At 52.3% G+C, this 57,671-nt stretch carries 49 protein-coding genes and 2 pseudogenes (1 of these 51 running past the window's edge); 18 read left to right on the forward strand and 33 right to left on the reverse strand.

From position 1 onward, the window contains the following. From ACUU1I_RS03855 to panC, 3 genes are all read left to right on the forward strand, one after another. On the forward strand, positions 1 to 325 hold a 325-nt coding region (locus ACUU1I_RS03855), incomplete at its 5' end, for a fimbrial protein (RefSeq protein ID WP_181681768.1). Between the two features lie 112 nt (positions 326 to 437). Continuing rightward, positions 438 to 1,232, forward strand: a complete 795-nt coding sequence (gene panB, locus ACUU1I_RS03860; RefSeq protein ID WP_000805476.1) for a 3-methyl-2-oxobutanoate hydroxymethyltransferase — start codon at positions 438 to 440, stop codon at positions 1,230 to 1,232. An 11-nt stretch (positions 1,233 to 1,243) separates the two neighbouring features. Continuing rightward, entirely contained in the window at positions 1,244 to 2,095 is an 852-nt protein-coding gene (panC, locus tag ACUU1I_RS03865) for a pantoate--beta-alanine ligase (protein WP_000905405.1), read from the forward strand. A gap of 73 nt (positions 2,096 to 2,168) precedes the next feature. Here panC and rpnC read toward each other — a convergent pair whose 3' ends face one another. Beyond that, a complete protein-coding gene (rpnC, locus tag ACUU1I_RS03870; RefSeq protein ID WP_000339967.1) occupies positions 2,169 to 3,071 on the reverse strand; it encodes a recombination-promoting nuclease RpnC in 903 nt (300 codons plus the stop codon). A 273-nt stretch (positions 3,072 to 3,344) separates the two neighbouring features. On the opposite strand from rpnC, the gene panD reads away from it, so the two are divergent. Beyond that, positions 3,345 to 3,725, forward strand: a complete 381-nt coding sequence (panD, locus tag ACUU1I_RS03875) for an aspartate 1-decarboxylase (RefSeq protein WP_000621515.1) — start codon at positions 3,345 to 3,347, stop codon at positions 3,723 to 3,725. A 3-nt stretch (positions 3,726 to 3,728) separates the two neighbouring features. Here panD and ACUU1I_RS03880 read toward each other — a convergent pair whose 3' ends face one another. The 4 genes from ACUU1I_RS03880 to ACUU1I_RS03895 all read right to left on the reverse strand — a co-directional run bounded on the left by ACUU1I_RS03880 (position 3,729) and on the right by ACUU1I_RS03895 (position 7,260). Then, positions 3,729 to 4,958 (reverse strand): polysaccharide deacetylase family protein, encoded by a 1,230-nt coding sequence (locus ACUU1I_RS03880; protein WP_000277900.1) that lies wholly within the window; start codon positions 4,956 to 4,958, stop codon positions 3,729 to 3,731. 63 nt (positions 4,959 to 5,021) lie between these two features. Beyond that, positions 5,022 to 5,462, reverse strand: a complete 441-nt coding sequence (locus ACUU1I_RS03885; RefSeq protein ID WP_000901986.1) for a PTS sugar transporter subunit IIA — start codon at positions 5,460 to 5,462, stop codon at positions 5,022 to 5,024. Positions 5,463 to 5,566: 104 nt separating this feature from the next. Next, positions 5,567 to 6,337 (reverse strand): ABC transporter permease, encoded by a 771-nt coding sequence (locus tag ACUU1I_RS03890; RefSeq protein ID WP_000972203.1) that lies wholly within the window; start codon positions 6,335 to 6,337, stop codon positions 5,567 to 5,569. After that, on the reverse strand, positions 6,334 to 7,260 hold the full coding sequence (locus ACUU1I_RS03895) for an ABC transporter ATP-binding protein (RefSeq protein WP_000150609.1): 927 nt from the start codon (positions 7,258 to 7,260) through the stop codon (positions 6,334 to 6,336). Before ACUU1I_RS03895 ends, ACUU1I_RS03890 begins: the two co-directional genes overlap by 4 nt. 108 nt (positions 7,261 to 7,368) lie before the next feature. Between ACUU1I_RS03895 and can the strand changes: the two genes are divergently transcribed. Then, the gene (gene can / locus ACUU1I_RS03900; RefSeq protein WP_000651599.1) at positions 7,369 to 8,031 is read left to right on the forward strand and encodes a carbonate dehydratase; all 663 of its coding nucleotides are present in this window, start codon (positions 7,369 to 7,371) and stop codon (positions 8,029 to 8,031) included. A 40-nt stretch (positions 8,032 to 8,071) separates the two neighbouring features. Here can and hpt read toward each other — a convergent pair whose 3' ends face one another. Next, on the reverse strand, positions 8,072 to 8,608 hold the full coding sequence (gene hpt, locus ACUU1I_RS03905) for a hypoxanthine phosphoribosyltransferase (protein ID WP_000683335.1): 537 nt from the start codon (positions 8,606 to 8,608) through the stop codon (positions 8,072 to 8,074). A 205-nt stretch (positions 8,609 to 8,813) separates the two neighbouring features. Between hpt and gcd the strand changes: the two genes are divergently transcribed. Then, positions 8,814 to 11,204 carry a quinoprotein glucose dehydrogenase gene (gene gcd / locus ACUU1I_RS03910; RefSeq protein WP_005066025.1) on the forward strand — a complete coding sequence of 797 codons (2,391 nt, stop codon included), beginning with the start codon at positions 8,814 to 8,816 and terminating at the stop codon, positions 11,202 to 11,204. A 46-nt stretch (positions 11,205 to 11,250) separates the two neighbouring features. Here gcd and cueO read toward each other — a convergent pair. Then, positions 11,251 to 12,800, reverse strand: a pseudogene (cueO, locus tag ACUU1I_RS03915) (multicopper oxidase CueO). 165 nt (positions 12,801 to 12,965) lie between these two features. On the opposite strand from cueO, the gene ACUU1I_RS03920 reads away from it, so the two are divergent. The 3 genes from ACUU1I_RS03920 to speD all read left to right on the forward strand — a co-directional run bounded on the left by ACUU1I_RS03920 (position 12,966) and on the right by speD (position 15,095). Then, positions 12,966 to 13,313 (forward strand): YacC family pilotin-like protein, encoded by a 348-nt coding sequence (locus tag ACUU1I_RS03920; RefSeq protein ID WP_024260217.1) that lies wholly within the window; start codon positions 12,966 to 12,968, stop codon positions 13,311 to 13,313. A gap of 105 nt (positions 13,314 to 13,418) precedes the next feature. Next, positions 13,419 to 14,285: a polyamine aminopropyltransferase gene (speE, locus tag ACUU1I_RS03925; RefSeq protein ID WP_000818422.1), complete on the forward strand. Its 867-nt coding sequence runs from the start codon at positions 13,419 to 13,421 to the stop codon at positions 14,283 to 14,285. A gap of 15 nt (positions 14,286 to 14,300) precedes the next feature. After that, positions 14,301 to 15,095 carry an adenosylmethionine decarboxylase gene (speD, locus tag ACUU1I_RS03930; protein ID WP_000734287.1) on the forward strand — a complete coding sequence of 265 codons (795 nt, stop codon included), beginning with the start codon at positions 14,301 to 14,303 and terminating at the stop codon, positions 15,093 to 15,095. A gap of 37 nt (positions 15,096 to 15,132) precedes the next feature. Here speD and yacL read toward each other — a convergent pair whose 3' ends face one another. Together yacL and acnB are read right to left on the reverse strand one after the other, a co-directional pair. After that, positions 15,133 to 15,495 (reverse strand): protein YacL, encoded by a 363-nt coding sequence (gene yacL, locus ACUU1I_RS03935; RefSeq protein WP_005053505.1) that lies wholly within the window; start codon positions 15,493 to 15,495, stop codon positions 15,133 to 15,135. 175 nt (positions 15,496 to 15,670) lie between these two features. Then, positions 15,671 to 18,268, reverse strand: coding sequence for a bifunctional aconitate hydratase 2/2-methylisocitrate dehydratase (gene acnB / locus ACUU1I_RS03940; protein ID WP_011110534.1), 2,598 nt, complete (start codon positions 18,266 to 18,268; stop codon positions 15,671 to 15,673). 354 nt (positions 18,269 to 18,622) lie between these two features. Between acnB and ACUU1I_RS03945 the strand changes: the two genes are divergently transcribed. Then, entirely contained in the window at positions 18,623 to 20,476 is a 1,854-nt protein-coding gene (locus ACUU1I_RS03945) for a DUF3300 domain-containing protein (protein ID WP_000784430.1), read from the forward strand. A gap of 70 nt (positions 20,477 to 20,546) precedes the next feature. On the opposite strand, the gene lpdA is transcribed toward ACUU1I_RS03945, so the two are convergent. From lpdA to pdhR, 4 genes are all read right to left on the reverse strand, one after another. Further along, positions 20,547 to 21,977, reverse strand: coding sequence for a dihydrolipoyl dehydrogenase (lpdA, locus tag ACUU1I_RS03950; RefSeq protein ID WP_005066017.1), 1,431 nt, complete (start codon positions 21,975 to 21,977; stop codon positions 20,547 to 20,549). A 324-nt stretch (positions 21,978 to 22,301) separates the two neighbouring features. Next, entirely contained in the window at positions 22,302 to 24,194 is a 1,893-nt protein-coding gene (gene aceF / locus ACUU1I_RS03955; RefSeq protein WP_000963557.1) for a pyruvate dehydrogenase complex dihydrolipoyllysine-residue acetyltransferase, read from the reverse strand. Positions 24,195 to 24,208: 14 nt separating this feature from the next. Next, positions 24,209 to 26,872, reverse strand: a complete 2,664-nt coding sequence (gene aceE, locus ACUU1I_RS03960) for a pyruvate dehydrogenase (acetyl-transferring), homodimeric type (RefSeq protein WP_000003825.1) — start codon at positions 26,870 to 26,872, stop codon at positions 24,209 to 24,211. 160 nt (positions 26,873 to 27,032) lie between these two features. Next, positions 27,033 to 27,797: a pyruvate dehydrogenase complex transcriptional repressor PdhR gene (pdhR, locus tag ACUU1I_RS03965; RefSeq protein WP_000331776.1), complete on the reverse strand. Its 765-nt coding sequence runs from the start codon at positions 27,795 to 27,797 to the stop codon at positions 27,033 to 27,035. 540 nt (positions 27,798 to 28,337) lie between these two features. On the opposite strand from pdhR, the gene aroP reads away from it, so the two are divergent. Further along, the gene (gene aroP / locus ACUU1I_RS03970) at positions 28,338 to 29,711 is read left to right on the forward strand and encodes an aromatic amino acid transporter AroP (protein ID WP_000969912.1); all 1,374 of its coding nucleotides are present in this window, start codon (positions 28,338 to 28,340) and stop codon (positions 29,709 to 29,711) included. A 42-nt stretch (positions 29,712 to 29,753) separates the two neighbouring features. On the opposite strand, the gene ampE is transcribed toward aroP, so the two are convergent. Together ampE and ampD are read right to left on the reverse strand one after the other, a co-directional pair. After that, complete coding sequence (gene ampE / locus ACUU1I_RS03975) at positions 29,754 to 30,608, reverse strand: beta-lactamase regulator AmpE (protein ID WP_000172005.1); 855 nt, start codon at positions 30,606 to 30,608, stop codon at positions 29,754 to 29,756. Further along, a complete protein-coding gene (ampD, locus tag ACUU1I_RS03980) occupies positions 30,605 to 31,156 on the reverse strand; it encodes a 1,6-anhydro-N-acetylmuramyl-L-alanine amidase AmpD (RefSeq protein ID WP_000923711.1) in 552 nt (183 codons plus the stop codon). Before ampD ends, ampE begins: the two co-directional genes overlap by 4 nt. Before the next feature lie 87 nt (positions 31,157 to 31,243). Between ampD and nadC the strand changes: the two genes are divergently transcribed. The 4 genes from nadC to hofC all read left to right on the forward strand — a co-directional run bounded on the left by nadC (position 31,244) and on the right by hofC (position 35,367). Next, positions 31,244 to 32,137: a carboxylating nicotinate-nucleotide diphosphorylase gene (nadC, locus tag ACUU1I_RS03985; RefSeq protein WP_001135166.1), complete on the forward strand. Its 894-nt coding sequence runs from the start codon at positions 31,244 to 31,246 to the stop codon at positions 32,135 to 32,137. 202 nt (positions 32,138 to 32,339) lie between these two features. Next, the gene (ppdD, locus tag ACUU1I_RS03990; protein ID WP_000360900.1) at positions 32,340 to 32,780 is read left to right on the forward strand and encodes a prepilin peptidase-dependent pilin; all 441 of its coding nucleotides are present in this window, start codon (positions 32,340 to 32,342) and stop codon (positions 32,778 to 32,780) included. A gap of 9 nt (positions 32,781 to 32,789) precedes the next feature. Next, positions 32,790 to 34,175, forward strand: coding sequence for a type II secretion system protein GspE (gspE, locus tag ACUU1I_RS03995; protein WP_001025208.1), 1,386 nt, complete (start codon positions 32,790 to 32,792; stop codon positions 34,173 to 34,175). Beyond that, complete coding sequence (gene hofC, locus ACUU1I_RS04000) at positions 34,165 to 35,367, forward strand: protein transport protein HofC (protein WP_000157258.1); 1,203 nt, start codon at positions 34,165 to 34,167, stop codon at positions 35,365 to 35,367. Before gspE ends, hofC begins: the two co-directional genes overlap by 11 nt. Before the next feature lie 34 nt (positions 35,368 to 35,401). Here hofC and guaC read toward each other — a convergent pair whose 3' ends face one another. Further along, the gene (guaC, locus tag ACUU1I_RS04005) at positions 35,402 to 36,445 is read right to left on the reverse strand and encodes a GMP reductase (protein WP_001217322.1); all 1,044 of its coding nucleotides are present in this window, start codon (positions 36,443 to 36,445) and stop codon (positions 35,402 to 35,404) included. 161 nt (positions 36,446 to 36,606) lie between these two features. Next, a pseudogene (locus ACUU1I_RS04010) lies at positions 36,607 to 36,645 on the reverse strand (hypothetical protein). Positions 36,646 to 36,669: 24 nt separating this feature from the next. On the opposite strand from ACUU1I_RS04010, the gene coaE reads away from it, so the two are divergent. The 3 genes from coaE to yacG are packed head-to-tail and all read left to right on the forward strand — an operon-like array spanning position 36,670 to position 38,240. Next, positions 36,670 to 37,290 carry a dephospho-CoA kinase gene (gene coaE, locus ACUU1I_RS04015; RefSeq protein ID WP_000540595.1) on the forward strand — a complete coding sequence of 207 codons (621 nt, stop codon included), beginning with the start codon at positions 36,670 to 36,672 and terminating at the stop codon, positions 37,288 to 37,290. Beyond that, on the forward strand, positions 37,290 to 38,033 hold the full coding sequence (gene zapD, locus ACUU1I_RS04020) for a cell division protein ZapD (protein ID WP_001194737.1): 744 nt from the start codon (positions 37,290 to 37,292) through the stop codon (positions 38,031 to 38,033). The genes coaE and zapD overlap by 1 nt, the downstream gene beginning before the upstream one ends. 9 nt (positions 38,034 to 38,042) lie before the next feature. Continuing rightward, positions 38,043 to 38,240: a DNA gyrase inhibitor YacG gene (gene yacG / locus ACUU1I_RS04025; protein WP_000005042.1), complete on the forward strand. Its 198-nt coding sequence runs from the start codon at positions 38,043 to 38,045 to the stop codon at positions 38,238 to 38,240. Between the two features lie 99 nt (positions 38,241 to 38,339). Here the strand turns inward: yacG and mutT are convergent, their stop codons facing one another. The 16 genes from mutT to ftsI form a co-directional block, all read right to left on the reverse strand. After that, positions 38,340 to 38,729, reverse strand: coding sequence for an 8-oxo-dGTP diphosphatase MutT (gene mutT / locus ACUU1I_RS04030; protein WP_000736027.1), 390 nt, complete (start codon positions 38,727 to 38,729; stop codon positions 38,340 to 38,342). 59 nt (positions 38,730 to 38,788) lie between these two features. Continuing rightward, positions 38,789 to 41,494: a preprotein translocase subunit SecA gene (secA, locus tag ACUU1I_RS04035; RefSeq protein WP_000905785.1), complete on the reverse strand. Its 2,706-nt coding sequence runs from the start codon at positions 41,492 to 41,494 to the stop codon at positions 38,789 to 38,791. A 61-nt stretch (positions 41,495 to 41,555) separates the two neighbouring features. Next, the gene (gene secM, locus ACUU1I_RS04040; RefSeq protein ID WP_000014321.1) at positions 41,556 to 42,068 is read right to left on the reverse strand and encodes a secA translation cis-regulator SecM; all 513 of its coding nucleotides are present in this window, start codon (positions 42,066 to 42,068) and stop codon (positions 41,556 to 41,558) included. 230 nt (positions 42,069 to 42,298) lie between these two features. Further along, positions 42,299 to 43,216 carry a UDP-3-O-acyl-N-acetylglucosamine deacetylase gene (gene lpxC / locus ACUU1I_RS04045; RefSeq protein WP_000595482.1) on the reverse strand — a complete coding sequence of 306 codons (918 nt, stop codon included), beginning with the start codon at positions 43,214 to 43,216 and terminating at the stop codon, positions 42,299 to 42,301. Between the two features lie 100 nt (positions 43,217 to 43,316). After that, entirely contained in the window at positions 43,317 to 44,468 is a 1,152-nt protein-coding gene (ftsZ, locus tag ACUU1I_RS04050) for a cell division protein FtsZ (RefSeq protein WP_000462776.1), read from the reverse strand. A gap of 60 nt (positions 44,469 to 44,528) precedes the next feature. Continuing rightward, positions 44,529 to 45,791 (reverse strand): cell division protein FtsA, encoded by a 1,263-nt coding sequence (gene ftsA / locus ACUU1I_RS04055; protein WP_000588474.1) that lies wholly within the window; start codon positions 45,789 to 45,791, stop codon positions 44,529 to 44,531. After that, positions 45,788 to 46,618 (reverse strand): cell division protein FtsQ, encoded by an 831-nt coding sequence (gene ftsQ / locus ACUU1I_RS04060; protein WP_000075753.1) that lies wholly within the window; start codon positions 46,616 to 46,618, stop codon positions 45,788 to 45,790. The genes ftsA and ftsQ overlap by 4 nt, the downstream gene beginning before the upstream one ends. A 1-nt stretch (position 46,619) precedes the next feature. Next, positions 46,620 to 47,540: a D-alanine--D-alanine ligase gene (gene ddlB, locus ACUU1I_RS04065; protein ID WP_000130036.1), complete on the reverse strand. Its 921-nt coding sequence runs from the start codon at positions 47,538 to 47,540 to the stop codon at positions 46,620 to 46,622. After that, a complete protein-coding gene (gene murC, locus ACUU1I_RS04070; RefSeq protein WP_001096033.1) occupies positions 47,533 to 49,008 on the reverse strand; it encodes a UDP-N-acetylmuramate--L-alanine ligase in 1,476 nt (491 codons plus the stop codon). Before murC ends, ddlB begins: the two co-directional genes overlap by 8 nt. 53 nt (positions 49,009 to 49,061) lie before the next feature. Next, positions 49,062 to 50,129 carry an undecaprenyldiphospho-muramoylpentapeptide beta-N-acetylglucosaminyltransferase gene (gene murG, locus ACUU1I_RS04075; protein ID WP_000016583.1) on the reverse strand — a complete coding sequence of 356 codons (1,068 nt, stop codon included), beginning with the start codon at positions 50,127 to 50,129 and terminating at the stop codon, positions 49,062 to 49,064. Continuing rightward, complete coding sequence (ftsW, locus tag ACUU1I_RS04080) at positions 50,126 to 51,370, reverse strand: cell division protein FtsW (RefSeq protein WP_001239796.1); 1,245 nt, start codon at positions 51,368 to 51,370, stop codon at positions 50,126 to 50,128. The genes murG and ftsW overlap by 4 nt, the downstream gene beginning before the upstream one ends. After that, the gene (gene murD, locus ACUU1I_RS04085) at positions 51,370 to 52,686 is read right to left on the reverse strand and encodes a UDP-N-acetylmuramoyl-L-alanine--D-glutamate ligase (RefSeq protein WP_000796492.1); all 1,317 of its coding nucleotides are present in this window, start codon (positions 52,684 to 52,686) and stop codon (positions 51,370 to 51,372) included. Before murD ends, ftsW begins: the two co-directional genes overlap by 1 nt. Positions 52,687 to 52,688: 2 nt before the next feature. Then, on the reverse strand, positions 52,689 to 53,771 hold the full coding sequence (gene mraY, locus ACUU1I_RS04090; RefSeq protein WP_000964131.1) for a phospho-N-acetylmuramoyl-pentapeptide-transferase: 1,083 nt from the start codon (positions 53,769 to 53,771) through the stop codon (positions 52,689 to 52,691). Further along, positions 53,765 to 55,123, reverse strand: a complete 1,359-nt coding sequence (gene murF, locus ACUU1I_RS04095) for a UDP-N-acetylmuramoyl-tripeptide--D-alanyl-D-alanine ligase (RefSeq protein WP_000626671.1) — start codon at positions 55,121 to 55,123, stop codon at positions 53,765 to 53,767. Before murF ends, mraY begins: the two co-directional genes overlap by 7 nt. Next, on the reverse strand, positions 55,120 to 56,607 hold the full coding sequence (gene murE / locus ACUU1I_RS04100) for a UDP-N-acetylmuramoyl-L-alanyl-D-glutamate--2,6-diaminopimelate ligase (protein ID WP_000785134.1): 1,488 nt from the start codon (positions 56,605 to 56,607) through the stop codon (positions 55,120 to 55,122). Before murE ends, murF begins: the two co-directional genes overlap by 4 nt. Further along, positions 56,594 to 57,671, reverse strand: the 3' portion of a protein-coding gene (ftsI, locus tag ACUU1I_RS04105) for a peptidoglycan glycosyltransferase FtsI (protein WP_000642214.1). The gene runs 689 nt beyond the window's last position; 1,078 of the gene's 1,767 nt are visible here — the last part of the coding sequence; the start codon falls outside the window, past its right edge — the gene reads right to left on this strand; its stop codon occupies positions 56,594 to 56,596. The genes murE and ftsI overlap by 14 nt, the downstream gene beginning before the upstream one ends.

Genomic DNA, 57,671 nt, shown 5'->3' on the forward strand with positions numbered 1-57,671 from the left:
AACAAAGGTTGGTACTGAAAACGGGCAACTCCTTGGTAATACTCTCACAGGTAATGACGCAGCAAAAGGAGTCGGTGTACTCATAGAAGGTTTAGCAACTAGTAAAAATCCTCTAATGACATTGAAACCTAATGATTCAAATTCTGTTTATAAAGATTACGACCCGAGAGGCAAAGACGATACAACAGGAGGAGTTTACCCGGATCAAGATACAGGTATAACATACCCTCTCCATTTCCAGGCCACGCTACAACAGGATGGAACTATACCAATAGAAGCTGGTGAGTTTAAAGCCACCAGTACTTTCCAGGTAACCTACCCTTAATAAGTCCACCGCACCGCCATCATCTGGCGGTGCGGTAATTGATAAATCATTGCCCCCACCAATGTGACTGATAAAATGCCAGGCAACACGACATCATTTATCAGGATACGTTATGAAACCGACCACCATTGCTTCACTTCAGAAATATAAGCAGGATAAAAAGCGTTTCGCGACCATCACCGCTTACGACTACAGCTTCGCGAAACTATTTGCTGATGAAGGGCTTAACGTCATGCTGGTAGGCGACTCGCTGGGCATGACCGTTCAGGGCCACGATTCCACTCTGCCAGTAACCGTTGCTGATATCGCCTACCACACTGCCGCCGTACGTCGCGGCGCACCAAACTGCCTGCTATTGGCTGACCTGCCGTTTATGGCGTATGCCACGCCGGAACAAGCCTTTGAAAACGCCGCAACGGTTATGCGTGCCGGTGCCAATATGGTCAAAATTGAGGGCGGTGAGTGGCTGGTCGAAACCGTAAAAATGCTGACCGAACGTGCCGTTCCTGTATGTGGTCACTTAGGTTTAACCCCACAGTCAGTGAATATTTTCGGTGGCTACAAAGTACAGGGGCGCGGCAATGAAGCGAGCGATCGACTACTCAGCGATGCATTAGCCTTAGAAGCCGCGGGGGCACAGCTGCTGGTGCTGGAATGCGTGCCGGTTGAGCTGGCAAAACGTATTACCGAAGCACTGGCGATCCCGGTTATTGGTATTGGTGCAGGCAACGTCACTGACGGGCAAATCCTCGTGATGCACGACGCCTTTGGTATTACCGGCGGTCACATTCCTAAATTTGCTAAAAATTTCCTCGCCGAAACGGGCGACATCCGCGCGGCTGTGCGGCAGTATATGGCTGAAGTGGAGTCCGGCGTTTATCCGGGCGAAGAACACAGTTTCCATTAAGGAGTCACGTTGTGTTAATTATCGAAACCCTGCCGCTGCTGCGTCAGCAAATTCGCCGCCTGCGTATGGAAGGCAAGCGCGTGGCGCTGGTGCCTACTATGGGTAATCTGCACAATGGCCATATGAAGCTGGTCGACGAAGCCAAAGCCCGCGCCGATGTGGTCGTCGTCAGTATTTTCGTTAACCCGATGCAGTTCGACCGCCCGGAAGATCTGGCACGTTATCCACGGACCTTGCAGGAGGACTGCGAGAAGCTAAACAAACGTAAAGTGGATTTAGTTTTCGCCCCTTCGGTAAAAGAGATCTACCCGAACGGTACTGAAACCCACACTTACGTTGACGTTCCTGGCCTTTCAACCATGCTGGAAGGTGCCAGCCGTCCGGGACATTTTCGCGGCGTTTCGACTATTGTCAGCACGCTGTTCAACCTGGTCCAGCCGGACATCGCCTGCTTCGGTGAAAAAGATTTTCAGCAACTGGCGTTGATCCGCAAAATGGTTGCCGATATGGGCTTCGATATTGAGATTGTCGGTGTGCCAATTATGCGCGCCAAAGACGGTCTGGCGCTAAGTTCCCGTAACGGTTATCTGACGGCGGAACAACGCAAAATTGCGCCTGGTCTGTACAAAGTTTTAAGTTCGATTGCTGACAAATTGCAGGCTGGGGAACGGGATCTCGATGAAATTATTACCATTGCGGGGCAAGAACTGAATGAAAAAGGCTTCCGCGCCGATGATATTCAGATTCGCGATGCCGACACATTGCTGGAAGTTTCTGAAACCAGCAAACGGGCAGTAATTCTGGTAGCCGCCTGGCTTGGCGATGCTCGCCTGATCGACAACAAAATGGTCGAGCTGGCGTAATACTTAACTGGCGCTACGGCTGATGGCGCCAGTTATTAATTTACCCCACGTCATCTGTCATAACACAGGTAACTTAAATAAGGTTAATTACCTTATCAATCTCAGCAAGAGGTAAATTTGCCATCTCTGCAACGTCTTCCCGAGACATTCCTTTACTTAGAAGACGCAGGGCGAATTCTTGCCTTTCCTCCTGTCTTCCCTGCGGAATCCCCTTCTCAATCCCTTTCTCTTCAAACCACTGCGCCAGCGTCATCATAGACTTCCCTCCCGTTTCCCTGTCTCTCAGCACACCATAAAACAAATCCGCTTGTTCAGTATGACCGCGTTGCAGCATATAGTTTTGCATGGCAACTAACTGACTTCCGCTAGTGTACCCTTCGTCAATCAGCGTGACCAGTTGCTCCAGCAATAACATTAAGTCGCGCTGGCGAATATGTTTTTGCAGTAGTTCGAGAATCGCAATCCGCCGATGTTGCATGATTTCGTCATCCGGTGTGATGGTGATATCCACCAGCGGGAAAGGACTGTTATAGACGCGTCGCGCCAGCTCCGGCGAGTAAAACATATCAAACCAGCACATTGAGAGCGGATAAGGTGTGGCCTCGCCCTGATAAAACAGTATCGGCACCACCAGCGGCAGCTTATCGTGGCCAGCCTCCAGATGCCGGTGCATGGCAGCAATAGAATAACGCATCATGCGAAAGGCCATTTTCTTATCCGGCTTGCTTTGGTGTTCAATCACAACATGCAGATAACCGGGATTGCCCTGCATTTGCACGGAATAGAGCACGTCCGTGCTGTGACCTTTCAGGCTCTCTTCAATGAAACTCCCCGACTCTAAATGAAGCGTGTTGAGATCACAAAGTTCGCGTAATTCCACTGGCAAATGTATCTCCAGAAAGTCGCGAGCCGTCTCCGCATGCATTAAAAATTGTTTAAATACCGCGTCATGCGGTGTGGTACTCGGTGCATCCATCTTCCCTGTCTTCCGTGTGGCCTTGCGTGAAGGCAGTATCCAGTCAAGGCGTGCTATCGTCAGCCACCTCTTTATTGTTTACCGAGCAGCATTCATAAAAATATCAATTCGTTACAGGCGTTACATGGCACGCTTCGGCGCGGTACGCAAACTGCTGACGCAAATGCCATCAGATGAGTAGACACTCATCAAAAATCGGGCAATACTGCGTGAGAATTTCCTCAAAGCAGGCACCGCCTGCTTCGTTAACGACAGGGTAGAAAGGTAGAAGTTATGATTCGCACGATGCTGCAGGGCAAACTCCACCGCGTGAAAGTGACTCATGCGGACCTGCACTATGAAGGTTCTTGCGCCATTGACCAGGATTTTCTTGACGCAGCCGGTATTCTCGAAAACGAAGCCATCGATATCTGGAATGTCACCAACGGCAAGCGTTTCTCCACTTATGCCATCGCGGCAGAACGCGGTTCGAGAATTATTTCTGTTAACGGTGCGGCGGCCCACTGCGCCAGCGTCGGCGATATTGTCATCATCGCCAGCTTCGTTACCATGCCAGATGAAGAAGCTCGCACCTGGCGACCCAATGTCGCCTATTTTGAAGGCGACAATGAAATGAAACGTACCGCGAAAGCGATTCCGGTACAGGTTGCTTGATTGTTATCCCTGCGGCTGGTTACTCACCAGCCGCGACATCTTCTCCAGCGAATCCGTTCTTAAGATATAAAGTCGTTTTAGTAACAACGGATTATCCCCCGGTTTTACTTTGCCTTTCATGGTTGTCACCGCCAGGTGAAATCCGGCATCGTTTGCTGCCTTCACGGCTTTGTCATTAAAGCCGCCAAACGGATACGAAAGATACCAGACATGTGGATTAAATTGCGCCAGAGCGCGGCGTGAACGTGCAAAATCAAACAGAATATTGTGCTCACTACGGCTCAGTAATATGGGTCGGCGATAACCATCTACCCGATGCAAAAAATGGGTATGTGACTGGAAATCAAAAACATCGCGAATTTCGTTAAGCTCAGAAACGCTCATAAATTGCAGCGATTTTGGGTTCCACTTCTGCGGGTGACGTTTGATGCGTGAGGTAACAATAAACACCGTCGCCTTCATGCCATATTGTTTCAACACAGGATACGCATAGCGGCTCACCGACTTGAGGCCATCATCAAAGGTAATCACCACCGCTCGCGCAGGGAGATTGATCGTATTCTTCACGTAACCTTCCAGCTGAGCCATGCTCAGTGTCGCGTATCCCCTGTCGCGCAGCCAGGCCATTTGGTTATTGAAAGCGCGTACCGAGGTGGTCGTCGAAGTATGGCGAAAACGGGTGTTTTCTTCGTCGCGCAGAATATGGTGATAAGTTAGCACCGGCAGGCCATTATCGGGTTGGGCATCCAGCGCGCTGATATAGGCCAGTCGATCGCCAATACGGATCTGATACCAGGTTTGATTTAACCTGTCTTTCAGTTTATGCAAAATCGGGTAGCGCAAATTGTCCGCCAGTACCCCAAATGGCGCACTGCCCACACTCGGCGCGTTGTAGACCGGCGTATCTTTCCAGGTAATTAAGTTCTGATTACTCAGCGGCTTGTTAAGGTCACCCAAACCGTCTTCAACTTTTTGTCGCCCCTGAACTGGCTCGAGATGCCCTTTATCGATAAACCCTTTACCAAAGCCAAAATTAAATGCGTAATAACTTGCGGCAGTGGGCTCTACGGCAATGATTTGTCCGGCCCGAATATTCCCCACGGTCACCATCTTGTCACCAATTTGCGCCCAGACCGCAGCATTTTCGATGGTTTGCATATAACGGGCAGGTAACGCGGCACTGACACTTGCGGTAAACAGCATCAGCAGGAGAATAACAGCTTGTTTATACATGAAAAAATAACCGAGGGTGAAACAACGCTTTTATTGTAGCAAAAGCGCCATCAGAATCGCGGGTTAATACTCATACAAATTATGTTTGAGGACGAAAGGCGGATTTTTTTGTTGTTGGTGCCAAAGACTACTCACCTCCGGCCCACCCAGTTCGACAATACACTCACGAAACTCTGAACTGGTCATGGTTTCACGGCAAGCCATCATCTGTTCAATTAACGGTAACGTGACACCAGAAATCACTTCGCAACGGGAGTGTTTGTGGCTTAATAATGAAGCCACGCGATACGGTGGCGCTCCGGCTATATCGGTTAAGAAGATGACACCCTCACCAGAGTCCGCTTCATGCAGAGCATCGCACATCATGCGGCTGAGCATATTAGAGCTTAATCCGCGCCAGAAATTCACGGCCCGGCACTGAAGAAGTGCCCCATGTTTTTTCTCCAGCGCATCCAGTATCTCTTGCGCCCGGTCATCGTGACAGGTAATTACCCAACCTAACATCGCCTTCCTCCTTAGCCGAAAATCAGCCTACCCTGACCATTGTTGATAAAGGGTGATAGCCGTCAAAACTCCTCTCCCCCGAATCCAGAGGAGAGGAAATAGCCTTAGCTACGCAAACCACGTCCACGTTGGATCAGCGACCAACAGATCAAATAAAACGCCACAATAAAGACCACCAGTACGCCAAAGGTAGTGACCAGCGGCACATCATTTATACCGAGGAAGCCGTAGCGGAAACCACTGATCATATAAACGATTGGGTTCAGGTGCGACAGCCCTTGCCAGAACGGCGGCAACAAAGTCAGTGAGTAAAAGACCCCGCCCAAATACGTGAGTGGCGTTAACACAAAGGTTGGCACCAGGCTGATGTCATCGAACGTTTTGGCAAACACGCCGTTCAGCAAACCCGCAAGGGAGAATAGCACCGCCGTGAGCACCAGGGTTAAGGCAACGAATACCCACGAATGCACCTGAAACGGCACAAAAAACAGTGAAATTGCCGTCACCAGAATGCCAACAAACAGACCACGCGCCACGCCACCGCCGACATATCCGGCAATAATGACGTGAGTCGGAACCGGCGCTACCAGCAGCTCTTCAATATTACGCTGGAACTTGGCACCAAAAAATGATGACGCGACGTTAGCGTAGGCGTTGGTGATCACCGACATCATGATCAGCCCCGGTACGATGAACTGCATATAGCTGAAGCCATGCATATCGCCAATACGCGAACCTATCAGGTTACCGAAGATAATAAAGTAAAGGGTCATGGTGATGACTGGCGGCACCAGCGTCTGCACCCAGATACGCATAAAGCGATGGATCTCTTTCGCCCAGATGCTTTTTAGCGCCACCCAGTAAAGATGCATCATGCGCGATCTCCTTGTTTTTCATTAACCAGTGAAACAAACAGCTCTTCCAGACGGTTAGCTTTGTTACGCATACTTAATACCTGAATGCCCTGCTCACTTAACTGCGTAAATACGCTGTTGATCCCCTGCTCACGTAGCACTTCAACTTCCAGCGTCGCAGTATCGACCAGTCGATACTGATAGCCATCGAGCTTCGGTAACGGACTTTTCGGTGCGAGATCGAGAATAAAGGTTTCCGATTTCAGCTTCGCCAGCAGCGCCTTCATCGAGGTATTTTCCACCAGCTCACCATGTTGAATAATGCCGATATTGAGACACAGCATTTCTGCTTCTTCCAGGTAGTGTGTGGTAAGAATGATGGTGGTGCCTTTGTCGTTTAAATCCTTCAAAAAGCCCCACATTGAGCGGCGAAGTTCAATATCCACGCCTGCGGTCGGTTCGTCGAGAATCAGTAGTTTAGGTTCATGCATTAACGCACGGGCAATCATTAAACGGCGCTTCATCCCGCCAGATAACATACGCGCACGTTCGTTGCGTTTTCCCCATAAATCGAGCTGCTTAAGATATTTTTCGCTGCGGATGTACGCCTCTTTGCGCTCCACACCGTAGTACCCTGCCTGATTCACCACAATTTGCTGCACGGTTTCAAACGGGTTGAAGTTAAATTCCTGCGGCACCAGTCCCAACTGACGTTTAGCGTTCACGACATCTTTCTCGAGATCGTAACCAAATACGCTGACCCGCCCGGAGGTTTTATTTACCAGAGAGCTGATAATACCGATAGTGGTCGATTTCCCGGCCCCGTTCGGCCCGAGAAGCGCATAAAAATCACCCGCTTCGACCTGCAAATCTATTCCACGAAGCGCCTGAACGCCGCCTGGATAGTTTTTTTTAAGCTGTTGAAGTTCCAGTGCAATGGTCATAAATTTTTACTTACCTTACGTTCTTACACTTTATCTGTGGTTTAAATCGTCCCGGAGTTGCCCTATATTAGCCAAACGTAATTATTTGGTTACAGGTCGTTAACCTCCATGAAAGACATAGATACACTCATCAGCAACAATGCACTATGGTCAAAAATGCTGGTGGAAGAGGATCCCGGGTTTTTTGAGAAACTGGCACAAGCGCAAAAACCGCGCTTTCTATGGATTGGATGTTCCGACAGTCGCGTTCCTGCAGAACGTTTAACCGGTCTTGAGCCGGGCGAACTCTTTGTTCACCGTAATGTTGCTAACCTGGTCATTCACACCGACCTGAACTGCCTTTCCGTGGTTCAGTATGCAGTGGATGTACTCGAAGTTGAACACATTATTATCTGTGGCCACTACGGTTGCGGCGGCGTACAAGCCGCCGTTGAAAACCCGGAACTGGGGCTTATCAACAACTGGCTGCTGCATATCCGCGATATCTGGTTCAAACATAGCTCATTGCTCGGCGAAATGCCGCAAGAGCGCCGTCTGGATACCTTGTGTGAACTGAACGTCATGGAACAGGTGTATAACCTGGGCCACTCCACCATTATGCAATCAGCGTGGAAACGCGGGCAGAAAGTTACCATTCACGGCTGGGCCTACGGCATTCACGACGGCTTGCTGCGTGATCTGGATGTTACCGCCACCAACCGCGAAACCCTTGAGCAACGTTACCGTCACGGGATTTCCAACCTCAAGCTGAAACACGCCAACCACAAATAAAAATGCCATGCCGGATGCAACACATCCGGCAACTTCACACTTACTCGTCCAGCAGAATCACTTTGCCAATATACGGCAGATGACGGTAACGCTGTGCGTAATCAATGCCGTAACCCACCACAAACTCATCCGGGATCGAGAAACCGATAAATTCAACCGGGACGTTCACTTCACGACGGGACGGTTTATCCAGCAGCGTACAAATCGCCAACGACTTCGGTTCGCGCAGGCTTAAGATCTCACGCACTTTCGACAGTGTATTCCCCGAGTCGATGATATCTTCAACAATCAGCACGTCCTTGCCACGGATATCTTCATCCAGATCTTTGAGGATTTTCACATCACGGGTGGTGGACATGCCGCTACCGTAGCTGGAGGCGGTCATAAAGTCGACTTCATGAGATACCTGAACTTCACGGCACAGGTCCGCCATAAACATAAATGAGCCACGCAGCAGACCCACCAGCACCATATCGCTGCCGCTGTCTTTGTAACGCTCAGTAATCTGACGACCCAGTTCGGCGATACGCGCTTTAATCTCCGCTTCGGGGATCATTACTTCTACAGTATGTTTCATATCTCTAACCATATGATTTAAAAACAAATCACTTCGCACGGGCAGGTTTTGGCACCGCAACAAAGCGCAAGACACGCAGTATACCAGTAAAACTATTCATTCGCGGAATCTGTTAATAAAGCTCGAATTGTGATGACGGTCACACATGTTAAAATCTATAATTAATTGCTACTAAAATATTAATGAATTGAAATGGTGTCTCTTTATGGCAATTAACAATACAGGCTCGCGACGATTACTCGTCACGCTAACAGCCCTTTTTGCAGCGCTTTGCGGGCTGTATCTACTCATTGGCGGAGGCTGGCTGGTCGCGATTGGCGGCTCCTGGTACTACCCTATCGCTGGCCTTGTGATGCTCGGCGTCGCCTGGATGCTGTGGCGCAGTAAACGCGCCGCGCTTTGGCTATACGCAGCCCTGCTGCTCGGCACCATGATTTGGGGCGTCTGGGAAGTTGGTTTCGACTTCTGGGCGCTGACTCCGCGCAGCGATATTCTGGTCTTCTTCGGCATCTGGCTGATCCTGCCGTTTGTCTGGCGTCGCCTGGTCATTCCTGCCAGCGGCGCAGTTGCCGCACTGGTGGTCGCACTGCTGATTAGCGGTGGTATCCTGACCTGGGCCGGATTTAACGATCCGCAGGAGATCAACGGCACCTTAAGCGCCGATGCCACACCTGCCGAAGCTATCTCCCCCGTTGCCGATCAGGACTGGCCTGCGTATGGCCGCAATCAGGAAGGTCAACGCTTTTCACCACTGAAGCAAATTCACGCCGATAACGTCCACAAGCTGAAAGAAGCCTGGGTGTTCCGTACTGGCGATGTGAAGCAGCCGAACGATCCGGGTGAAATCACCAATGAAGTGACGCCGATTAAAGTGGGCGATACCCTTTACCTGTGTACCGCTCACCAGCGCCTGTTTGCGCTTGATGCCGCCAGCGGCAAAGAGAAATGGCATTACGATCCTGAGCTGAAAACCAACGAGTCTTTCCAGCACGTAACCTGCCGTGGCGTCTCTTATCATGAAGCCAAAGCAGAAACGGCTTCGCCGGAAGTGATGGCGGATTGCCCGCGTCGTATCATTCTTCCAGTGAATGATGGTCGCCTGATTGCGATTAACGCTGAAAACGGCAAACTGTGCGAAACCTTCGCCAATAAAGGCGTGCTCAATCTGCAAAGCAATATGCCAGACACCAAACCGGGTCTGTATGAGCCGACTTCTCCGCCAATTATCACCGATAAAACCATCGTGATGGCCGGTTCAGTCACCGATAACTTCTCAACCCGCGAAACGTCTGGCGTGATCCGTGGTTTTGATGTCAACACCGGGGAGCTGCTGTGGGCTTTTGATCCGGGCGCGAAAGATCCGAACGCAATCCCGTCTGACGAACACGCCTTTACCTTTAACTCACCAAACTCGTGGGCACCAGCGGCCTATGACGCGAAGCTGGATCTGGTCTATCTGCCGATGGGCGTGACCACGCCGGATATCTGGGGCGGTAACCGCACACCGGAACAGGAACGTTATGCCAGCTCGATTCTGGCGCTGAATGCCACTACCGGGAAACTGGCGTGGAGCTACCAGACCGTTCACCACGACCTGTGGGACATGGATCTTCCGGCACAGCCGACGCTGGCGGACATCACCGTTAATGGTCAGAAAGTGCCGATTATTTACGCTCCGGCGAAAACCGGTAACATTTTTGTGCTCGATCGTCGTAATGGCGAACTGGTGGTTCCGGCCCCGGAAAAACCGGTTCCCCAAGGTGCTGCCAAAGGCGATTACGTTACCCCTACTCAACCATTCTCGGAACTGAGCTTCCGTCCGACGAAAGATTTGAGCGGTGCGGATATGTGGGGAGCCACCATGTTTGACCAACTGGTGTGCCGCGTGATGTTCCACCAGATGCGCTATGAAGGCATTTTCACGCCGCCATCTGAACAGGGTACGCTGGTCTTCCCGGGTAACCTGGGGATGTTCGAATGGGGCGGGATTTCCGTTGATCCAAATCGTGAAGTGGCAATTGCCAACCCAATGGCACTGCCGTTTGTTTCGAAACTGCTCCCGCGTGGTCCTGGCAACCCGATGGAGCAGCCGAAAGATGCCAAAGGCACGGGTACGGAATCCGGCATTCAGCCACAGTACGGTGTACCGTATGGTGTCACGCTCAACCCGTTCCTCTCACCATTTGGTCTGCCATGTAAACAGCCAGCATGGGGTTATATCTCGGCGCTGGATCTGAAAACTAATGAAGTGGTGTGGAAGAAACGTATTGGTACGCCGCAGGACAGTATGCCGTTCCCGATGCCGGTTCCGGTGCCGTTCAATATGGGTATGCCGATGCTGGGCGGGCCAATCTCCACGGCGGGTAACGTGCTGTTTATCGCCGCTACGGCAGATAACTACCTGCGCGCTTACAACATGAGCAACGGTGAAAAACTGTGGCAGGGTCGTTTACCGGCGGGTGGTCAGGCAACACCGATGACCTATGAAGTGAATGGCAAGCAGTACGTGGTGATCTCCGCAGGCGGTCACGGTTCATTTGGTACGAAGATGGGCGACTATATTGTGGCTTATGCCCTGCCGGATGATGTGAAATAACCATAATGCCCGGAGAAATCCGGGCATATTTCCGAATACGGTCTTTTTATACCGTAAACCCTAACATCATCCCCGTATCTTCATGCTCCAGCAGATGGCAGTGCGCCATATAAGCATGTTCTTTCGGTGCGTTGTGATTAAACTTCACCAGCACTTCACTGACATTGCCTTCTACCTTAACGGTATCTTTCCAGCCCGCGCGATGAGCCGCTGGCGGTTTGCCATTTTCTGACAAGATACGGAACTGCGTGCCGTGAATATGGAACGGATGCAGCATCATGTCGCCCACGCCAGAGATAACCCAACGTTCGTACTGCCCTTTCGCCGCCGCAAACATCGGCTTATTCATATCAAACGCCTGACCGTTGATTTTATTGGCATGGTGGAAATCGAACTTCCCGCCGTGGTTCATATGATTCATATTGCCGTGCCCCATATGGCCCATCATCTGGCTGTGATCCATTCCGGCCATCGCCTGATCGCCATATTTCTCCATTAGCATCTGCATCCCCATCATATCGAGCATCGGGTCCATAGAAAGTTGCAGCTTGCGTACCGTCAGCCCTTCCAGCGAAGGTAACGCAGGCAGGCTACTTAATGTGTCAGGCAAAGCACCGGAGGCACTAATAGCAATCGGCTGAATCCGCATTACCGGATGCGGCTTGTCAAACGGTGCAATCGCCATCCCCATCTGGCTGACCGGCAGCGTCACCAGGTCAAAGGGTTTGTTGTCGTTAACCTCCACCAGCACTTCAAAACGCTCGCCCATCAGCACCGGCAGCTCGCTCACCTTCACCGGTTCAGGTAGCAGACCACCGTCGCTGGCAATCACATACAGCGGGCGATTGTCGCTGGTGGCGAAATTGAGCGAGCGGGCATTACAGCCATTGAGCAAACGCAGGCGCAGCCAACCACGCGGGGCAGCGTGTTGTGGGTAGATTGCACCGTTGGTCAGCAGCGTATCGCCAAACCAGCCCACGGCGGCGGTCATCACATCCAGTTGATAATCAATCTGCCCGTCGGCGCTAAATTTCTTATCCTGAACGATCACCGGAACATCATCGATACCCCACTGTTTTGGCAGCATTAATTTCAGGATCTCGTCATCTTCAATCACCACCAGACCAGCCAGCCCCATCGCCACCTGTCGCCGGTCTTGCCATGTTGATGTGGATGGAACCAGCAGGTAGCGGCAGGTTGATCAACGTTCAACGTCACCGAGCGCTTGCCACCTGGCGGAATAATTCCCTGTGGGCCGCCGTCGACGTCACCCGGTACTTCCAGCCCGTGCCAGTGCAACGTCGTCTCTTCCGCCAGTTGGTTGTAGATATCAACCGTTACCGCTTTGCCGCGCTGTAATTTCACCGCCGGCCCCAGCAGATTGCCGTTATAGCCCCAGGTAGTTGCAGTTTTCTCGCCAAAGGTGGACTGACCTGCGCCAATAGTTAACTGAATGCGATTACGGGCATCGGTCGTGAGCAAATCAGGGATCGGTAACGTTGGGCGTTCCGCCGCAAAGACTGCACGGCTCCACAGTGGCAAGGCTGAAGCCACACCCAGTGCGACGGAATATTTCAAGAAATCACGACGTTGCATAGTTATTTCCTTATTCTTAAGCAGGCAAAACAAAATCAAACGTTGAGCATAGTCCTTCCCCTTACGGGAAGGTCAAGCCGCAGACACAATTTAATCGACAATAATGGTCGTCGCCTCGCTCGCAGTGTGCTAACGTTTATCTTCTTTAAGCCCCTGGTAGAAGCAATGAAGACGTTTTTCAGAACAGTGTTATTCGGCAGCCTGATCGCCGTTTGCGCAAACAGTTACGCGCTCAGCGAGTCTGAAGCCGAAGATATGGCCGATTTAACGGCAGTTTTTGTCTTTCTGAAGAACGATTGTGGTTACCAGAACTTACCTAACGGGCAAATTCGTCGCGCACTGGTCTTTTTCGCCCAGCAAAACCAGTGGGATCTCAGTAATTACGACACCTTCGACATGAAAGCTCTCGGTGAAGACAGCTACCGCGATCTCAGCGGCATTGGCATTCCCGTCGCTAAAAAATGCAAAGCCCTGGCCCGCGATTCCTTAAGCCTGCTTGCCTACGTCAAATAATCCCTGATACCTTTTTGTAGAAATATTGACCGTGCATCCGCGGTCAATGTTAGCTATTATGTTGCGCCCTTTTTTTACGGGTGTTAACAAAGGAGGTATCAACCCATGGCCGAAAAAAAACAGTGGCATGAAACGCTACACGACCAGTTTGGGCAGTACTTTGCGGTAGATAACGTTCTGTATCATGAAAAGACCGATCACCAGGATCTGATCATTTTTGAGAACGCTGCATTTGGTCGCGTAATGGCGCTGGATGGCGTAGTACAAACCACCGAGCGCGACGAGTTTATCTATCATGAGATGATGACCCATGTTCCGCTACTGGCCCACGGTCACGCGAAACATGTGCTGATTATCGGCGGCGGCGACGGTGCCATGCTGCGTGAAGTAACCCGACATAAAAACGTTGAGTCAATCACGATGGTGGAAATCGATGCGGGTGTCGTGTCGTTCTGCCGTCAGTATCTGCCCAACCATAACGCCGGTAGCTACGACGATCCGCGCTTTCAACTAGTGATCGACGATGGCGTCAATTTCGTTAATCAAACCAGCCAGACCTTTGATGTCATTATCTCCGACTGCACCGATCCTATCGGTCCCGGCGAAAGCCTGTTCACCTCAGCATTTTATGAAGGCTGCAAACGTTGCCTGAATCCTGGCGGTATCTTCGTCGCACAAAACGGCGTCTGCTTTTTACAGCAGGAAGAAGCCATCGACAGCCATCGCAAACTCAGCCATTACTTCAGCGACGTTGGCTTTTATCAGGCGGCGATCCCGACCTATTACGGCGGTATCATGACTTTTGCATGGGCGACAGATAACGACGCCTTACGCCATCTCTCAACCGAAATTATTCAGGCGCGTTTTCTCGCTTCTGGCCTGAAATGCCGTTATTACAATCCGGCAATCCATACGGCAGCTTTTGCCTTACCTCAGTATCTGCAAGACGCACTGGCTTCACAGCCGTCCTAAGGAGAAGATAAGAAATTGAAAAAACTGAAACTGCATGGCTTTAATAATCTGACCAAAAGTCTGAGTTTTTGTATTTACGATATCTGCTACGCCAAAACTGCCGAAGAGCGCGACGGTTATATTGCTTATATCGATGAACTCTATAATGCCAACCGTCTGACCGAAATCCTGTCAGAAACCTGTTCCATTATCGGGGCCAATATTCTTAACATCGCCCGCCAGGATTACGAACCACAGGGTGCCAGCGTCACTATTCTGGTGAGTGAAGAACCGGTTGACCCGAAACTCATCGACAAAACAGAACACCCCGGCCCACTGCCAGAAACGGTGGTTGCTCATCTCGATAAAAGTCATATTTGCGTACATACCTACCCGGAAAGTCATCCTGAAGGCGGTTTATGTACCTTCCGCGCCGATATTGAAGTCTCTACCTGCGGCGTGATTTCTCCGCTGAAGGCGCTGAATTACCTGATCCACCAGCTTGAGTCCGATATCGTAACCATTGATTATCGCGTGCGCGGTTTTACTCGCGACATTAACGGTATGAAGCACTTTATCGACCATGAGATTAATTCGATTCAGAACTTTATGTCTGACGATATGAAGGCGCTGTATGACATGGTGGATGTAAACGTCTATCAGGAAAATATCTTCCATACCAAGATGTTGCTTAAAGAGTTCGACCTTAAGCACTACATGTTCCACACCAAACCGGAAGATTTAACCGACAGCGAGCGCCAGGAAATTACCGCTGCGCTGTGGAAAGAAATGCGCGAGATTTATTACGGGCGCAATATGCCAGCTGTTTAACGGCTCTGGCGGAGCTCCCAGGCTCCGCCAGATTTATTTACTTCTGCTGCACGAAATTGCGGTAAGCCGCCACGACCTGCAGAAAATCCTCAACGCCGCATAGCGACAGGCTTTCTTCGTCGTAGTAGTTCATCCCCTCTTCCATTTCATCGCCAGCGAATTCCAGTTGATTGGCGCGAACCATCACCTCTTCAGCGTCCATCCACAGGGTGTATTCATGCCCTGCCCGTTGCCAGGACCGTTCGCTACCTTTCAGTGCGTGCGCTGCTTGTTCCACTTCATCAAGCAAGGCCAGGTTTTCTTTCACCTCTTCATTAAACCAGTGCCCGACCACTTCATGCCCCATGGACATACGCACCTTTACCACTCCGGTAATATCGCGCAGAAATTCGTAATCCATAGTGTGTTCCTCTGCTCCCGGCAATGCGCCGAAATCGCATCGCGCCATTGATGTAATTATCGCAGCCTTACCGGAGAAAAACAGCGGAACGGCGATGGTTTAGAAATAAAAAATGCCCGGGAATCTCATTCACCGGGCATTGGTGTCGTTTATGCGCAGCGCGTGCGCTTACTTATTACACCGCAGTCTGGAAAATCACCCCATCGGCTTTTTCGGTGTACTGAGAAAGCTGGTTGAAGTTCAGATAACGATAAGTATCAACGGCAGTTTTATCTACTTGCGCAACGTAGGTCTGGTACTCTTCCGGCGTCGGCAGTTTGCCAATCAGCGCCGCAACAGCCGCCAGTTCTGCAGAAGCCAGGAAGACATTCGCGCCAGTACCCAAACGGTTCGGGAAGTTACGGGTAGAGGTGGAAACCACCGTCGCACCGTCTGCTACACGCGCCTGGTTACCCATACACAGGGAACAGCCCGGGATCTCGATACGAGCCCCGCTCTTACCGAAGACGCTGTAGTAGCCTTCTTCCGTCAGTTGCGCGGCGTCCATACGGGTTGGCGGTGCCACCCACAGGCGGGTCGGCAACTGACCTTTGTGCGCATCCAGCAGTTTACCAGCGGCACGGAAGTGACCGATGTTAGTCATGCAAGAACCGATAAATACTTCGTCGATCTTCTCGCCCTGTACCGCAGACAGCGGACGTGCGTCATCCGGATCGTTCGGAGCACACAGGATTGGCTCTTTAATCTCCGCCAGATCGATGTCGATCACTGCCGCGTATTCCGCATCTGCATCGGCTTCCAGCAGCTCAGGATTCGCCAGCCATTTTTCCATGCCCTGAATACGGCGTTCCAAGGTACGACGATCGCCGTAACCTTCCGCGATCATCCACTTCAGCAGGACGATGTTGGAGCTCAGGTATTCGATGATCGGTTCTTTGTTCAGCTTGATAGTACAACCAGCGGCAGAACGCTCGGCGGACGCATCGGTTAGCTCAAAGGCCTGCTCAACTTTCAGATCCGGCAGACCTTCAATTTCCAGAATGCGACCAGAGAAGATGTTTTTCTTGCCTTTCTTCTCAACGGTCAGCAGACCTTGTTTGATCGCATACAGCGGAATGGCGTGTACCAGATCGCGCAGGGTGATGCCCGGCTGCATTTTGCCTTTGAAGCGCACCAGAACGGATTCCGGCATATCCAGCGGCATTACGCCAGTTGCGGCAGCAAACGCCACCAGACCAGAACCCGCCGGGAAAGAGATACCGATCGGGAAACGGGTATGGGAGTCACCACCGGTACCGACGGTATCCGGCAGCAGCATACGGTTCAGCCAGGAGTGAATGACGCCGTCACCCGGACGCAGCGACACACCGCCACGGTTCATAATGAAGTCCGGCAGCGTGTGGTGCGTGTTCACGTCAACTGGCTTCGGATACGCCGCGGTGTGGCAGAAAGACTGCATCACCAGGTCAGCCGAGAAGCCCAGGCACGCCAGGTCTTTCAGTTCATCACGGGTCATCGGGCCGGTGGTGTCCTGAGAGCCTACAGAAGTCATTTTCGGTTCGCAGTACGCGCCCGGACGAATGCCTTTCACGCCACAGGCACGGCCTACCATTTTCTGCGCCAGCGAGAAGCCGCGATCGCTCTCAGCGACATCTTTCGCCTGACGGAACACATCACTGTGCGGCAGACCAAGTGCTTCACGAGCTTTGGTGGTCAGGCCACGCCCGATAATCAGCGGAATACGGCCGCCAGCACGCACTTCATCAATCAGCACGTCGGTTTTCAGTTCGAAGGTCGCCAGCAGTTCGCCTGTTTCGTGGTTACGCACTTCACCTTTGTACGGGTAAACGTCAATCACGTCGCCCATGTTCAGGTTAGAGACGTTGACTTCGATTGGCAGTGCACCCGCGTCTTCCATCGTGTTAAAGAAGATGGGTGCAATTTTACCGCCGAGGCACAAACCACCGCCGCGTTTGTTCGGCACATGTGGAATATCATCGCCCATAAACCACAGAACGGAGTTCGTGGCGGATTTACGCGATGAACCCGTACCCACAACGTCACCGACGTACGCCAGCGGGAAACCTTTCTGTTGCAGAGCTTCAATCTGTTTGATCGGGCCAACAACACCTGGCTGGTCTGGCTCAATACCTTCACGGGCGTTTTTCAGCATCGCCAGCGCGTGCAGTGGGATATCCGGGCGTGACCACGCATCCGGTGCCGGAGAAAGGTCATCGGTGTTGGTTTCGCCAGTGACTTTAAAGACGGTAACGGTCAGTTTTTCAGCCAGCGCCGGGCGATTCAGGAACCATTCGGCATCCGCCCAGGACTGCATTACCTGCTTCGCATATTCGTTGCCTGCTTTCGCTTTCTCTTCTACGTCATAGAAGTTATCGAACATCAGCAGCGTGTGAGAAAGTGCTTTGGCAGCAATAGGTGCCAGTTTGGCATCATCCAGCGCGTCGATCAGCGGATGAATGTTGTAACCACCCTGCATGGTGCCCAGCAGTTCGATAGCTTTTTCCGGAGTCAGCAGAGGGGATTTAGCTTCGCCTTTAGCGATAGCAGCCAGGAAGCCTGCTTTTACATAGGCGGCTTCATCGACGCCTGGGGGAACACGGTTGGTTAACAGATCTAACAGGAATTCTTCTTCGCCCGCGGGCGGGTTTTTCAGCAGCTCTACAAGCGCGGCCATTTGGTTTGCATCCAGGGGTTTGGGCGCAATCCCCTCAGCGGCACGCTCAGCTACGTGCTTACGGTATTCTTCTAGCACGACGGTTCTCCTCGCTCTCATTGTCATAGTGCGGCAGGCGATTCTCTTCACGCTCCTGTGAGACAGCAGTTTGTAGGGTAAATGCCCAGTACCGCAACGGGCAGAATAGCAGGATTTTGACGACGTGTTAATCTGTTTACAAAAAAGCAACATAAAAAAGTGGCTGAATCGTTAAGGATGGTCTAGAGATTGTTTCCCTCCGTAAAAACTTCGTTAATTCGCATGGTGATAATCACCTTTCTCAACGAATCCCAAGATTAGTCAAAATTTAAACTACCGCCTCTTTATACTCGGATTCACAGCACCTGCGGGTGGCAGTTCGCCGACCATTGCGATTTCCTTGAGATCCGAATTATGAAAATGACTTTGCCGTTTAAACCCCATGTGCTGGCGCTAATTTGCAGTGCCGGGCTTTGTGCTGCCTCTGCCGGGCTATATATAAAAAGCCGCACAGTGGAAGCGCCTGTAGAACCGCAATCGACACAACTGGCTGTGTCTGACGCTGCCGCTGTTACGCTTCCTGCAACGGTTTCCGCACCTCCCGTAATACCCGCAGTCGTCAAATCCGCATTCAGCACTGCACAAATAGATCAATGGGTCGCACCCGTCGCGCTGTATCCCGACGCCCTACTTTCGCAGGTGCTGATGGCATCAACCTATCCGACAAACGTTGCTCAAGCAGTGCAATGGTCGCACGATAATCCACTTAAACAAGGCGATGCTGCTATTCAGGCGGTATCTGACCAGCCGTGGGACGCCAGCGTTAAATCACTGGTGGCCTTTCCACAATTGATGGCATTGATGGGCGAAAACCCGCAATGGGTGCAAAACCTGGGCGATGCTTTTCTGGCGCAGCCGCAGGACGTGATGGACTCGGTACAGCGATTGCGGCAACTGGCGCAACAAACCGGCTCGCTGAAGTCATCAACCGAACAGAAAGTTATTACCACAACGAAGAAAGCTGTACCGGTAAAACAGACAGTCACGGCACCCGTCATACCATCCAATACCGTTTTAACTGCCAACCCCGTCATTACAGAGCCGGCAACAACCGTCATTTCCATTGAGCCCGCCAATCCTGATGTGGTCTATATTCCCAACTACAACCCAACCGTGGTTTACGGGAACTGGGCCAATACTGCGTATCCGCCGGTTTATCTGCCACCACCAGCCGGAGAACCGTTTGTTGACAGCTTTGTGCGCGGATTCGGCTATAGCATGGGCGTTGCTACCACGTACGCACTATTCAGCAGCATCGACTGGGATGACGACGATCATGACCATCATCATCATGACGATGATGATTATCATCACCACGATGGCGGTCATCGTGACAGTAATGGCTGGCAACACAACGGCGACAACATCAATATCGACGTCAACAATTTCAACAGTATCACCGGTGAGCATCTTACTGATAAGAATATGGCATGGCGGCACAATCCAAACTACCGTAATGGTGTGCCCTATCATGATCAGGATATGGCAAAGCGGTTTCATCAAACCGATGTCAACGGCGGAATGAGTGCCACGCAGCTACCTGCTCCAACACGCGACAGCCAGCGTCAGGCGACAGCAAGTCAGTTTCAGCAACGAACACACGCCGCCCCCGTCATTACACGAGATACCCAACGTCAGGCAGCGGCACAGCGGTTTAATGAAGCTGAACACTATGGGAGCTATGACGACTTCCGCGACTTCAGCCGTCGCCAACCACTGACCCAGCAGCAAAAGGACGCCGCTCGTCAGCGTTATCAGTCGGCCTCTCCTGAGCAGCGCCAGGCAGTCCGCGAGAAAATGCAGACTAACCCGCAGATCCAGCAGCGAAGGGAGGCAGCGCGCCAGCGTATTCAGTCCGCCTCGCCTGAGCAGCGCCAGGCGGTTCGCGAGAAAATGCAGACTAACCCGCAGAACCAGCAGCGAAGAGAGGCAGCGCGTGAGCGTATTCAGTCTGCAACTCCCGAACAGCGCCAGGTGTTTAAGGAAAAAGTACAGCAGCGCCCACTGAACCAACAGCAACGTGATAACGCCCGCCAGCGTATACAATCGGCATCACCTGAACAACGTCAGGTTTTTCGGGAGAAAGTTCAGGAGAGCCGCCCACAACGTCTAAACGACAGTAACCATACTGTCAGGCTGAATAACGAGCAACGGTCAACAGTACGCGAACGTCTCTCTGAACGTGGAGCAAGAAGACTGGAAAGGTAAATTGCAGACGTAAAAAAAGCGGCGTGGTTAGCCGCTTTTTTAATTGCCGGATGTTCCGGCAAACGAAAAATTACTTCTTCTTCGCTTTCGGGTTCGGGTTCGGCAGGTCGGTAATGCTACCTTCGAACACTTCTGCCGCCAGGCCCACAGACTCGTGCAGAGTCGGGTGCGCGTGGATGGTCAGTGCGATGTCTTCAGCATCACAACCCATTTCGATTGCCAGCCCGATTTCACCCAGCAGCTCGCCGCCGTTGGTACCAACAATCGCACCACCGATCACGCGGTGAGATTCTTTGTCGAAAATCAGCTTGGTCATACCGTCTGCGCAGTCAGAAGCGATAGCACGACCAGAAGCAGCCCACGGGAAGGTGGCGGTTTCATAGCTGATGCCTTTCTCTTTCGCTTCTTTCTCAGTCAGACCTACCCATGCAACTTCTGGTTCGGTATAGGCGATGGACGGGATAACTTTCGGATCGAAGTAGTGTTTCTTACCGGCGATAACTTCAGCGGCAACGTGACCTTCGTGAACACCTTTGTGTGCCAGCATCGGCTGACCGACGATATCGCCGATAGCAAAGATGTGCGGTACGTTGGTACGCAGCTGTTTGTCAACGCGGATGAAACCACGGTCGTCAACTTCCACGCCAGCTTTGCCTGCGTCGAGGTTTTTACCGTTCGGCACACGACCAATCGCTACCAGCACGGCGTCGTAACGCTGCGGTTCAGCTGGTGCTTTTTTGCCTTCCATCGTCACATAAATACCGTCTTCTTTCGCTTCAACGGCGGTAACTTTGGTTTCCAGCATCAGGTTGAATTTCTTGCTGATACGCTTGGTGAAGACTTTAACGATGTCTTTGTCAGCTGCCGGGATAACCTGGTCGAACATTTCAACCACGTCAATCTGTGAACCCAGCGCGTGGTAAACGGTGCCCATTTCCAGACCGATGATACCGCCACCCATTACCAGCAGGCGTTCTGGCACTTCTTTCAGTTCCAGCGCGTCAGTGGAGTCCCAGATACGCGGATCTTCATGCGGAATAAACGGCAGTTGGATCGGGCGAGAACCCGCTGCAATGATCGCATTGTCGAAGTTGATCACGGTTTTGCCGTTCTCACCTTCAACTTCCAGGGTGTTAGCCCCGGTGAATTTACCCAGACCGTTGACCACTTTGACTTTGCGGCCTTTCGCCATACCAGCCAGACCACCGGTCAGCTGATTGATCACTTTCTCTTTCCAGGTACGAATCTTGTCAATATCGGTTTTCGGTTCGCCGAAGACGATACCGTGTTCAGCCAGCGCTTTGGCTTCTTCGATAACTTTTGCTACGTGCAGCAGTGCTTTAGAAGGGATACAGCCGACGTTCAGGCAAACACCGCCAAGGGTGTTGTAACGTTCTACGATTACGGTTTCCAGACCTAAATCAGCGCAACGGAAGGCAGCGGAGTAACCTGCGGGGCCTGCCCCAAGTACCACGACCTGAGTTTTGATTTCAGTACTCATCATGACCTCTATATATTTATCTCCGGCGGTCATACCCGTCGTCTTTCAGGCCGCAGCGGCGTTAGCTTCACGCCCTCACCCCAGTCACTTACTTATGTAAGCTCCTGGGGATTCTGGCGCTTGCTACCTTGCTGCACCCAGAAATCCATAGGGTATGTGAAGTAATACCCTAACCACCACCGGGTCGTTCTATCCGTCGGTATTTTACAAAATTGTTAACAATTTTTAAACAACAAACGGCAACCGATTTGTCTATTCGCTAATAACCTCAATACATTCATGAGATTACCAGAAAAAAGCCGGCCGTTGGGCCGGCTCTTTTACTTACATCACCAGACGGCGAATGTCAGACAGCGTGTTGTTAATGATGGTAATGAAACGGGCACCATCAGCACCGTCGATCACGCGGTGGTCGAAGGAGAGAGAAATCGGCAGCATCAGACGCGGCACGAACTCTTTACCATTCCACACCGGCTCCATCGCGGACTTGGAAACGCCGAGGATAGCCACTTCCGGCGCGTTCACAATCGGCGCGAAGTGGGTAGTACCCAGGCCGCCGATGCTGGAGATGGTGAAGCAACCGCCCTGCATTTCGCCCGCAGTCAGCTTACCGTCACGCGCTTTCTTAGAAATAGTCATCAGCTCGCGAGACAGCTCGATGATGCCTTTCTTGTTGACGTCTTTGAATACCGGAACAACCAGACCGTTCGGGGTATCCACCGCCACACCGATGTTGATGTATTTCTTCAGGGTCAGACGCTGACCGTCTTCCGACAGCGAACTATTGAAGCGAGGCATCTGCTCAAGAGCTGCAGCAACGGCTTTCATGATGAAGACAACCGGGGTGATCTTCACATCCAGCTTACGTTTCGCCGCTTCTTCGTTCTGCTGTTTACGGAACGCTTCCAGCTCGGTGATATCGGTTTTGTCGAAGTGGGTAACATGCGGGATCATCACCCAGTTACGGCTCAGGTTAGCACCAGAAATTTTCTGGATACGGCCCAGTTCCACTTCTTCGATTTCGCCAAACTTGCTGAAGTCCACCTTCGGCCACGGCAGCATGCCAGGGATACCACCGCCAGTCGCCGCCGGAGCTGCTTCTGCACGTTTGATAGCTTCTTTCACGTAAGCCTGAACGTCTTCGCGCAGGATACGACCTTTACGGCCAGTGCCCTTCACTTTCGCCAGGTTAACGCCAAACTCGCGTGCCAGACGGCGGATCAGCGGGGTCGCGTGAACGTAAGCGTCGTTTTCAGCAAATTCAGATTTGCCTTCCGCTTTCGCAGCCGGAGCTGCTGCCGGAGCTTCAGCTTTTGCTGCCGGAGCCGGCGCTGCCGCTTCCTGTTTCGCAGGAGCTGCCGCAGGTGCTGCGCCTTCAACTTCGAAGATCATAATCAGCGAACCAGTTTTCACTTTATCGCCAACGTTGACTTTCAGTTCCTTCACGACGCCTGCAAACGGAGCCGGAACTTCCATAGAAGCTTTATCGCCTTCTACGGTAATCAGTGACTGTTCAGCGGCAACTTTGTCGCCCACTTTCACCATCACTTCGGTCACTTCAACTTCGTCACCGCCGATATCCGGAACGTTAACTTCTTTCACGCCAGCTGCTGGTGCGGGGGTCGCTGCCGGAGTCGCTTCCTGTTTAGCCGCCGGAGCTGCCGCGCCTGCTTCACCCGCGACTTCGAAGACCATAATCAGCGAGCCGGTAGACACTTTGTCACCCACGTTCACTTTGATCTCTTTCACGGTACCTGCAAACGGAGCCGGAACTTCCATAGAAGCCTTGTCGCCTTCTACGGTGATCAGCGACTGTTCAGCTTCAACTTTATCGCCAACTTTCACCAGGATTTCGGTCACTTCAACTTCGTCGCTGCCGATATCCGGAACGTTAACGTCTTTTGCCGCCGCAGCCGCGGGTGCTGCTACCGGAGCTGCTTCTTTCTTCTCTTCTGCCTGAGCAGGTGCAGCGTCTGCTGCACCGTCGGCGGAATCGAAAATCATAATCAGTGCGCCGGTCTGGGTTTTATCGCCAACAGAGACTTTGATCTCTTTAACGATACCCGCCTGCGGAGATGGAACTTCCATAGAGGCTTTGTCGCCTTCTACGGTGATCAGCGACTGTTCGGCTTCAACTTTGTCGCCCACTTTGACCAGGATCTCGGTGATTTCAACTTCATCAGCCCCGATGTCCGGTACTTTGATTTCGATAGCCATTATTCTTTTACCTCTTACGCCAGACGCGGGTTAACTTTATCTGCATCGATGTTGAATTTGGCGATTGCGTCAGCAACCACTTTCTTATCGATTTCGCCACGTTTAGCCAGTTCGCCCAGCGCCGCAACCACGACATAAGAAGCATCAACTTCGAAGTGGTGACGCAGGTTCTCACGGCTGTCGGAACGACCGAAGCCATCAGTACCCAGTACGCGATAGTCGTCAGCCGGTACGTAAGTACGGACCTGCTCAGCGAACAGTTTCATATAGTCGGTAGATGCCACTGCCGGCGCGTCGTTCATCACCTGAGCGATATACGGAACGCGCGGAGTTTCCAGCGGATGCAGCATGTTCCAGCGTTCACAATCCTGACCATCACGCGCCAGCTCGGTGAAGGAGGTCACGCTATAAACGTCAGAACCTACGCCGTAATCTTTCGCCAGGATCTCTGCCGCTTCACGGACGTGACGCAGGATGGAACCGGAGCCCAGCAGCTGAACTTTACCTTTGCTACCTTCAATGGTTTCGAGTTTGTAGATACCTTTACGGATACCTTCCTCAGCACCTTCCGGCATTGCCGGCATGTGGTAGTTTTCGTTCAGCGTAGTGATGTAGTAGTAAACGTTCTCTTGTTTTTCACCGTACATACGCTCCAGACCGTCATGCATAATGACAGCAACTTCGTAAGCGTAAGCCGGGTCGTAAGAGATACAGTTCGGGATAGTCAGCGACTGAATGTGGCTGTGACCATCTTCGTGCTGCAGACCTTCACCGTTCAGGGTGGTACGACCGGAAGTACCGCCGATCAGGAAGCCACGCGCTTGCTGGTCTCCAGCCGCCCAGCACAGATCGCCGATACGCTGGAAGCCGAACATCGAGTAATAGATGTAGAATGGGATCATCGGCAGATTGTTCGTGCTGTAAGAGGTCGCCGCTGCCAGCCAGGAACACCCTGCGCCCAGCTCGTTGATCCCTTCCTGCAGAATCTGACCTTTCTCGTCTTCTTTATAGTAAGCAACCTGCTCGCGGTCCTGCGGGGTGTACTGCTGACCGTTCGGGCTGTAAATACCAATCTGACGGAACAGACCTTCCATACCGAAAGTACGCGCTTCGTCGGCGATGATCGGTACCAGACGATCTTTGATCGACTTGTTCTTCAGCATCACGTTCAGAGCACGAACGAAAGCGATAGTGGTAGAGAGCTCTTTGCTCTGCTCTTCCAGCAGCGCGCCGAAGTCTTGCAGGCTCGGCAGCTCAAGCTTCTCGGTGAAGTTCGGCTGACGGCTTGGCAGATAACCGTGCAGTTTCTGACGCTGAGCGTGCAGATAGGTATGCTCTTCAGAACCTTCCGGGAAGGTGATGTACGGCAGTTTTTCGATATCTGCATCAGACACCGGCACATTGAAACGGTCGCGGATGTGACGCACGCCGTCCATGTTCATTTTCTTAACCTGGTGCGCGATGTTTTTACCTTCAGCCGCGTCGCCCATGCCGTAACCTTTAATGGTATGAGCAAGGATTACTGTCGCTTTGCCTTTGGTTTCCTGCGCTTTCTTGAATGCAGCGTAGATTTTCTTCGGATCGTGACCACCACGGTTCAGTGCCCAGATCTGCTCGTCAGTCCAGTCTGCAACCAGTGCTGCGGTTTCAGGATATTTACCGAAGAAGTGTTCACGAACGTACGCACCATCTTTCGATTTGAAGGTCTGGTAGTCGCCGTCAACGGTTTCGTTCATCAGCTGGATCAGTTTACCGCTGGTATCTTTACGCAGCAGTTCATCCCAACGGCTACCCCACATCACTTTGATCACGTTCCAGCCAGCACCTTCGAAGATGCCTTCCAGTTCGTTGATGATCTTGCCGTTACCGGTGACCGGGCCGTCAAGACGCTGCAGGTTACAGTTGATAACGAAAACCAGGTTATCCAGTTTTTCACGGGTAGCGATGGTGATCGCACCTTTGGATTCCGGTTCGTCCATTTCACCGTCGCCGAGGAACGCGTAAACGGTCTGTTTAGAGGTATCTTTCAGGCCACGGTGTTCCAGATATTTCAGGAATTTAGCCTGGTAAATAGCACCAATCGGACCCAGACCCATAGATACGGTCGGGAACTGCCAGAATTCCGGCATCAGTTTCGGGTGCGGATAGGAAGAGAGGCCATTGCCGTGAACTTCCTGACGGAAGTTATCCAGCTGCTCCTGAGTCAGACGACCTTCCAGGAAAGCACGGGCGTAAACGCCCGGGGAGATGTGGCCCTGGAAGTAAACCAGGTCGCCGCCATCCTGCTCGTTGCGTGCACGGAAGAAGTGGTTAAAGCACACATCATAAATGGTTGCGGAAGACTGGAAGGACGCCATGTGGCCGCCCAGTTCGAGGTCTTTTTTCGACGCACGCAGCACCGTCATGATGGCGTTCCAGCGGATAGCTGAACGAATACGGCGTTCCAGTTCCAGATTACCCGGATACTCCGGTTGTTCTTCAACGGGGATGGTGTTGATGTAGTTGCTGATACCTGTGCCTGCGGCTACGTTTACACCGCCTTTGCGGGCTTCAGCAAGCAGTTGGTCGATCAGATACTGAGCACGCTCAACACCTTCTTCACGGATGACCGATTCGATCGCCTGGAGCCAGTCGCGAGTTTCGATCGGATCCACGTCATTTGGGAAACGTTCTGACATGGGTTATTCCTTATCTATCTAATAACGTTGAGTTTTCTGGAACCTGTCCCATTGAACTCTCGCCAGAAAGCTCAATAAGACAGGTTCTACGTTTAGTTACCGCGCTTTTATATGCGCTTGATTTACAACATCTTCTGGATAATTTTTACCAGAAAAATCACTAATTCTTTCGTTGCTCCAGACGACGCAGAGAACGCTCACGGCGGCTCTCTTCACGGCTTCTGTCGAGCAAAATTTCTTCGATAAAGGCCAGATGGCGATGCGATGCTTCGCGCGCTTCTTCCGGCTTACCGGCCATAATCGCTTCAAATATGCGGGTGCGGTGACTACTCACCAGCGGCAGCATCTCGCGACGCGAATAGAGCAATTCGAAGTTCTGGCGGACATTCTGGGCCAACATCGGCTCCATACACCTTAGCAGATGAAGCAGAACCACATTGTGGGCCGCTTCGGTGACGGCAATCTGATACTGGAGTACGGCGTTTGATTCCGCGTCCAGATCGCCAGACTGCTGCGCCAGCTCTATGGCGTGGTGGAGTTCACGGATGCGTTCCTTGTCTTCATCGGTACTACGCAGCGCGGCGTAATAAGCGGCGATACCTTCCAGGGCGTGTCGTGTTTCGAGCAAGTCATACTGTGATTCAGGATGGTCGGAGAGCAGCTCCACCAGCGGATCGCTGAAGCTTTGCCATAGGCTGCTCTGGACAAAAGTGCCGCCACCCTGGCGACGAAGCAACAAGCCCTTCGCTTCGAGACGTTGAATCGCCTCACGCAAGGAGGGACGGGAGACGTCGAACTGTTTTGCCAGTTCGCGTTCCGGTGGGAGTTTTTCGCCCGGGCGGAGAGTGCCTTCGAGGATCAAAAACTCCAGTTGCTGCTCAATCACATCGGAGAGTTTTGGTTGGCGGATTTTGCTGTAGGCCATGAGTTCCTGTCTTAAGCCACTTGCCGAAGTCAATTGGTCTTACCAATTTCATGTCTGTGACGCTAAAGTAACAAAGTATTCACCTTATGTCCATACAGGTTTTGATTGAAATCATGAAACTGTGCACATTTTAACAACTTGACATATATAACGTTTCAAAGTTGTAACTATGCACAAATGTAGACTTTACGTAGGAAAGGGATTTTTTAACGATTATTAAACTATAAAAATCCGAATTGAACCGATTCACTTACCAATTTTTTGATTTTTAAGTCAATAAAAACGAATTTAAATTCACTCTGCATATTGAGAGGGGTTGAGGCTGAGCTTTACAAACGGTTTCTTTTTAAGCAACTCATCTTCAACCATGCATAAAGCGGGTGCATTCGCTGCCGCATACCATTATTCTTGATCTGACGGAAGTCTTTTTGTAACAATTCAAACTTCCTTGATGTAAATAAATCAATACAACAAACGGAATTGCAAACTTACACACGCATCACTGCGTAGATCAAAAAAACAATCACCGCACGAGGTTTCATGATGGAAGGTCAACAGCACGGCGAGCAGCTAAAGCGCGGCCTTAAAAACCGCCATATTCAGCTTATCGCGCTGGGTGGCGCGATAGGGACAGGGCTATTCCTGGGTAGCGCCTCCGTAATACAGTCCGCAGGGCCAGGGATTATCCTGGGTTACGCCATTGCTGGTTTTATCGCCTTTCTGATCATGCGTCAGCTGGGTGAAATGGTGGTCGAAGAACCTGTCGCAGGCTCCTTTAGCCACTTTGCTTATAAATACTGGGGCAGTTTTGCCGGTTTCGCCTCTGGCTGGAACTACTGGGTACTGTACGTTTTAGTTGCCATGGCAGAGCTGACTGCCGTGGGTAAATACATTCAGTTCTGGTATCCGGAAATCCCAACCTGGGTTTCTGCCGCCGTATTCTTTGTGGTGATTAACGCCATCAACCTGACCAACGTTAAAGTGTTTGGCGAGATGGAGTTCTGGTTTGCCATTATCAAAGTTATTGCGGTAGTAGCGATGATCATCTTCGGCGGCTGGCTGCTGTTCAGTGGCAACGGCGGCCCGCAGGCGAGCGTTAGCAACCTGTGGGATCAAGGTGGTTTCCTGCCGCACGGCTTCACCGGACTGGTGATGATGATGGCGATTATCATGTTCTCGTTCGGTGGTCTGGAACTGGTGGGGATCACCGCAGCAGAAGCTGATAACCCGGAGCAAAGTATCCCGAAAGCAACTAACCAGGTTATCTACCGCATCCTGATTTTCTATATTGGTTCGTTAGCCGTTCTGCTCTCACTGATGCCGTGGACCCGCGTTACCGCCGATACCAGTCCGTTTGTGCTGATCTTCCACGAGTTAGGCGATACCTTTGTGGCGAATGCGCTGAACATCGTGGTACTGACTGCGGCGCTCTCCGTGTACAACAGCTGCGTATATTGCAACAGCCGTATGCTGTTTGGTCTGGCACAACAGGGGAACGCGCCAAAAGCGCTGGCGTCTGTCGATAAACGCGGCGTACCGGTTAACACCATTCTGGTGTCTGCGCTGGTTACAGCATTGTGCGTATTGATTAACTATCTTGCTCCGGAATCCGCATTTGGCCTGTTAATGGCACTGGTGGTATCCGCACTGGTGATCAACTGGGCGATGATCAGTCTGGCGCATATGAAGTTCCGTCGCGCCAAGCAGGAACAAGGCGTGGTAACTCGCTTCCCTGCTCTGCTTTATCCGCTGGGTAACTGGATCTGCCTGCTGTTTATGGCGGCGGTACTGGTGATTATGCTGATGACCCCAGGAATGGCGATTTCGGTATACCTGATCCCGGTATGGCTGATCGTGTTAGGTATCGGCTATCTGTTTAAAGAGAAAACCGCCAAAGCCGTAAAAGCGCATTAATCTCTCTACGCCCTCACCCGTACAGGGTGAGGGCAATAATCTCTACACCAACGCCCCGTAAATCGTCAGTAGCGCAATCACCACCACGACCACGAACGAGGTTTTCTTCGCCATTGAAACCGCTGCCTTCGGCGTCTCCACCTTATCGACATGCGGTTCACGCGCCAGAGAGAACTGCGCCAGACGCGTTAATACCTGATATTGCGAAGTATGGAAATCACCCAGCGAAGCAAACCAGGCCGGTAACGCTTTCTCACCATGACCGATCAAGGCATATACCACACCCGCAAGACGAACCGGCACCCAATCCAGTACATGAAGCACTGCATCAATGCCAGACTGTAAACGATGATGCGGCGTCTGGTATCGCGCCAGCCAGTATTGCCATGCACGCAAGAACGCATACCCCATCAGCGTAACGGGTCCCCAGGTTCCCCCCACAATCAGCCAGAACAGCGGTGCAAGATAAAAACGAAAGTTAATCCACAGCAATGCATTTTGCAGCTCACGCAAATACTCACGTTCGTCGCAGCCTGCCGGGACGCCGTGAATCATGGTGAGTTCGCCAGCCATCGTGGCACGGGCATGGCTATCATTACGTGAAGCAGCTGTCAGATAAGCATGATAATGAAGACGAACTTTACCTGCGCCAATACACAGCAAACCAATCAGCAGCCACACCAGCAGCGTGGGAACGTTGAACAATACTCCCTGCAATGCGCGTAACAGTAAAAAAGTCACACCCATCGCAATAATGGTCATGCCTAACGTGCGCCCGAGAGAAAAATGTTTCACCCGCCGAAAGAACGCTTCAAGACGATGATCAAGCTGCCAGTGCTCGCCCAACTTAAACAGGCGCTCGAAAATTAACACCAGTAAGGTTGTAAATAGCGTCATGTTGTCTCCTTGCTGACCAGCGCACGAAACCGTGCCCAATCAAATGCAGGACCGGGATCGGTTTTCCGATCCGGCGCAATATCACAATGGCCCGTCATGTTATTAGCGATATCGGGATAGCGATCTATCAGTGCCCGCGTAACCGCCGCAAGCTGTTGATACTGCGCATCGGTATACGCCAGAGTATCGGTGCCTTCAAGCTCAATCCCAATAGAAAAATCATTGCAGCGTTCACGCCCCTGATACTGAGAGACTCCCGCATGCCAGGCACGTTTATCGAAAGGAACATACTGGACTATTTCACCATCACGGCGAATCAAACAGTGAGCGGAGACGCGCAAATGGGCGATCTCAGCAAAGAAAGGATGTGCCTGCGGATCAATAGTTCCAGTGAATAATGCGTCGATCCACGGACCGCCAAACTCGCCTGGCGGCAGGCTAATATTGTGCACCACCAGCAGGGTGGGTGTTTCGTCATCCAGGCGGCAATCGTAATGTGGTGAGGGAACGCGGCGCGCGCCAACCAGCCACCCCTGTTCTAACAACATGCAGGATCTCCTTATATGTGGTGCTAATACCCGGTTCAGAGTAGCATGTTTCTACCTTATGATTCGTTAGCTATCTGGAGTTTTAACATGCCGCCTCGCCGCTACAACCCTGACACCCGACGTGACGAGCTGCTGGAACGCATTAATCTCGATATCCCCGGCGCGGTGGCCCAGGCGCTGCGGGAAGATTTAGGCGGAACAGTCGATGCCAACAATGACATTACGGCAAAACTTTTACCGGAAAATTCTCGCTCTCATGCCACGGTGATCACCCGCGAGAATGGCGTATTTTGTGGCAAACGCTGGGTTGAAGAGGTGTTTATTCAACTGGCAGGCGACGATGTCACCATAATCTGGCATGTGGATGACGGCGATGTCATCAACGCCAATCAACCCTTGTTCGAACTTGAAGGCCCATCCCGCGTGCTGTTAACGGGCGAACGCACTGCGCTTAATTTTGTGCAAACCCTTTCAGGAGTTGCCAGTAAGGTACGCCACTATGTCGAATTACTGGAAGGCACCAACACGCAGTTGTTGGATACGCGCAAAACCTTACCTGGCCTGCGTTCAGCTCTGAAATACGCGGTACTTTGCGGCGGCGGAGCGAATCACCGTCTGGGGCTTTCTGATGCCTTCCTGATCAAAGAAAACCATATTATTGCCTCCGGCTCAGTGCGCCAGGCGGTCGAAAAAGCGTCCTGGCTGCATCCGGATGCGCCAGTAGAAGTCGAAGTAGAGAATCTGGAAGAACTTGATGAGGCCCTGAAAGCCGGAGCCGATATCATCATGCTGGATAACTTCGAAACAGAACAGATGCGCGAAGCCGTCAAACGCACCAACGACAAGGCGCTACTGGAAGTGTCTGGCAACGTCACTGACAAAACACTGCGCGAATTTGCCGAAACGGGCGTGGACTTTATCTCCGTCGGTGCGCTAACTAAACACGTACAAGCACTCGACCTTTCAATGCGTTTTCGCTAATTGCTGACAGATTTATCCGCTCCATCGCGGGCGGATAATCTCCCCTTCCCCAACTTTCTTCGTAACGCCTCGCAAATTTCTTGTCTTTCGCTGCAACGAAATAAAAAACCTCGGAATCTGCTTTCCCGTTTCGTTTTTTGCCCCTCGCCTGTGCTGATGGCGTTTGCCAAAGTAGCACCAACCAAATCAAGGAGCGAAACAGATGGACAAGCAACGCGGTTTTACACTTATCGAACTGATGGTGGTTATTGGCATCATTGCCATTTTAAGCGCCATTGGTATTCCCGCTTATCAAAACTACCTGCGCAAAGCCGCACTCACCGACATGCTACAAACCTTTGTGCCTTACCGTACCGCCGTAGAGTTGTGCGCGCTGGAACATGGTGGATTAGATACCTGCGACGGTGGCAGCAATGGCATTCCCTCGCCTACCACCACCCGCTATGTTTCAGCCATGAGTGTGGCAAAGGGCGTGGTGTCGCTGACCGGGCAAGAAAGTCTCAATGGGCTAAGCGTCGTCATGACGCCAGGTTGGGATAACGCAAACGGCGTCACCGGCTGGGCGCGCAACTGCAATATTCAAAGTGACAGCGCATTGCAGCAAGCCTGCGAAGATGTCTTCCGCTTTGATGACGCCAACTAAGGAGCGGCAATGAATATTCCACAGCTCACGGCCCTGTGCCTGCGTTATCAGGGAGTCTTGCTGGATGCCAGCGAAGAAGTGGTTCATGTTGCGGTGGTCGATGCCCCCTCACATGAGTTGCTGGACGCATTGCATTTCGCTACCACCAAACGTATTGAGATCACCTGCTGGACGCGCCAACAAATGGAAGGTCACGCCAGTCGCACACAACAGACATTGCCCGTAGCTGTTCAGGAGAAGCATCAGCCCAAAGCAGAGTTGCTGACTCGAACGTTACAATCTGCGCTGGAACAACGCGCGTCTGATATTCATATCGAACCAGCGGACAATGCCTACCGCATCCGCTTGCGTATCGACGGCGTATTGCATCCTTTACCGGATGTTTCACCGGATGCCGGAGTCGCATTAACAGCCAGATTAAAAGTGCTGGGAAACCTGGATATTGCGGAACATCGCCTGCCGCAGGACGGGCAATTCACTGTCGAACTGGCAGGAAACACCGTCTCATTTCGTATTGCGACCTTACCATGTCGGGGTGGTGAAAAGGTGGTATTAAGGTTGTTACAGCAGGTGAGCCAGGCACTGGATGTTAACACGCTGGGAATGCAGCCGTTACAACTGGCGGACTTTGCTCATGCCTTGCAACAACCACAGGGACTGGTGCTGGTAACTGGCCCTACAGGCAGCGGCAAAACGGTCACGCTTTATAGTGCCCTGCAAACGCTGAATACCGCTGACATTAATATTTGTAGCGTCGAAGATCCGGTTGAGATCCCCATAGCCGGACTAAACCAGACGCAAATCCATCCGCGTGCCGGGCTCACCTTTCAGGGTGTTTTGCGTGCGTTATTGCGCCAGGATCCTGACGTCATCATGATCGGAGAGATCCGCGATGGCGAAACGGCAGAAATTGCCATTAAAGCCGTGCAAACCGGTCACCTGGTGTTGTCCACGCTACACACCAATTCCACCACTGAAACGCTGGTACGTTTACAGCAAATGGGGGTTGCCCGCTGGATGCTATCATCGGCGCTTACGCTGGTAATAGCCCAGCGTCTGGTACGTAAACTTTGCCCACATTGTCGCCGACAGCAAGGGGAGCCCATCCATATTCCAGACACTGTATGGCCGTCGCCGCTGCCCCACTGGCAGGCACCCGGTTGTGTACATTGCTACCACGGTTTTTATGGTCGTACCGCCTTGTTTGAAGTCCTGCCCATTACACCAGCCATACGCCAGCTTATTTCCGCTAATACTGAAGTTGAATCGCTGGAAACGCACGCCCGACAGGCGGGTATGCGTACGCTTTTTGAAAACGGCTGCCTGGCCGTGGAGCAAGGCTTAACCACCTTTGAAGAGTTAATCCGCGTACTGGGGATGCCGCATGGCAAGTAAGCAACTCTGGCGCTGGCATGGCATAACCGGCGACGGCAATGCGCAAGATGGGATGCTATGGGCAGAGAGCCGTACTTTACTGCTTATGGCACTACAGCAACAGATGGTTACCCCACTAAGCCTGAAGCGAATCGCCATCAATTCTGCGCAGTGGCGAGGAGATAAAAGCGCGGAAGTCATTCATCAACTGGCGACGCTACTTAAAGCCGGGTTAACGCTTTCTGAAGGGCTGGCTCTGCTGGCGGAACAGCATCCCAGTAAACAATGGCAAGCGTTGCTGCAATCGCTGGCGCACGATCTCGAACAGGGCATTGCTTTTTCCAATGCCTTATTACCCTGGTCAGAGGCATTTCCGCCGCTCTATCAGGCGATGATCCGCACGGGTGAACTGACCGGTAAGCTGGATGAATGCTGCTTTGAACTGGCGCGTCAGCAAAAATCCCAGCGTCAGTTGACCGACAAAGTGAAATCAGCGTTGCGTTATCCCATCATCATTTTAGCGATGGCAATCATGGTGGTTGTGGCAATGCTGCATTTTGTTCTGCCGGAGTTTGCCGCTATCTATAAGACCTTCAACACCCCACTACCGGCACTAACGCAGGGGATCATGACGCTGGCAGACTTTAGTGGCGAATGGGGCTGGCTGCTGGTGTTGTTCGGCTTTCTGCTGGCGATAGCCAATAAGTTGCTGATGCGCCGCCCGACCTGGCTTATCGCGCGGCAGAAATTGCTGTTACGCATCCCGATTATGGGTTCACTGATGAGGGGACAAAAACTCACGCAGATCTTTACGATTCTGGCGCTGACACAAAGTGCAGGCATTACTTTTTTACAGGGCGTAGAGAGCGTCAGAGAAACAATGCGCTGCCCGTACTGGGTGCAACTTCTGACACAAATCCAGCACGATATCAGTAACGGTCATCCCATCTGGCTGGCGCTAAAAAATGCCGGTGAGTTTAGCCCGCTCTGTTTGCAATTAGTGAGAACAGGAGAGGCATCCGGCTCGCTGGACCTCATGTTAGACAACCTCGCCCATCATCATCGGGATAACACAATGGCGCTGGCGGATAACCTCGCAGCCTTACTGGAACCGGCGTTGCTGATCATAACGGGAGGAATTATCGGTACGCTGGTGGTGGCAATGTATCTGCCAATTTTCCATTTAGGCGATGCGATGAGTGGGATGGGATAACGCTGGCGTGTTGCTCCACGCCAGCGTTGGGAGATTACAGGTTGTTGAAGATGCGGTTTTCTTGTTCCAGCACACGAATAAACGTGGTGCGCTTGGTCAGCTCTTTCAGGCGTGAAGCCCCAACGTATGTACAAGCTGAACGCAGGCCGCCCAAAATATCACGCGCGGTATTTTCAACCGGGCCTCGCAGCGGCAGCTTGACGGTTTTACCTTCTGCTGCGCGGTATTCCGCAACGCCGCCAACGTGACGTTTCATCGCAGACTCGGAGCTCATGCCGTAGAACAGCATAAATTTCTCGCCGTTCTCCTCAACGATGCGACCGCCGCTCTCTTCGTGGCCCGCCAGCATGCCGCCAAGCATGACGAAATCGGCACCGCCGCCAAAGGCTTTCGCCACATCGCCCGGCGTGGTACAGCCACCGTCGCTGACGATCATTCCGCCCAGACCGTGCGCCGCATCGGCACATTCGATTACCGCAGAAAGCTGCGGATAACCGACGCCTGTTTTGACGCGAGTTGTACAAACAGAACCTGGGCCAATGCCAACTTTAACGATATCAGCACCGGAGAGGATAAGCTCCTCACACATTTCACCAGTCACTACGTTGCCAGCACAAATGGTTTTGGTCGGCCACGCTTCACGCGCTTTCGCAACGAACTGCACGAAGTGTTCGGAATAACCATTCGCCACATCAATACAAACGAAGTTTAATGCCGGGTTCAGGTCGAGAATCTGTTTAGTTTTTTCGAAATCCGCATCAGACGTGCCGGTAGAAACCATCACATGTTTCAGCACATCAGCGGAAGAATTGTTGATAAACGCTTGCCACTCTTCGACAGAAAAGTGTTTATGCACAGCAGTCAGAATATCAAAAGAAGCCAGCGCAGAGGCCATAGAAAATGTGCCTACGGTGTCCATATTTGCGGCGATAATCGGCACGCCGGACCAGCTCTGACCTGAATGTTTGAAGGTGAATTGACGTTCCAGTTCAACATCGGAACGGCTTTTAAGAGTGGAGCGTTTAGGGCGGATGAGAACGTCTTTAAAACCTAACTTCAGATCTTCTTCAATACGCATGTGCGGATTCCTGGGGTTAATGGCTATAAGGGTAAGAGCGCAACTCCAGTGACGCTATCATACGCACTAATCAATGCGGCGCAAGACTGCGAAATTGTCTTTTTTTACGCTACAATCCCATAAATTTACCTGGTAAATAGTGAGCGAACGTTTCATCAATTTCACTTTCGCGCGCTCATTTTTAACGTTTTGATAATCATGATGAATTCCCGGGAATATAAATTATGGGGTATATAGTTGCCTTAACGGGAGGCATTGGCAGTGGTAAGAGTACCGTTGCCAATGCGTTTGCTGATCTCGGAATTAACGTCATTGATGCCGATATTATTGCGCGTCAGGTGGTTGAACCAGGTGCACCTGCGCTACATGCCATTGCTGATCACTTTGGCGAAAACATGATTGCTGCTGATGGAACATTGCAGCGCCGGGCCTTGCGCGAGCGGATCTTCGCCAACCCGGAAGAGAAAAACTGGCTTAACGACCTGCTGCATCCGCTGATTCAGCAAGAGACGCAACACCAGATCCAGCAAGCAACTTCCCCCTATGTACTGTGGGTTGTGCCATTGCTGATAGAAAACTCACTGTATAAAAAAGCGAATCGAGTGCTGGTGGTGGATGTCAGCCCAGAAACGCAACTTAAGCGCACCATGCAGCGCGATGATGTAACTCGCGAACATGTCGAACAAATCCTTGCTGCTCAGGCAACGCGCGAAGCCCGCCTTGCCGTGGCAGATGACGTCATTGATAATAACGGCGCACCGGATGCTATCGCATCGGATGTTGCCCGCCTGCACGCACACTATTTGCAGCTTGCGTCGCAGTTTGTCTCACAGGAAAAACCGTAATGCAGACCCAGGTCCTTTTTGAACATCCACTAAATGAAAAAATGCGTACATGGCTGCGCATTGAGTTTTTGATTCAGCAACTCACCGTTAATTTACCCATCGTTGACCACGCTGGCGCGCTGCATTTCTTCCGTAATGTCAGTGAATTACTGGATGTTTTCGAGCGCGGCGAAGTCCGCACTGAGCTGTTGAAAGAACTTAACCGGCAGCAACGTAAACTCCAGACCTGGATTGGCGTGCCTGGCGTGGACCAGAGCCGTATTGAAGCATTAATTCAGCAGTTAAAAGCGGCGGGGAGCGTATTAATTTCCGCGCCGCGTATCGGGCAATTTCTGCGTGAAGATCGTTTGATTGCTCTGGTGCGTCAGCGACTGAGCATCCCAGGCGGCTGTTGCAGCTTTGATTTACCTACATTGCACATTTGGCTGCATCTACCCCAGGCGCAGCGCGACAGCCAGGTAGAAACCTGGATTGCCAGCCTGAACCCGCTCACCCAGGCACTTACCATGGTGCTGGATTTAATTCGCCAGTCGGCCCCCTTCCGTAAACAAACCAGCCTGAATGGTTTTTATCAGGATAACGGTGGCGATGCCGACTTGCTGCGCCTGAATCTGTCGCTCGATTCACAGCTTTATCCGCAAATTTCCGGACATAAGAGCCGTTTTGCCATTCGTTTTATGCCGCTGGACACTGAAAACGGACAGGTACCGGAACGTCTGGATTTCGAACTGGCCTGTTGCTAAGGAGTAAAAATGTCAGAAACTATTACGGTGAATTGCCCAACCTGCGGGAAAACGGTGGTGTGGGGTGAAATCAGCCCGTTTCGGCCATTTTGCTCCAAACGTTGTCAGCTGATCGACCTCGGAGAATGGGCTGCTGAAGAAAAACGAATCCCCAGCAGTGGCGATCTTTCCGAAAGCGATGACTGGAGCGAAGAGCCAAAGCAGTGACATTTGTCTGATGCCTCACGTAGGCCTGATAAGACGCGGACAGCGTCGCATCAGGCATCTTGTGCAAATGTCGGATGCGGCGTGAACGCCTTATCCGACCTACAGACGCTTAAGCTTCGCAATTACCGGTTCATTGGCTGGCGGAAAATCATCGGCATTAAGACCGACCAGCGACATCCACTCACCGGGTTGCCCTTCTTTACCCCACGGCACCCCTTCCCAACTTTCGACCAGCCAGAACCACAGAGTTATATGCCTGTCCGGGAATTCATATTCCAGTTTTTCAAATAGCGAAAAATGTTGTGGGGTAATCCCGACCTCTTCCTGAAGTTCACGCACCACCGCCTGTTCCGGCGTTTCGCCCATTTCAATTTTACCGCCGGGAAACTCCAGTTTATTCGCCATGTGCGCATCTGCTGCGCGACGTGTTATAAAGATTTCATTGTTCTCGTTGCGAATAATACCTACCGCAATTTGCAGCTTTTTCATTGTCTTAAACCTATAAAAAAGGCGCAGAATCCTGCGCCTTTTACTTCAACTGTTAGCTTTTATTGCAGGCGACCATGGCACTGCTTGTATTTTTTACCAGAACCGCACGGGCAAGGATCGTTACGTCCTACTTTGCGTTCACCGGTTTGCGCCGCCAGTGCAGCTGCGGCTGCAGAGTCGTCATCCTGATGGCTAAGCTGCTGCATTTGTGCTAAACGCTCGGCTTCCATACGACGCTGTTGTTCCAGCTCCTCAACCTCTTCAGGCATACGTACCTGAACTTTGCTCAGCGTACTGATAACTTCATATTTCAACGACTCCAGCATCGCTGCAAACATGGAGAACGATTCACGTTTGTATTCCTGCTTCGGATCTTTCTGTGCATAGCCACGCAGGTGGATACCCTGACGCAGATAGTCCATCGCTGCCAGGTGCTCTTTCCACAGGGAGTCAAGCGTTTGCAGCATGACGCCTTTCTCGAAGTGACGCATCATCTCAGCACCAACCACTTCTTCTTTACGCTGATACACTTCGATGGACTGCGCCAGAATGCGCTCACGCAGCGTCTCTTCATGCAGTTCTGGTTCTTTATCCAGCCACTCGGCAATTGGTAAATCGAGGTCGAAATCGTTCTTCAGACGTTCCTGCAGCCCCGGAATATCCCACATTTCTTCCAGCGACTGTGGCGGAATGTAGGCATCAATGGTGGCTTTGAACACATCTTCACGAATGCTGTTGATGGTTTCGCTCACATCGCTGACATCCAGCAGTTCGTTACGCTGGGAGTAAATGGCGCGACGCTGATCGTTAGCCACGTCATCATATTCCAGCAGTTGCTTACGAATGTCGAAGTTACGACTTTCAACTTTACGCTGGGCGTTGGCAATCGCTTTAGTCACCCACGGGTGTTCAATGGCTTCGCCTAGCTTCATACCCAGTTTACGCATCATGCCGGATACTCGGTCGGAAGCAAAAATACGCATCAGCGCATCTTCCATCGACAGGTAGAAACGGGAAGAACCAGCATCCCCCTGACGACCAGAACGACCGCGCAACTGGTTATCGATACGACGGGATTCGTGACGCTCGGTACCGATGATATGCAGGCCACCTGCTTCCAGTACCGCATCGTGACGTACCTGCCAGTCGGCTTTAATTTTTTCAATTTGCTCTGCGGTCGGATTTTCCAGCGCGGCAACTTCTGCCTGCCAGCTACCTCCGAGCACAATATCTGTACCACGACCCGCCATGTTGGTCGCGATAGTCACCGCAGCCGGATAACCTGCCTGAGCAACAATCGCCGCTTCGTTGGCGTGGAATTTGGCGTTCAGGACATTGTGCTTAATACCGGCTTTGGTCAGTTCGTTTGACACCAGCTCCGATTTTTCGATGGAGATAGTACCCACCAGCACCGGCTGGCCTTTCGCAGTACGTTCTTTGATATCTTCAATGATCGCCTGAATTTTTTCCGCTTCAGTCATGTAGACCAGGTCCGGCAGATCTTTACGAATCATTGGACGGTTGGTCGGAACAACGACGGTATCCAGTTTGTAGATGGAGCTAAATTCGAAAGCTTCGGTATCAGCAGTACCGGTCATCCCCGCCAGTTTTTCATACAGACGGAAGTAGTTCTGGAAGGTGATCGAAGCCAGCGTTTGGTTTTCGTTCTGGATCTGCACACCTTCTTTCGCTTCCACAGCCTGGTGCAGACCATCGGACCAGCGTCGGCCCTGCATGGTACGACCGGTGTGTTCGTCAACGATGATAACTTCACCATCTTTAACGATGTAGTCGACGTCACGGGTAAACAGCGCATGAGCGCGCAGCGCCGCCGTTACGTGGTGCATCAGCATGATGTTGGCCGGAGAGTACAGAGACTCCCCTTCATCCATGATGCCCTCTTTCACCAGCAGTTCTTCAATCAGCACCAGACCACGTTCGGTCAGGTTCACCTGGCGAGATTTTTCGTCCACCGAGAAGTGGCCTTCGCCCTGGAAGGTTTCGGAGTCTTCTTTTTCCTGACGGATCAGGTGCGGAATAATTTTATTCACGCGTTTATACATTTCCGAGCTGTCTTCTGCCGGGCCGGAAATGATCAGCGGTGTACGCGCTTCATCGATCAGGATGGAGTCCACTTCGTCCACCAGCGCATAGTGCAGTTTACGCTGTACACGTTCTTCAGGGCTGAACGCCATGTTGTCGCGCAGGTAGTCAAAGCCGTATTCGTTGTTCGTACCGTAAGTGATGTCAGCTGCGTAAGCTTCGCGCTTTGCCGGTGCTGGCATGCCCGGCAGGTTGATACCAACAGTCAGGCCAAGGAATTCAAACAGCGGACGGTTGTTTTCGGCGTCACGTTGCGCCAGGTAGTCGTTGACGGTAACTACGTGCACGCCTTTACCGGTTAGTGCGTTCAGGTAAGCAGGCAGCGTTGCGGTCAGGGTTTTACCTTCACCGGTACGCATTTCGGCGATGCAGCGTTCGTTAAGAACCATACCGCCGAGTAACTGAACGTCGAAGTGACGCATACCAAAGACGCGCTTACTTGCCTCACGCACCACGGCGAAAGCTTCCGGGATCAGATTTTCCAGCACTTCGCCTTTTTCCAGACGCGCACGAAACTCTGCGGTTTTCCCTTTCAGTTCTTCATCGGAGAGTTTTTCCATCTCCGGTTCCATGGCATTGATGATGTTGACCACTTTGCGCATCCGGCGCAGGGTGCGATCGTTACGACTACCGAAAACTTTAGTTAACAATTTGATTAGCATAATAAAATCTCAAACGCCCCGCGTTACGGAGTTAATAAAATGAAGTAAAGGTTTATTGTTGTTAGGTGAGGCGTTGAGGGCCAGCACGGATGCCTTGCGCCTGGCTTATCCAGACGGGCGTGCTGAATTTTGCTTGTGGGGTAAAATGCGCATAATCAATGCGATAACCCTTTTCAGACGGCGTGCCTTCCTGGGTCAGCAGCGCGCTGAGCGTATCCAGTAATGCAAGATGTTGCGCCTGAAGAGGCAAAGATTCTTCAGCAACGGGCAGTGTTTGCGGTGCCATTGCGAAAGAAAGATGACGGATTACCGTGCGAATAGCATGTTGATGCCAGTAATCAACGGAATAGTTCGAATTCGGGCGGCGCGTGTTCGCTTCCAGCAAGGCCAATTGACCAAAGTTAACTTTGGCTGAAGGCTCGTGGTTGCGGGTTGTCGCTTTTGCGGGCGCGTTTGGTTCGGCGGCGTTGCTGAGCGCAGGCAAACCTAAACTCGCCGCGACCATCCCTAATAAGAGATGCGGCCAGAAGTAGCGTTTACCAAACTGTCGCCAGCGCGTCAGTATTCCACTCACGTTATTGCCATCCCGATCGAATTCAAACGTATTTAGCGCACAAATCTTATCATTAAAGCCTGAAGTCCACAGCACGAATGAAGATAAGTTGTGCGTAAAAGTGCTTAAGAAAACAGCGTTCGCACCGTTTTTTATAGCTCTTATAAAATTCAAAAAAAAACGACTGGTTCACCTGGCCGGAGAGAGTGCCAGATTTGCCAGTCGAATTTTATACGACAGTATAAATGTCGTTATGCCAGTACAGCTGAAGGCGCTTTGAAGGCCAACGGCAGTTCTGCGTCGTCCTGGAAGGTCACATATTCCCAGGCTTCCTGTTTCGCCAGGACAGCCTGCAGCAGTTTGTTATTCAGTGCATGACCGGATTTATAAGCGGTAAATGCACCAATAATATTGTGACCACACATGAACAAGTCACCGATCGCATCGAGCATTTTGTGACGCACAAATTCGTCTTCAAAACGCAGGCCGTCTTCGTTCAGTACGCGATAATCGTCAACAACGATGGCACAATCGAAGCTGCCGCCCAGGCACAAACCACGGGACTGCAGATATTCGATATCACGCATGAAACCGAACGTACGCGCACGGCTGATCTGGCGCATAAACGCATCAGCGGAGAAGTTCATCGCATAGCGCTGGTTGCTGGAATCAATAGCCGGATGGTTAAAATCGATGGTGAAATCCAGCGAAAAACCATTGTACGGCTTAAATTCAGCCCACTTATCGCCATCTTCGACACGAACAGTCTCTTTGATGCGAACAAATTTTTTGGCGCAGTTCAACTCGTCGATACCGGCGTCAAGCAGCAGGTATACAAACGGAGCGGCGCTGCCGTCCATGATCGGGATTTCCGGCGCGTTAACTTCGATAACAATGTTATCGATGCCCAGGCCCGCGAGAGCAGCATTGAGGTGCTCTACGGTTGAAATCCGTACATCATGCTCGTTGACCAGACACGTACAGAGCATGGTATCACGCACAGATTTGGCATCGGCCGGGAAATCTACCGGTGGATTCAAGTCGGTGCGACGATAGATGACCCCGGTGTTGGCCGGCGCAGGGCGTAACGTCAGGGTGACTTTCTTGCCGGTATGTAAACCGACACCCGTCGCCTGAACGATACGTTTAAGTGTCCTTTGTTTGATCATCGTATTATCTCGCCAAATTACCTATCCAACCGAAGTGTACTATACATTCGGCGGGCCAGTTTAGCACAAAGAGCCTCGAAACCCAAATTCCAGTCAATTCTTAATCAGCTTGCTTACGTAGGAATGCTGGGATATCCAGATAATCCGGCTCTTTCGCAGTTTGCGGCGCATTGTCATTCACTACTTTAGCAACCGGCTTCTGCTCCTGGGTCAGCGGAGCCATCCCATGCTGCTGGTAGCGATCCATCACTGGCTGCTGAACCTGCTTATTGGTCACCAGAGTGATTTCAGGACGTTTGTCCATGCCGATACCTGTCGCAACAACGGTTACGCGCAGCTCGTCATTCATATCCGGGTCAAGAGAAGTACCGATAACCACAGTCGCGTTGTCGGAAGCAAATGCACGGATGGTGTTACCTACCGTTTCGAACTCATCCAGACGCAGGTCGAAGCCCGCCGTGATGTTAACCAGCACGCCGCGCGCGCCAGACAGGTCGATATCTTCCAGCAGCGGAGAAGAGATAGCCATTTCAGCAGCTTCTTCCGCACGGTCTTCACCGCTCGCCACGCCAGAACCCATCATTGCGTAGCCCATTTCAGACATTACGGTGCGTACGTCTGCAAAGTCCACGTTCATCAAACCCGGACGAGTAATCAGTTCGGCGATACCTTGCACAGCGCCTTTCAGTACATCGTTCGCTGCGCCAAACGCATCCAGCAGGGAGATACCGCGGCCCAGAACTTTCAGCAGTTTGTCGTTCGGGATAGTGATCAGAGAGTCCACATGCTTGGACAGTTCAGTGATCCCCTGCTCGGCGAATGCCATACGCTTCTTGCCTTCAAAGTTGAAAGGCTTAGTGACGACAGCAACGGTCAGGATACCCAAATCTTTTGCCACTTCAGCGACGACTGGTGCTGCACCTGTACCGGTACCACCACCCATACCCGCAGCAATAAAGACCATGTCTGCACCTTCCAGCGCCGCACGCAATGCATCGCGATCCTCATCAGCCGCATTGCGGCCAACTTCTGGATTAGCGCCAGCGCCCAGTCCTTTGGTGATACCGCTACCGATTTGAATCGTCTGTCCAACCGCTGTTTTACGCAGCGCTTGTGCATCGGTATTTACCGCGAAGAATTCAACACCTTCAATACGCTCGCGCACCATGTGTTCAACAGCATTACCGCCGCCGCCGCCGACGCCGATGACTTTAATCACCGCGTCATTGGTAAGTTCCATTGGTTCAAACATAGTTTCTCTCCGATTTGTGCCTGTCGCCTGAGGCCGTAATCATCGTCGGCCTCATAAAAATTAAAACTCTTTTCGCAGCCAACTATTGAGTCGCTTGATCCACGAGCCAACTGATGCTGTAACACGTTTTTCTACTTCAGCTTCACCGTTAAGATGTGACTCTTTCCCATAGTGAAGCAATCCCACCGCCGTCGAATAATACGGCTCCTGAGCATAATCCGTTAAACCGGTAATGTTCAGCGGCGCGCCGATACGCACTTGCGTATGAAACACGCGCTGAGCACAGGCTGCAAGACCTTCGATCTGCGCTGCGCCACCGGTTAATACAATGCCTGCCGCCAGGTGATGTTTAACCCCTTGTTGGCGAAGCTTTTCCTGCAACTGCAATATCTCTTCGTTGACCAGGTTGAGCAACTCGGTATAGCGCGGCTCGATCACCTCTGCCAGGGTCTGACGTTGCAGACTCCGCGGCGGACGACCGCCTACGCTCGGCACTTCCACGCTCTCATCTTTTCCAACGATGGAACCCAGCGCACAACCGTGGCGAACTTTAATCGCTTCGGCGTCGCTTGGCGGCGTGCCAAAGGCGTAAGCGATATCACTGGTCACGACATTGCCAGCATAAGGAATTACCTTAGTGTGGCGTAATGCCCCACCGGTATAAACGGCGATATCCATTGTACCACCACCGATATCGACGACGCAGACACCCAGTTCACGTTCATCTTCCGTCAATACCGAATAACTTGATGCCAGTCCGGCAAATATCAGTTGGTCAACTTTCAGCCCACAACGTTCAACCGCTTTGACGATGTTTTTCGCCATATCGTTGTGACATGTGATCAGGTGCACTTTTGCCTGCATCCGCACACCCGAAAGTCCTACCGGATTCTTGATCCCTTCCTGATAGTCAATCGCATACTCTTGCGGGATCACATGCAGCACACGATGCTCATCGCGCACACGCACCGATTTCGCGGTATGGACGACGTTTTCCACATCTTCTTGCGTCACTTCTTCTTCAGAAATAGGCACCATACCAATTTCATTCTGGCAGCTGATGTGCTTACCAGAAAGCGCCAGATATACCGAAGAGATCTGACAATCTGCCATCAATTCTGCCTGGTCAATGGCGCGTTGTACGCACTTGACCACGGATTCGAGGTCGTTCACCCCGCCTTTATCCATACCACGTGACGGGCAGCTGCCCACGCCAATGATATTGACCATACCGTCGGGCAGAACTTCCCCTACTAAAGCGGCAACCTTCGCGGTACCAATTTCCAGTCCTACTACCAGTTTTCTGTCCGTCGCCTTGATCATTGTTGTTCTGCCTGTGCCTGATTTTGTTGCTGAGTAGATTCCTCTGGCGGCAAGGGCGCCCAGCCTACTGCCGCTCCAGAGTCATAACGCAAATCAACGTAGCTAATCCGTTTGCCATCGGTTTGCGCCTGCTGCTGTAAAACCGGATAAAGTTCTACAAAGCGAGCCAAACGTTTCATCGTATCGCCCCGGCCAAGATTGAGCTTAATATCGTTATTCAGCGTCAACTGCCAGGAACGCCGCGCGGTCATCGCCGCTTCCTTCAGAGTAAATCTGTCCTTTGCCAGCATCTGCCCCATTTCGCGATAGCCCTGCAACACTTCATTAGCGCTGCCTTCCGGGCCATACAGCATTGGAAGCACCTGCTTGCTGGTGCGATCTGGCGGCACGCTGAAGGTGTTTCCTTCCGCGTCTACCATGTGTTGATCATTCCACCGCGCAATCGGCACATATTCAACCAGATGAATCTTCAATTCATCAGGCCACTGCTTTCTGACGCTCACCTGCTTAATCCACGGCAGGCGTTGTTCTATTTGCGTCTGGATGATGTTGACATCCTGGGTCATAAAGGTACCCGGCTCACCCAATGCCAGGATCGACTGCCGGATATCGTCATTACGCGTGTAATGGCGTTCACCGGTCAACACCAGCTTTGAGAGCGGCAGGCGTTGCGCATCTTCCATCCAGCTCAACACGACCCAGCCGCTCACCAACACTGTCGTTAAAACGGTCAGCAGGAAAAGGATCCCCGCCAGACGCGTTCCATTATTGCGGCGAGAAGAAACCTCTTCTTCGCTGTTTCGCGTGTTCAGAGCAGCCTGCGACATATTAGTCCGCCAGTTCCAGAATTCGTACTACCAACTGCGAGAAGCTCATACCTGCCTGACGTGCCGCCATCGGCACCAGGCTGTGGCTGGTCATACCCGGTGAGGTATTGGCTTCCAGCAGATAAAACTGTCCATCACTGTCCAGCATAACGTCAATACGTCCCCATCCTTTGCAACCTAACGTCGTCCATGCTTTCAGCACTAATGCCTGCAAATTGGCCTCTTGTGACGCTTTCAGACCTGCGGGGCAGAAATACTGTGTCTCATCAGAGAGATACTTCGCCTCATAATCATAGAAGGTTCCGGACGGTTGAATACGTATTGACGGTAAAATTTCTTCACCGAGTATCGCAACCGTGAACTCCGGCCCACTTAGCCATTTTTCAATCAATACTTCTTCATCGTGCTGAAATGCCAATCTTAATGCATCTTGTAGAGCATTTTCTGCTACTACTTTTGACATTCCCACACTGGAACCTTCGCGGCTCGGCTTAACGATAACCGGCAAACCCAGAGCAGAAATTTCTGCTAACTGCTTATCGCTCAGGCCTTTTTCAAACTCTGCGCGGGTTAACGCTACCCACGGCGCGACCGGTAAACCGGCACCTTGCCACAGAAGTTTGCTGCGTAGTTTATCTATTGAAAGCGCAGATGCCATCACTCCGCTGCCGGTATAAGGCAAGCCCATCAGCTCGAGCATGCCCTGCAGCGTACCATCTTCACCGCCGCGACCGTGTAGCGCGATAAACACTTTCTGAAAACCCATCGACTTCAGTTGCGTCACGTCGACTTCTTTCGGGTCGACAGGATACGCATCAATACCGCCTTCACGCAGCCCGGCTAACACCGCTGCGCCAGAATTCAGAGAAACTTCCCGCTCAGCGGAAGTCCCGCCCAACAGGACCGCGATTTTATCAGTCATGTTGTTCTTCCTCCGGAGTTTGCGGCTTCAGTTTGATTTCAGCTAAAGAACGGGCAATTTTTCCGATATTACCAGCCCCCTGAACGAGAATCAGGTCGTTACCGGTTAATACCGGTGCCAGCATCTCGGCTACCTGCGCAGGGTCCGGCACCAGAATGGGATCAATTTTCCCACGTCCACGAATTGTGCGACACAGCGAACGGCTGTCCGCTCCCGGAATTGGCGCTTCGCCAGCCGGATACACTTCCAGCATCAACAGGGTATCAACCTGCGTCAGCACATTGGCGAAATCATCATACAGGTCGCGCGTACGGGTAAAACGGTGCGGCTGAAACAGCATTACCAGGTTTTTATCCGGCCAGCCTGCGCGCGCCGCTTTAATGGTGGCGTCAACTTCCGTCGGGTGGTGGCCGTAGTCATCGACCAGCATTGCCGTACCGCTTTTACCATTCACTGGCTCCAGCGGGAATTCACCGAGGAAATCAAAACGGCGACCAGTCCCCTGGAAGCTCTCCAGCGCACGCAAAATAGCCTCGTCGTCAATTCCCTCTTCCGTAGCAACCGCAACCGCAGCTGCGGCGTTCAGCGCGTTATGACGGCCTGGCGCATTCAGGGTGACGCGCATCGGCTCTTTGTCCTGACGCAGCAGCGTAAAGTGCCCCTGCGGGCCAATCTGCTGATAATCTTCTACACGCACGTCGGCATCTTCGCTGAAGCCGTAAGTTGTGGTCTGACGTCCCACACGCGGTAACAATTCGCGGATCACCGGATCATCAACACACATCACCGCACGACCGTAAAAAGGCAGGTTGTGCAGAAAATTAATAAAGGTCTGTTTTAAATTCTCAAAGTCGCCCTGGTAGGTATCCATGTGGTCGGCTTCGATATTGGTGACAATCGCCACCATCGGTTGCAGATGCAGGAACGATGCATCACTCTCATCTGCTTCGGCAATCAGGTACCGACCATGCCCCAAACGCGCATGAACCCCCGCCGCTTTTACCAGCCCGCCGTTAACGAAGGTTGGGTCGAGCCCCGCTTCTGCGTAGATGCTGGAAACCATCGCGGTAGTTGTCGTTTTGCCGTGCGTTCCTGCAATGGCGATGCCATGACGAAAACGCATTAACTCAGCCAGCATTTCGGCACGACGGATCACCGGAATACGCGCTTCATGAGCTGCGACAATTTCCGGGTTGTCGGCAGAAATGGCGCTGGAAACAACGACCACGCTGGCATCACGTACGTTTTCCGGGCGATGGTTGAAATAAATCGTCGCACCCAGATTCAGTAACTGCTGCGTGACCGGATTTGGCGCTAAATCGGAACCACTGATCTGATAACCTTCATTGGCCAGAACTTCGGCAATACCGCCCATACCGGCACCACCAATGCCGACAAAATGTATGTGCCGAACGCGACGCATTTCGGGCACGATGGAACGCAGTTTTGCCAATTGTTGTGTATTCATTCTTTACGCCATTAACTTCTTAAATTCATACGATGCAAAAGGCATCGCTACAATTACGCCCGGGCAGCCCGGCTCACTTCATTTGCCACTCGCTCGGTGGCATCCGGAATGGATGCAGCGCGGGCGCGTTCTGCCATGGTTAATAAGGTTTCTCGCGACCACCCGGCCAGGGTGTTGGCGACAGCATCCACGCTAAGCTGTGGCTGCTCGATAATTTTGGCTGCGCCCGCTTTTTCCAGCGGTAGCGCATTCCAGTATTGCTGGCGGTCTTTATGTTGAAACGGCACAAACAACGCCGGTAGTCCTGCCGCGGCGATTTCACTCACAGTTAAAGCACCGGAGCGGCAAACGACGACATCCGCCCACGCATACGCCGCCGCCATATCATCAATAAATTCAGTCACTTTATGCTGCGGTTGCCCCGCTTCGGCATACGCCTGTTCAACGGATTGTTGCGAACCTTTGCCGCTCTGATGCCAGATAGTGACTGAATCACCCAGTTTCGCAGCAACCTGCGGCATTGTCTGGTTAAGAATGCGTGCGCCCTGGGAACCACCCACTACCAACACACGAACCGGACCTTCACGTCCAGCCAAACGTTGCTGCGGCAACGGCAGCGCCAGCACATCGGTACGCACCGGGTTACCCACCACTTCCGCATTAGGGAAAGCGCCTGGAAACGCCTGCATCACTTTGGTAGCAATCTTCGCCAGCCATTTATTGGTTAAGCCCGCAATACCGTTTTGTTCATGAAGTACAACCGGAATGCCTAACGACCACGCGGCCAGACCACCTGGACCTGATACATAGCCGCCCATACCGAGTACCACGTCAGGTTTGTACGCTTTCATAATCGCCCGCGCCTGACGCCAGCCGTTGAAGATACGCAGCGGCGCAGCTATCAGTGCTTTTATACCTTTTCCACGCAAACCAGAGATACGAATGAAATCAATTTCGATGCCATGTTTTGGCACTAAGTCCGCTTCCATACGGTCGGCAGTCCCCAGCCAGCGAACTTGCCAACCCTGAGCCATTAGATAGTGCGCAACCGCCAGTCCCGGGAATACATGTCCACCGGTTCCGCCTGCCATCACCATTAATCGCTTTCCTTGACCACTCATCGTGAACCTCGTACAAACGCCTGCGCTTTCTCCAGACGCGTTTCATAATCAATACGCAACAGCATCATGATGGCTGTCGACATAATCAGTAAGCTCGAACCACCGTAACTGATTAGCGGCAATGTCAGACCTTTGGTCGGTAACATCCCCGCCGCCGCGCCTACGTTAACCAGCGCCTGGAAGCTAAACCAGATGCCAATAGAACAGGCGAGAAAACCGGAAAAACGGTGGTCAATTTCTAATGCTTTGCGGCCAATCGACATCGCACGAAAAGCGACGAAGAATACCATTAAAAGTGCTAGTACCACACCGACATAACCTAATTCTTCGCCGATAATGGCGAAAATAAAGTCAGTGTGCGCTTCCGGCAGATACTCCAGTTTTTGTACCGAATTACCTAAACCTTGCCCCCAAAGTTCGCCGCGACCAAACGCCATCAGCGATTGCGTTAACTGATAGCCGCTGCCAAAGGGATCTTCCCACGGGTTCCAGAATGCGGTAACACGGCGGATACGGTACGGTTCGGCGAGGATCAGCAACACAACCGCTGAAATGCCCATACCGATAATGGCAATGAACTGCCACAATTTCGCTCCCGCCAGGAACAACATCGCCAGCGTAGTCACAAACAACACCACCACCGTACCAAGGTCTGGCTGTGCCAGCAGTAACACTGCCAACACCAGAATCACGCCCATCGGTTTCAGGAAGCCGCGCAGGTTATTACGTACTTCGTCGCCTTTACGCACCAGATAGTTGGCGATATAGCAAAACAGCGACAGTTTTGTCAGCTCCGCAGGCTGGATACGCAGCAAACCGAGATCGATCCAACGCGATGCCCCTTTAACAGCGCTACCTACTACCAGCACGATCATCAGCAGGATGATAGATCCGAGCAGCATCGTGGCACTGTAGCGTTGCCAGAACTCCATCGGCAGACGCAGCGTAATGATCGCCAGAATAAACGCCAAAATCAGATAGACACCATCACGCTTCGCGAAGAAGAACGGATCGTTGGTTAAGCGTTGCCCTATGGGCATTGACGCCGAGGTCACCATGATAAAGCCAATCGCCGCGAGGCCGAAGGTCAGCCACAGTAAGGTGCGATCGTACATGATCAGGCTGTCGGTATCTTTTTCCCGCGAGCCCATCACCCAGCCCTTTAGCGCCGTGGAGATCCAGACCAAGATACTGAATCCTGGCAGGCGCGGCATTTTCAGGCGAGGGAGAGATAAACGCATCAACCTAACTCCTTCGCCAGACGGGCAAACTCATTGCCTCGTTGTTCAAAGTTCTTGAACTGATCAAGGCTGGCACAGGCCGGGGAGAGCAGAACCATATCGCCCGGCTGAACACGCGGAGCCAGCAAGCGCATAGCCTGTTCCATAGTTTCGGTTTGTTCTGCCACTTCCGGGCGTAGCGCCGCCAGCTGCGCGCCGTCACGACCGAAACAATACAGACGTACGTTATCGCCATTCAGGTAACGCGCCAGTGGGCTAAAGTCCGCCGATTTACCATCGCCGCCCAGCAACAAATGCAGCGTGCCGTCTACGTGCAGGCCATTCAGCGCCGCTTCCGTACTGCCGACGTTGGTCGCTTTTGAATCGTTAATCCAGCGCACACCGTTATGCTCCAGCACCACTTCAAAGCGATGCGGCAGACCGGTGAAGGTGGTTAACGCTTTCAGGCTGCTGGCGCGCGGTAACCCTGCGGCATCTGCCAGCGCCAGCGCCGCCAGCGCATTGGTGTAGTTATGCTGCCCGGAAAGTTTCATCTCTTTCACATTCAGCACTTTCTCGCCTTTAACCCGCAGCCAGGTTTCGCCCTGCTGATGATTCAGGTGATAGTCACCCATGTTGACGCCAAAGCTGACGCAGCGTTCATCCGCACCGCGAATCGGCATTGTTAAGGCATCATCAGCATTAACCACGCAAACTTTCGCGTTTTCGTAAATGCGCAGTTTTGCTGCACGATACTGTTGTAAACCAAACGGGTAGCGATCCATATGATCTTCAGTCACGTTCAGAATGGTCGCTGCTACCGCCTGTAAGCTGGAGGTGGTTTCCAGCTGGAAGCTCGACAGTTCCAGCACGTACAGTTCACACTCATCATCCAGTAGCATCAACGCAGGCAGGCCAATATTGCCACCCACACCAACGTTAACCCCCGCCGCTTTCGCCATTTCACCCACTAGCGTGGTGACCGTGCTTTTGCCGTTAGAACCGGTAATCGCCACAATCGGTGCTTGTGCTTCGCGACAAAACAGCTCGATATCGCCAACGATTTCGATTCCGGCATCAGCGGCAGCGCTTAAGGATGGATGCGCCAGTGCAATACCGGGACTGGCGACAATCAGATCTGCCGCCATCAACCATTCATCATTCAGACTGCCCGTGTGGCGTTCTACGGCTTCGGGTAATTTATCCAGGCTAGGCGGTGTCATACGCGTATCCATAACGCGCGGCGTCACACCGCGAGCGAGGAAAAAGTCCACGCAGGAAAGCCCGGTGAGGCCCAGGCCGATAATGACAACATTTTTACCCTGGTAATCAGCCATGATTAACGTACCTTCAGCGTTGCCAGACCAATCAGGACCAGCATCAGCGAAATAATCCAGAAACGCACAATGACGCGCGGTTCCGGCCAGCCTTTCAGTTCATAGTGGTGATGAATCGGTGCCATGCGGAAAATACGTTGTCCGCGCAGTTTAAAGGAGCCGACCTGCAGGATGACAGAAAGCGTTTCTACCACGAACACGCCCCCCATAATCACCAGCAGGAATTCCTGACGTAGCAGTACGGCGATAATGCCTAACGCACCACCTAACGCCAGCGAACCGACATCGCCCATAAAGACCTGCGCCGGATAGGTGTTAAACCACAGGAAGCCCAGTCCTGCCCCGACTATCGCGGTACAGACAATAACCAGTTCCCCGGCGTGTCGCAGATACGGTATGTGTAAATAGCTGGCAAAGTTCATGTTGCCGGTCGCCCACGCCACCAGCGCAAAACCACCGGCGACAAATACGGTCGGCATAATTGCCAGACCGTCAAGACCATCGGTCAGGTTTACCGCGTTGCCAGTACCCACAATGACGAAGTAAGCCAGCAGAATGTAGAACAGCCCCAGTTGCGGCATCACATCTTTAAAGAATGGGACCACCAGCTGCGTTGCGGGCGTGTCTTTGCCGGCAAGGTACAAAGCGAAAGCAACACCCAGCGCAATGACCGACATCCAGAAATATTTCCAACGAGCGATCAACCCTTTGGTATCTTTACGCACCACTTTGCGATAATCATCAACAAAGCCAATAACACCGTAACCTACCAGCACCACCAACACGCACCAGACGTACGGATTGGACGGGTAAGCCCACAGCAGCACGGAGATCACAATCGCTGTCAGGATCATAATCCCGCCCATGGTCGGCGTACCGCGCTTGCTGAAGTGTGATTCAGGACCGTCGTTACGCACTACCTGACCAAAGGAAAGTTTTTGCAAATGAGCAATCATGCGCGGGCCCATCCACAATGAGATGAACAGCGCGGTCAGCAGGCTGACGATGGCGCGAAACGTCAGATAGGAAAAGACGTTAAAGCCGGAATAATATTTGACCAAATGTTCGGCCAGCCAAACTAACATGTCCCATTCTCCTGTAAAGCGCGTACTACCTCTTCCATGGCAGCACTACGTGAACCCTTAACTAAAATCGTAATTACCTGTTGCTCAGCAATCAGTGATTTAAGACGCGTAATTAACGCAGTTTTATCAGCAAAATGTTCGCCAACGCCGCTGGCGGTGCTGATAGCATGGCTTTGTTTACCCATGCTTAACACGCGGTCAATACCAGCAGCTTTTGCCGCCTCGCCCACCTGTACATGGCAGTCTTCGCTTTCAGCGCCCAGTTCCGCCATATCGCCCACCACCAGCACGCGGTAGCCCGGCATTTCAGCCAGTACCTGAACAGCTGCGGTCATTGAACCGACATTGGCGTTGTAGGAGTCGTCGAGCAGCAACTGGTTTTCTGCCAGTTGGATGGGGAACAGACGGCCAGGAACAGCTTTCAGATTTGCCAGCCCCGCTTTGATAGCATCAAGCGTTGCGCCCACGGACATGGAGAGCGCAGCGGCTGCCAGCGCATTCGCAATATTGTGACGCCCCGGCAACGGCAGCAGAACATCGACGCTACCGGTTGGGGTTTGTAGGGTAAATTCCATACCGTGCGAGGTCACATGGATATTGGTGGCGGTGAAATCGCTGTTGGCGGCATTGGGTGAGAAACGCCACACTTTGCGTGAGCCAATTACGCTCTGCCAGTTCAGCCAGTCGTTGTTGTCGGCGTTCATAATGGCGATACCGTTTTCCGGCAGGCCGCTAAAGATTTCACCTTTCGCTTTCGCGACACCCGCAAGCGAGCCAAAACCTTCCAGATGCGCCGCTGCCAGGTTGTTGACCAGCGCCGCTTCCGGGCGAGTCAGACTCACAGTCCTGGCAATCTCGCCCTGATGGTTCGCGCCAAGTTCAATAACTGCGTAATCGTATTCCGGCGTTAAGCGCAACAGCGTCATCGGTACACCGATGTCGTTGTTGAGATTGCCTGCCGTATAAAGCGTGTTGCCGCACTGGCTTAAAATCGCCGCCGTCATCTCTTTAACGGAGGTTTTGCCGGAGGACCCCGTCAGAGCAACCACGCGCGCCGGAACTTGCTGGCGAACCCATGCAGCCAGTTCACCAAACGCCAGACGCGTATCCTTGACGATTAACTGCGGCAGGTCGATGTCCAGCGGACGGCTAACCAGTAGTGCGCCTGCGCCGCCAGCTTTCGCCTGGTCGGCAAAATCGTGGGCATCAAAACGTTCACCTTTCAGGGCAACAAACAGGCAGCCCGGCGTCAGTTTTCGGGTATCAGTGGTTACAGCATCAAGGGTGATATCTGCACCTTGCAGTTCACCGTTGAGAATATCGGTAAGTTGGCTAAGGGTTACGCTAATCATGCAATCCCCCCCAGCAGACGCGCCACCGTGACGCGATCGGAGTAGTCCAGACGCTGATTGCCAACAATCTGGTAATCCTCATGGCCTTTGCCCGCGACCAGTACCACATCATTCTCTTTAGCCTGCATAACGGCGCAAGTCACCGCTTCAGCACGGCCTTCCATCACTTTGGCATGTCCGGCATCTAACATTCCCGCCAGAATATCGTTGATGATGGCACGCGGTTCTTCGGTACGCGGGTTATCGTCCGTCACCACCGCCACGTCAGCAAACTCTTCGGCAATTGCGCCCATCAGTGGACGCTTACCTTTATCGCGATCGCCACCACAGCCAAAGACGCACCACAGCTTGCCCGCACAGTGCAGGCGCGCCGCCTGTAAGGCTTTTTCCAGTGCATCCGGCGTATGCGCGTAATCCACCACCACCGTCGGTTTGCCTGGCGCAGTGAACACTTCCATACGTCCGCAAACCGGTTGCAGACGCGCGGCGGTTTTCAGCAGATCAGCCAGTGGATAGCCCAGCGCCAGCAGTGTTGCCAGCGCGAGCAACAGGTTGCTGACGTTAAAAGCGCCCATCAGATGGCTTTCAATTTCGCCATCGCCCCAGCTTGAACTAAAGCGAATGGTCGCGCCGCTGTCGTGATAGTTCACTTCGGTCGCTTTCAACCAGCGTCCGTGACAGTTCGGATTGATATGATCTTCCATTGATACCGCAACCGCGTCCGGCAGTTTTGCCAGCCAGCGGCGGCCCACTTCATCGTCGGCGTTAATAATCGCCTGACCGCAATGATGTTCAGAATAAAGCAGCCATTTCGCAGCTTCGTAGTGTTCCATATCACCATGATAATCAAGGTGATCGCGGCTTAAGTTGGTAAAGACCGACGCCGGAAATTTCAATGCCGCCACACGGTGCTGTACCAGCCCGTGGGAGGAAACTTCCATTGCGCAAAAAGTCGCGCCCTGATCCACCAGCCCCGCCAGCTCATGCTGAACATCAACTGCCGAACCGGTAGTATTTTCTGTCGGGATCACTTTCCCCAGCAGACCGTTACCAACGGTGCCCATTACCGCGCTGGTTTCGCCAAGCAGTTGGCTCCACTGCGCCAGAAGCTGGGTCGTCGTGGTTTTGCCGTTGGTGCCCGTTACGCCTACGAGACGTAAATTGTCAGAGGGTTCATGGTAAAAGCGGCCCGCCAGTGCAGATAAACGCTCGTTGAGCTGGCTGAGATAGATGACCGGTACGCCGTGCATTTCACGGATTTCACCGTCGGTCGCCTCATCTTTCGCCTCTGCAATAATGGCAGCCACACCTTGCGCTATCGCCTGCGGGATATATCGACGCCCGTCCGCCTGATGACCTACTACAGCTACAAAGAGATCGCCCGCCGCAGCCACACGGCTGTCGAGTGTCATCTCTCGCAGTGCTCGCGAAGGTGCGTCTGGCACCCACGGAGCAAGAAGGTCGCGCAAATTACGATCTGCCACCTGTCCCCTCGCCTTGATTAATCACAAATTCATTTTTATCGCCCGTTGTCAGCGCATCCGGCTCGATGTTCATGGTACGCAATACGCCGCCCATGATGGCACCAAAGACCGGCGCGGAAACGGCGCCGCCGTAGTATTTACCCGCCTGCGGATCGTTGATAACAACAACCAGCGCGAAGCGCGGCTGACTCGCAGGCGCAACGCCTGCGGTATAAGCAATATATTTATTGATGTAGCGACCGTCCGGCCCGACCTTTTTCGCGGTACCGGTTTTAATGGCGATACGATAGCCTTTAATCGCCGCCTTCACGCCGCCGCCGCCTGGTAGCGCCACGCTTTCCATCATATGCACCACGGTGCGAACAATGGATTCCGGGAAGACACGTTCACCGGGAACCGGGGGGTCAACTTTGGTAATCGACAGTGGGCGATAAATGCCGTAGCTGCCGATAGTTGCGTAGACTCGCGCTAACTGTAACGGTGTTACCATTAGCCCGTAGCCGAAAGAGAAGGTGGCCCTCTCTATGTCAGACCACCGTTGTTTTTGAGGATATAAGCCACTGCGTTCTCCGACCAACCCCAAATTGGTCGCTTTTCCCAGTCCAAAACGTGAGTAAGTATCTACTAACGCTGAGGACGGCATCGCTAACGCCAGCTTGGAAACACCGACGTTACTCGACTTCTGTAATACCCCGGTCAGGGTTAATTCGCTGTAGCGTGCCACGTCTTTGATTTCGTGGCCGTTAATTCGATAAGGAATGGTATTGAGTACCGAGTTTTCCCGCACCACGCCACGTTGCAACGCGGTCATCACCACCATCGGTTTAACCGTTGAGCCCGGTTCAAACACGTCGGTGATGGTACGGTTACGCATCGCCTCTTTCGGCGTGCCGCTCAGATTGTTAGGGTTGTATGACGGGCTGTTAGCCATCGCCAGCACTTCACCTGTGTTGACATCCACCAGCACGGCGCTACCAGATTCAGCCTTGTTAAAGGCCACCGCATTGTTCAGTTCGCGATAAACCAGCGCCTGCAGGCGTTCATCAATACTCAGCGCCAGGTTG

Source organism: Shigella sp. SIG3 (assembly GCF_053555855.1).

Bases quoted from the DNA above. Each gene is read 5' to 3' on its own strand.
- ACUU1I_RS03890 (WP_000972203.1), bottom strand. From the start codon at position 6,337: ATGATGCATCTTTACTGGGTGGCGCTAAAAAGCATCTGGGCGAAAGAG.
- ampE (WP_000172005.1), bottom strand. From the start codon at position 30,608: ATGACGCTATTTACAACCTTACTGGTGTTAATTTTCGAGCGCCTGTTT.
- ACUU1I_RS03895 (WP_000150609.1), bottom strand. From the start codon at position 7,260: ATGACCATTGCACTGGAACTTCAACAGCTTAAAAAAAACTATCCAGGC.
- gcd (WP_005066025.1), top strand. From the start codon at position 8,814: ATGGCAATTAACAATACAGGCTCGCGACGATTACTCGTCACGCTAACA.
- panD (WP_000621515.1), top strand. From the start codon at position 3,345: ATGATTCGCACGATGCTGCAGGGCAAACTCCACCGCGTGAAAGTGACT.
- rpnC (WP_000339967.1), bottom strand. From the start codon at position 3,071: ATGGATGCACCGAGTACCACACCGCATGACGCGGTATTTAAACAATTT.
- murD (WP_000796492.1), bottom strand. From the start codon at position 52,686: ATGGCTGATTACCAGGGTAAAAATGTTGTCATTATCGGCCTGGGCCTC.
- lpxC (WP_000595482.1), bottom strand. From the start codon at position 43,216: ATGATCAAACAAAGGACACTTAAACGTATCGTTCAGGCGACGGGTGTC.
- mutT (WP_000736027.1), bottom strand. From the start codon at position 38,729: ATGAAAAAGCTGCAAATTGCGGTAGGTATTATTCGCAACGAGAACAAT.
- zapD (WP_001194737.1), top strand. From the start codon at position 37,290: ATGCAGACCCAGGTCCTTTTTGAACATCCACTAAATGAAAAAATGCGT.
- ampD (WP_000923711.1), bottom strand. From the start codon at position 31,156: ATGTTGTTAGAACAGGGGTGGCTGGTTGGCGCGCGCCGCGTTCCCTCA.
- ACUU1I_RS03880 (WP_000277900.1), bottom strand. From the start codon at position 4,958: ATGTATAAACAAGCTGTTATTCTCCTGCTGATGCTGTTTACCGCAAGT.
- can (WP_000651599.1), top strand. From the start codon at position 7,369: ATGAAAGACATAGATACACTCATCAGCAACAATGCACTATGGTCAAAA.
- nadC (WP_001135166.1), top strand. From the start codon at position 31,244: ATGCCGCCTCGCCGCTACAACCCTGACACCCGACGTGACGAGCTGCTG.
- murF (WP_000626671.1), bottom strand. From the start codon at position 55,123: ATGATTAGCGTAACCCTTAGCCAACTTACCGATATTCTCAACGGTGAA.
- pdhR (WP_000331776.1), bottom strand. From the start codon at position 27,797: ATGGCCTACAGCAAAATCCGCCAACCAAAACTCTCCGATGTGATTGAG.
- murG (WP_000016583.1), bottom strand. From the start codon at position 50,129: ATGAGTGGTCAAGGAAAGCGATTAATGGTGATGGCAGGCGGAACCGGT.
- panB (WP_000805476.1), top strand. From the start codon at position 438: ATGAAACCGACCACCATTGCTTCACTTCAGAAATATAAGCAGGATAAA.
- ftsW (WP_001239796.1), bottom strand. From the start codon at position 51,370: ATGCGTTTATCTCTCCCTCGCCTGAAAATGCCGCGCCTGCCAGGATTC.
- speE (WP_000818422.1), top strand. From the start codon at position 13,419: ATGGCCGAAAAAAAACAGTGGCATGAAACGCTACACGACCAGTTTGGG.
- coaE (WP_000540595.1), top strand. From the start codon at position 36,670: ATGGGGTATATAGTTGCCTTAACGGGAGGCATTGGCAGTGGTAAGAGT.
- ftsQ (WP_000075753.1), bottom strand. From the start codon at position 46,618: ATGTCGCAGGCTGCTCTGAACACGCGAAACAGCGAAGAAGAGGTTTCT.
- ftsA (WP_000588474.1), bottom strand. From the start codon at position 45,791: ATGATCAAGGCGACGGACAGAAAACTGGTAGTAGGACTGGAAATTGGT.
- ppdD (WP_000360900.1), top strand. From the start codon at position 32,340: ATGGACAAGCAACGCGGTTTTACACTTATCGAACTGATGGTGGTTATT.
- aroP (WP_000969912.1), top strand. From the start codon at position 28,338: ATGATGGAAGGTCAACAGCACGGCGAGCAGCTAAAGCGCGGCCTTAAA.
- murC (WP_001096033.1), bottom strand. From the start codon at position 49,008: ATGAATACACAACAATTGGCAAAACTGCGTTCCATCGTGCCCGAAATG.
- ACUU1I_RS03885 (WP_000901986.1), bottom strand. From the start codon at position 5,462: ATGTTAGGTTGGGTAATTACCTGTCACGATGACCGGGCGCAAGAGATA.
- guaC (WP_001217322.1), bottom strand. From the start codon at position 36,445: ATGCGTATTGAAGAAGATCTGAAGTTAGGTTTTAAAGACGTTCTCATC.
- ftsZ (WP_000462776.1), bottom strand. From the start codon at position 44,468: ATGTTTGAACCAATGGAACTTACCAATGACGCGGTGATTAAAGTCATC.
- lpdA (WP_005066017.1), bottom strand. From the start codon at position 21,977: ATGAGTACTGAAATCAAAACTCAGGTCGTGGTACTTGGGGCAGGCCCC.
- ACUU1I_RS03920 (WP_024260217.1), top strand. From the start codon at position 12,966: ATGAAGACGTTTTTCAGAACAGTGTTATTCGGCAGCCTGATCGCCGTT.
- gspE (WP_001025208.1), top strand. From the start codon at position 32,790: ATGAATATTCCACAGCTCACGGCCCTGTGCCTGCGTTATCAGGGAGTC.
- secA (WP_000905785.1), bottom strand. From the start codon at position 41,494: ATGCTAATCAAATTGTTAACTAAAGTTTTCGGTAGTCGTAACGATCGC.
- aceF (WP_000963557.1), bottom strand. From the start codon at position 24,194: ATGGCTATCGAAATCAAAGTACCGGACATCGGGGCTGATGAAGTTGAA.
- hofC (WP_000157258.1), top strand. From the start codon at position 34,165: ATGGCAAGTAAGCAACTCTGGCGCTGGCATGGCATAACCGGCGACGGC.
- aceE (WP_000003825.1), bottom strand. From the start codon at position 26,872: ATGTCAGAACGTTTCCCAAATGACGTGGATCCGATCGAAACTCGCGAC.
- ddlB (WP_000130036.1), bottom strand. From the start codon at position 47,540: ATGACTGATAAAATCGCGGTCCTGTTGGGCGGGACTTCCGCTGAGCGG.
- ACUU1I_RS03945 (WP_000784430.1), top strand. From the start codon at position 18,623: ATGAAAATGACTTTGCCGTTTAAACCCCATGTGCTGGCGCTAATTTGC.
- yacG (WP_000005042.1), top strand. From the start codon at position 38,043: ATGTCAGAAACTATTACGGTGAATTGCCCAACCTGCGGGAAAACGGTG.
- mraY (WP_000964131.1), bottom strand. From the start codon at position 53,771: ATGTTAGTTTGGCTGGCCGAACATTTGGTCAAATATTATTCCGGCTTT.
- yacL (WP_005053505.1), bottom strand. From the start codon at position 15,495: ATGGATTACGAATTTCTGCGCGATATTACCGGAGTGGTAAAGGTGCGT.
- hpt (WP_000683335.1), bottom strand. From the start codon at position 8,608: ATGAAACATACTGTAGAAGTAATGATCCCCGAAGCGGAGATTAAAGCG.